The sequence below is a fragment of the Bacteroides sp. LFL-34 genome (assembly GCF_027257075.1).
Classification (GTDB): domain Bacteria; phylum Bacteroidota; class Bacteroidia; order Bacteroidales; family Bacteroidaceae; genus Bacteroides; species Bacteroides ovatus.
Window position 1 is genome coordinate 1 of record NZ_JAPQKZ010000024.1, and the last position, 57,671, is coordinate 57,671.

Genomic DNA, 57,671 nt, shown 5'->3' on the forward strand with positions numbered 1-57,671 from the left:
TCATAGTGAAATTCTTATGCCTAAAGATACAAAATCTTTAGGTAATAACAAAGCCCCAGCTTGTGAAAGTCGGGGCTTTGTGCGTAAAAAACAGAAGGTGTGCATTTTGACACACCTTCTTCTTTGTTAATCCGAGAATTTACTCTATATTTGTTGTTTAGTATCCGTATGAAAGGAGATTCCTATGATTGATTGGAACTATATGCTTAGCCAGATAGCAACAGTGGCTTTTGATATTCTTTATTTTGGAGCCATTATCGGTACGATTGTCATCATCATTCTTGACAACCGGAATCCGGTTAAAACCATGGCATGGATACTCATATTACTTTTCCTTCCTATTGTCGGACTTGTCTTTTATTTTTTCTTTGGGCGGAGTCAACGTCGCGAACGTATCATTGGGCAAAAAAGCTACGACCGCTTATTGAAGAAACCAATGGCCGAATATCTCGCACAGGATTGTTCGGACGTTCCTTATGAATACTCCCGTCTTATTCAGCTTTTCCAGCAAACGAATCAAGCGTTTCCATTTGAGGGGAACCGTGTGGCAGTCTATACCGAAGGATATACCAAACTTCAATCATTGTTGCGTGAACTGCAAAAAGCGAAGCAGCATATCCACATGGAATATTACATCTTTGAAGATGACGCTATCGGGCGTATGGTCAGGGATGTGCTGATAGAAAAAGCTTCTCACGGGGTTGAAGTACGGGTTATCTATGATGATGTAGGTTGCTGGCATGTGCCTAACCGTTTTTTTGAAGAAATGCGCAATGCCGGTATTGAAGTCAGGAGCTTTTTGAAAGTACGTTTTCCCTTATTTACCAGTAGGGTGAATTACCGCAACCATAGAAAGATTGTCGTTATTGACGGACGCGTGGGCTTCGTTGGGGGAATGAACCTGGCAGAACGTTATATGCGTGGCTTTTCTTGGGGGATTTGGCGAGATACGCATATCATGTTGGAAGGCAAGGCAGTGCATGGTTTACAAACGGCTTTTTTGCTTGATTGGTATTTTGTAGACCGTACGTTGATAACCGCTTCCCGTTATTTTCCGAAGATTGACTCTTGCGGAAGTTCTTTAGTGCAAATTGTCACGAGTGAGCCTATCGGGCCATGGAAAGAAATCATGCAGGGATTGACTGTTGCCATTACCGGTGCAAAAAAATATTTCTATATGCAAACACCTTATTTTTTGCCTACAGAACCAATATTAGCAGCTATGCAAACAGCAGCATTGTCTGGGGTGGATATACGCTTGATGTTACCGGAACGTGCAGATAACTGGATAACTCATCTTGGATCGCGTTCTTATTTGGCAGATGTGATGCAGGCAGGTGTTAAGGTCTATTTTTATAAGAAAGGTTTTCTACATTCTAAGCTGATGGTTTCAGATGATATGCTTTCCACTGTAGGCTCTACCAATGTTGACTTCCGTAGCTTTGAGCATAACTTTGAGGTGAATGCTTTTATGTATGACGTAGAAACTGCCCTTGAAATGAAAGAAATATTTCTTCAGGACCAGCGCGAAAGTACACAGATCTTTTTGAAGAATTGGGGCAGACGTTCGTGGAGACAAAAAGCTGCGGAGTCTATCGTGCGTTTATTGGCTCCGCTACTTTAATAAGGATGAAATTGTATTTGGATCTTATCTGAATAGTGAGAAGTTCACACTTCCATACACCCTTCTCTCAAGGAAATGTGGATTTTCTTCGAAATTATTATCTTTTCCATGCTCCAGTACCAATAATCCTCCTTCTTTGAGAAGATTATTCTGAAAGATTAATTCGGGTATTGTTTCCAACTCTTTTAAAGCGTAGGGAGGATCGGCAAAGATGAAGTCGAACTGTTCGCGGCCATTTTTGATAAACTTGAATACATCTCCGCGTATCGGCAGACATTTGTCTGTCTGCACCTCTTTCATAATTTTGCAGATGAATGAGTGATGTGCAGGATCTTTCTCAATGCTGATAACACGGTCGCATCCGCGGGATACCAATTCGATACTGATGCTTCCCGTTCCGGCAAACAAATCAAGAGCTGTTATTCCTTCTTCAAAATCGATATAGTTATTGAGTACATTAAACAGATTTTCTTTGGCGAAATCTGTCGTAGGGCGTGCTTTAAATGTCCGAGGCACGTCAAATCTTCTTCGTTTGTAAATACCGCTGATTACTCGCATGTTAATAAGGCTTGCATGTCAATATTAGTTGCAGGATTCATGATGAATACCTGTAGGATAAACTTTTTCAATTCACTCATTAAAACGTCTTTCTCCGGAAGTATTCCGGTTAGGTGTAACTCATCCCGTTCCTGATTAAACTCCAGTTGTTTCCAGGCGTACAATAAATAGTAAATACGGTCTTCTGTGTGCGTACATTCAAAGGAATTAGCCAGAAGCAGATGTCCTCGTTCAAAACAATAGATGTCAATGCCGTCTTTGCGTATAGAAGCATACATCTTCTTACTGTTTCCCAATCTGCTTTTTACAGAAAAATAATCGATGAATGGAGTAGATTGAGAATAGAAACGAGCTTCGGGATATTGTTCATTCAAAAAGGTCTGTGCGCTTTTGTCTATGCCGAAGATGACAGCTACATTATTCTTTCTTAGAATATTATAGAGCACCGTTTCGTTTTCTTTTTTCTGATGATTATGATAAAACAGAAGTTCCGCCTGTTCCTCTTCAAACAATTCTAATGGCGCAATCGTAAAACGCTTGCCTGCCATCATAATGTTTACTCGTTTGTAAGGATGATTGAGGAAATCCGATTCGTGAAAGAGTGTTTTTAGATTTGCTGTAAGGGATGAAGACGCATTTATCTCTTTCTCTATTATTGAAAGCGAATCGTCATGAATCGGGTTATAGATAGAAAAAGAAAATCCATCCGTACTAAGACGGATGGATAAAGTATATTGTTTTGATTTAGTAAAATCAATCATTATTCCCAGTTACCAGCACCATTGTTTGGAGTATCGATAGAACCTACCATCAAGCCGCTATATTTGCCTAGTTTAGAATCCAGGTCTTTTAGGTTGATGATTTCTTGTTTGTCAAGTCCGCTCAAATAAGTTTCGTATGGAGCTTTCACTTCGAACAAATATACCGGAGCACCAGACTTGGCAGTGTCATTTTTCACGTTCATTTCGAATTGAGCACCATTTCCGTGAGGAATATATTTCATAGAGTCGGCATTGAATCCTTTGGGATAGATAGTATCCAATACAGCTACCCACATAGTGTCACGTTTGAAGTTTTCAAGTCCCCATTTCTTAACTTCATCGTATCTACCGGTTTTCTTTGCTTTTTCGATGATAGCCATGGCTTTCTTTTCAGTCAGTCCATCTTCCAATTGCTTGTCAGTTAACATTCCCATCTTCATAACGAACGGCAATTTTTGATTTTTAACGAAATCAATCAGTGTGTCTAATTTGGGTGCATACATTCCGCGGTGCAGCGAACGGTATTCCTGCTGTGCCTTACGGATGTCGATCAAACGGGCAATGACTGCTTTTTCTCTTTCTTTTTTTGCGTTTTCAAAATTGATAGGACCCATAATGCTGGTGTAACAGATGTAAATCAGTGCAGCAGCACAAAGCACCAATACAATATTAAATACTGTTTTCATGATAAATTATGTTTTTAGTTGTTATATTCGCATCGCAAAAATAGAATAAATAAATTTAAATACGATAGTTCCTCGAACTTTTTTCTCGTACAAAAATGATAAATAACTATTTAGAAAGGCAAATTAAGGAAAATTTTCCTTATCAGCCAACTTTAGAGCAGGAAATTGCTGTAAAATCTCTTTCAGAGTTTCTGCTGTCCACACTGGCAGATGAAGTCTTTATCTTAAGAGGGTATGCTGGTACTGGTAAAACATCGTTGGTAGGGGCATTGGTGAAAACGATGGATCAGCTGCAGCAGAAATCTGTATTGTTGGCTCCTACAGGACGTGCGGCAAAAGTTTTTTCAGTGTATGCAGGACATCCGGCTTTTACTATTCATAAAAAAATATATAGACAACAATCTTTTTCTAATGAACTTAGTAACTTTTCGATCAATGACAATTTAGCTACCAATACATTGTTTATTGTCGACGAGGCTTCCATGATTTCAAACGAAGGACTGTCGGGCAGTATGTTTGGAACAGGACGTTTATTGGATGATTTGGTGCAATTTGTTTATTCAGGACAGGGATGTCGTCTCTTGTTAATGGGTGATACCGCGCAGCTTCCTCCGGTAGGAGAGGAGTTAAGCCCGGCACTTTTTTCCGATGCATTGAAGGGGTATGGACTTGAAGTACGTGAGATTGATCTTACTCAAGTAGTCCGTCAGGTGCAAGAATCCGGAATATTATGGAATGCCACACAGTTGAGGCAATTGATAGCAGAGGATGATTGTTATTCTCTGCCTAAGATAAAAATAGCAGGTTTTCCTGATATTAAACTGGTGCCGGGAACTGAACTGATAGAGGAACTAACTAATTGCTACGATCATGATGGTATGGATGAGACGATTGTTGTCTGTCGTTCCAATAAACGTGCAAACCTATATAACAATGGAATACGTGCTCAAATTCTTTGGCGTGAAGATGAATTGAATACAGGAGATATGTTGATGATAGCCAAAAATAATTACTATTGGACGGAGAAATATAAGGAGATGGATTTTATAGCTAATGGAGAAATTGCAGTTGTCCGGCGTGTTCGTCGAACTCGTGAAATATATGGTTTTCGTTTTGCCGAAGTTACTCTCCGCTTTCCTGATCAGAATGATTTTGAATTGGATGCGAATCTATTATTAGACACTTTACATTCGGACTCACCTGCATTGCCGAAAGAAGACAATGACCGATTGTTCTATACGGTACTTGAGGATTATATAGATATTCCAAACAAAAGAGACCGGATGAAAAAGATGAAAGCCGATCCGCATTACAATGCTTTGCAGGTGAAATATGCATACGCAATAACCTGTCATAAAGCGCAAGGCGGACAGTGGCAGAATGTGTTTTTAGATCAGGGGTATATGACAGATGAGTATTTGACTCCGGATTATTTCCGGTGGTTGTATACAGCTTTTACTCGGGCGACAAAGACACTGTATTTGGTGAATTACCCGAAAGAGCAGGTGGAATAGTTTTGTTTTTTGAATGACTCTTAATCTTTATATGATTTAGAGTTTTAAGGTTACATTGATTATATAATCAGTTGATTTCAATATTGTTGGATTCAAAAAGGTCTTTGAGTACTGGTTGTGGTTTGTTTATAGATGAAAAGAGTATTTTAAGATAAGAGCTAGCATTAGATAAAAATAGATAGCAATAATCCCTTTATTTGACTCTATTCACAGATTTGGAAAGAGTAAATAAAGGGATTCTCTATAAATTATTTCTCTATATATTAATTATTTGTAAACAATAGTAGTTGCATCATTCTTAGTTAACTTTGGTATCACTTGACCAGTCTTTAAATAAAGAGTCTTAATTTTGCTGCTACGATTGGCGTTTAAGTTTGTTAATGCTGGACATTCCGAAGCATCAATTGACGTAACATAATCATAACTTGCATACCAGGAAACAAGACTTAAATCCAAAGACTCAAGTTTACTACTGATGACTTTAAGACTTTCTGCCTCCGAATAAACATAGCTACCTCCTGCATTGAAACTAGTAATTGGATTATCTCCCAAATTATACTCTTCACAAATAGTAGGGCTATTAAATGTGAGTGATGATACCTTATGTAAACCTGAAATATCAAGCTTTTTCATGTTTGAACAATAACCTAAACGTAATGAAGTCAGGTTAGGGAAATACTCTATTCCGGTTAAATCTTTAATCTGGTTAGAGTATGAGGTGTTAGAGAATGAAGTTGCGTTTAATCCTTCTTCAAGAATAATACATTTGGTATCATCAATAGGGAGAGCCCAACCGTTAGATATACAAAGTGCTCGAAGAACGGCATCTGGAATTTCCACAGGGCTGGCGTCCGGATCTTTTTGAACAATAGCAATATCTTTTACTAATGTACCACTGGTTTGGGCAATATGAATTGTACCTCCACGCGAAGCTGGTGATGCGGATAGTTTATAAGTAACAGTAACCGTAGTCAAACCATCATCGCCTTTTTGTGGTTCGGAAATTGATTGATCAGTAATCCAATCTTTCCCTTTTGTTATGGAAATAGCGTAATTGACGTTGTATTTCACTTTAAAAGAGATAGTTCGTGCTGTTAGATCATATGTTAAAGTGTTACTTTCGGTGATAATTGCATCTGTTTGTTTTTGATTAATATCTACATTGACACTTTCAGTAACGAGTGGGCTTGAGATTGTAATTTTTGTACTACGATCTTTATATGTCTTGTTCTCGGCAGCAGTGAATGATAAAGTTACTTTGCCACCGAATTCATTACGTCTATCGAATGTCAGCCACTCTTTACCACCGTCACTATATGTTATCGTTGGGTCGGCCACATTGGTATTAAGTTGAATTCTCACAGTACTTTTTTCTTTAGTAATAGAAAGAGCTTCGTCAGAAAGTAAATCCATTATATATGCAGGTTGAGACTCTACTTGTAGTGGCACAACTGAAGAACCTGTGAAAAACTTGAAGGTTGCAGTACGCTTTTCATCTAATTTGTTAGGATCGATGGTAAAAGTAACTACATCACCATCTTTACCTGAAGTTATTGACGGATGTGCCCAATCACATATTCCTGACAACCGCCAGTTATCGGAGCTTGTTACAGTAACTGTAGCATCCCCTCCATTTTTATCCACTTGGAGTATATTGGTCGATAGTGAGATTGTTGAATTACCATTATTGATTGATTCATCATCATCAGAACAACCCCATAGTAGGAGGGATACCGATAACACTATCATTAAATTCTTAAATAATTTCATATCTATTCTTTTTAAGGTAAAATATACATTAATCAGTTAATAGCTTCACGTTCTGTACTATTCTTTTTATAATAGTAACTTGGATAAACTAATGTTTCATCGTACAAACCTTTACAAACGGATTGGCATCTATATACTTGTGAACCATATAATGATGGGTCAAGTGCGAAGAACATGTAGTATCCATAACCAGCTTCTTTTCTAGAACGCGCTGTAGATTCACTTGAGTTGCCACTGCCTCGTCTTAGTTCTATTGACATACCAGCACACTGTTTCAATGTCATACCGGTACCTGGCCCAGCAGCACCACCATAGTCAGCTACAGCATAATCGCAATACTGACCAGGTTCGATACCATCGATAACTTGGAGACTACTTGAATACATGTTGCCAAGGTTATAGAGCGAGACAATTTTTTCCGGCATGACAGCTTTACATTCATACATTAATCGTGAACCTGCATAAGCTGATGGGCTTGCAAGCCAGGGGTTTGAAAGGTCTGGTGAGTTCGAATATTCGTCATCGAAAGCGACGCCGTCCAGATTATAAGCACGGCAATAAGCTGCCAGTTCCCGGGCGAATTCCCTAGCTCCCATATCCGAAAGTTGAGCGACACCAGCTTCGTCATGATTACCAAGGATGCTGATAATAATTTTCATACCAGCTTTACGCAATGGTTGTAGATACTTATCATTATTGTCGAGCAAGAATTGAACATTTTCATTGTTCGCTAAATATACTCGTTGTTTCTCTGGATCCCAATTGATATTAGCAGCAAAAAGTACGATATGGTCGAAAAAATATTTACCACTTTCAGTCAGAAACTCAAGGGCATTGAGCGGGTTAGTATCATTAACTTCGAAATAAAGAACTGTTTGTACCGCATCTTCTCCTTTGTTAGTATTAGGTTTGTTGCGATAATCTTGAACGAGAAGCACCATATGCTTGGACGTTTCAGTAAATGTTACTCCTTCAGTAGAAGATGTTACTGTCAAAGGTACTATGTAGGTTTTATCCTCTTCCATTCCATCAAACGCAGTCAGTGTAACTTTCACGCTTGGGGTAACTTTATCATCTGGGGCAAATACAAAAGTACCATTATTTGCGATTTTCACATTAGCGGCAGGAAACACTTCGAAATCCGTTTCATGGATAGTGTTGTATATAGCTGCATATGATTCCTCGACAGCTATTTGAACATCTACTCCTTTTTGAGGTAGTTTAGAAAGACGGAATACCACATTAGTGCTATATTCATTATTTCGGAGCTCGATTACCGAACTGTTTTTATTCGTATTTTCGTCCAATAATAATCCGCTCAGTTGAGTCGATGCCAAATAAGAAGATTCATCTATCTTGTTTCCTATTTCAATGTCTTCCTCACAAGATGTGAAGGTTGCCATAGTGAACATTACCACTGGCAGGAAAGCATATTTGATATTGTTTATCATATTCATATTCAATTCTTAGTTAAATGATTTATTATTGAGGCAATGAAACAGATTCCCATTTAGGTTCTTTTTCGATTGTCAAATCATAGCCACTCACGCTGTAATCTTTAGCTACTGTACCCGAACCTTCGTCGAATTTCCAATATGCAATGAGCCCTTCCGATTCAGGTTCTATTGTGTAGAAGTGATTTGTTGCCTGAATTTCTTCTGCTGTTAATGCACGATTCCAGATTCGTACTTCGGAAACGACGCCATCAAAATAGCGGTCATCTTTATAGGAATAACCTACCCAGAAACAACGTGAGCCGTCTTCCTCATTGGTATGTTTAGCACCAAGACTAACAGAACTCTTTCCCGTTGAACCGGAAAGCTTTTCTACGCCATTGATATATACTTTGACATTACCTTTATTGAATGCGACAGCTACATGATACCACTTGCCACTTTCAAGTTGAAGGTCTGCGCTTGTACAATTGTTAACAGAAGTAGCTACTTGAAGTTGGTTATTCGGAATGGTTGCGTCACCGATACGGAGCAAATAATTGCTTTCGATACCCATCAACGTGTTCAGAGTATTAGGGAATGAATTGGCCTTGAACAGTATCTCCATCGTATTCTCCGTTAGATTATTGAATTTGGAGTCATTCTTGAAGTCCGGATAAGCACGATTACGACTGATATTACATACCACATTAATAAGTGATGCTCCGCGGAATACATAATAATATGTCTTAGCACTTTGCAAAACGCCGATTCCTTCCACTGATTTAATAGTGACTGGAAGCACATAAGTGGTTTTGATATCAAGTTCTCCTGTATTAATGAATTCAATAGGCAATTCTGGACTAACTATACTACCTGATTTGATGGTAGTCGAAGTTTCTGGCATTGAATAATGTTCTTCAGAAAGAAGTACTGCAGTTTCATCGTAATATGCCAGTTTATAAGTTGATAAAAGTTCGGGAGCAGGTGACATAGTCACTTTGATATCATGTTCTTCAGGCTTTGCTATGGCTACTGAAAGACCAGTTTCTACATTTGTATCACCAGCTTTGAACAGTATTTCCTTAGTAAAGTTCGATGCCGAAATGAAGAGTTTATTGTCATAATGCTGTTCATTTTCATCGTTGTTCTGGCAACCGGCAAGAATTATTGAGAAACCGGCAAGAGCTGTAAATATTAAATTGTTTAATTTCATAAGGCAGTTTTTTATTTAACGGTTGGACTCAATATACTTATAGCTTCTTTTAAGGTTGGGTATACATTGCTGGCATTAAAATAGTCTTTTTCCGCTGCATCAATTGAAATTCCAGCTTTGGTGTAGTCAGGCGTCTTTGCCACTGCCCATTGAGCAGCTCCAATGATGGCAGATGAGCCATCTCCGAGTTCACCATTGTAACTCCCCGAATTGGTAAGATAAGGCGTTGTTACTCCCATGATGAAGCGGTCGGTTGGTACGTTTTTTGCTGATGCCATGAGTATGAGATAAGACATCTCGTATTGGTTTTTTGCTCCATGCGCATTGACAATGATGTATTTACAATCAGAAAGCAGACTTTTACCAATAACGTTCTGCGGGTAACCTTTGAAAAGCAAGTCCTTATTAGTATTCGCAACTTTCCAGTTAGCTACCGCGTCAAAGAATGCTCCTTGACGTGCTGTTTCAGCGGCAATTTCATTCTCTTCAACAAGCGAATTGAGGTCGAAGCCTGTATAATTCACTACAATTCCATCTACATCTAAAGCGTTACTTGCGGCGATTTGTTTAGTGACCTCACTTTTGCAGTATTCAATAAAACGTGTTGCATCGTCGACAGTCTCTTCTCCTTCTTCTCCATTTTCTGTTTCATCAGATTCGGGATTAGGTACAGCGTTGGCTGCTTCTTCTTCAAGAATCTTTTTCCATGCACTTTCTATAGCATCGAAATCAACTAATCCCAATACTTTTGTACCCAATCGACGTACTTCCTTCATCTCAGATATATTTGCCTGATTTACTTCCATTGTATTGTTTAGACAAATATAGTCGAGACTGTCAGGCATATCAGTAAGATGTTGACTGCGTGAGGTTGTTACAGTACTTACATTATTAACTGAAACAATTACTACCTGATGGTCTGTTGCTTTAAAGTTGTTGAGAGATTCCAGGTATTGAGCATAAAGTTCCGGATTTTGTTCCTCCATAGAAGGAGTATGTATATTGATGCTTTCTGGATCTGTCCAGTCAGAACACGAGAACTGCATCATAGAACATGCCAGCATTACAGGCATGAGATATTTTATTTTTCTTCTCATATATGCTATAATTAAGGTAATTTTATTTGTATAATTTAATATACTAAGTACTTGGTATATATTTTTATTTTTTGTTACTCATTGGTTGATTTATTTACAGTCCCACCATACGTGAGTTGCCATCGTATCTCCTCTTTTAGTCTTGGACTCTTGTGTCAATGTCGCAACTGCTGCTTCTACGCTTTCTCTATTTTCACGATATTCATCAGTTGGATATGGCATGCGTCGTGCACCTTCCGCATCATTAACAATTCCTCCACTTGCATTTGCTACCATTGGCATTAATTTAGGATAGCCTGTACGACGGTACTCAGTCCATGATTCCATACCATTTGGAAAGTTTGCAATCCATTTTTGAGTAATAATCTGTTCTAAGCTTTTTTCAAAATCACCTCCAGACCATGCCACAGTTACATTTGTATTAATAGCTCCAGAGTAATCATAAGTTTGGGCACTTTGTCCTTTCAGTGGATCTTTATATGCTTCTACTTTTCCCGTACTTGCAAGATAATTTTCGACTCCACTGGTAATTCCGTTTTCTTCAAACGACAAACGGATTCCTTCCTCATAGAAGTCTTTAGCTGTTCCTCCCATGTTCCAGTTACGAAGAGCTCCTTCAGCACGCAAGAAAGCGACTTCTGATGCACGGAACACAACTATATTATCACTCGTAGTGACTTTCATACAAGAAGAGCCTTGTGACCAGGAGTTATATTGTCCTTGCAGAATACCCCGACGTAAACCTACATAACTTTCTTCTCCAGTATATGCATTTCCCGACACGGTGCCAAAAGTACTTTTATCATAATATGCTTCGCGACGAGGATCGTTGTATGCATTCATGTAGCAGGTTAAATCCGCTGAAATTCGTGCATCTGACCATAGTACCATAAAACGTTGCCATGGATTATGATCGGCAACTTTACGATAAGCGCCATCAGTTGCAGCAGTCATAACACCTGCTGCTACAGCTTCTTCAGCCAATTGCTGTGATGTTTTTCCATTCACGTTAAATCCTGCTACATAGCAAGTACGCATCGCCATTCTTAGCTTCAAAGAGTTGGCAAACTTATACCATGCTGATGTATTGCCATTATAAATTCTATCAGCACTTGAGCTGAAGCTTTGGTTGCCAAACTTTCCTAATACTGTAATAATATTATCCAAATCTTCTAGCATTTTGGCATAGACAGCTTGCTGAGAATCATAAGGGGATTTGATCGCATTAGCTGCACCTACTTTTGAATAAGGGATGGGACCATATGTATCTGTTACACGTAACATTACGACGATACGATATAACTCGGCCAACGATAAGAAAAGTTCATCATCGCTTTGATTTTTCAAATTGAAGTAATCAGGATAAAACTTTGAATAAAAATCATTGAATGGAATTTTTTTCCAATCGTCTGAAGGATTATAAGTTGCGTAACGACCAGACCAACCTGTACCCAAATTGGAGTCTGCTACATATCCCGAAAATGCTCCTGCCATCAAACAGTCTACATATTGAGAAAAGTTCTCTTGTTCTGGCATCATCAAATCTTGTAAATTAAGAGCTAATGATCTTACCAAATACCAATCTACTCCCATGTCATTTTGGTCTGGTTCATGAGGATTTTTATTGTAATCTTCAAAGTTTCCTGTACATGCAGTTGCACCGAAAAGAAACATACCAGTGACTATAAACTGTATTATTGTATTTTTCTTCATCTTTTCCGTTTTTAGAATTTAAGTTTCAAATTGAATCCTACGCTACGAAGGCTAGGCATCATAAAGTAATCAATTCCCTGGTAATAGTTACCTGTAGTGGCTACAGATTCAGGATCGAAAGGAGCCTTGCAATAAATCATCCACAAGTTACGACCTACCAGCGAAAGAGTGATATCCATAATATTTTTCAATTTCTTTCTTGGGATAGTGTAGCTGACAGAAGCTTCTTGCAGACGTAAATTGGTAGCACTATAAGTGTAATATTGAGGAATACCGCTGTCGGCACCAACCACTGTATACCACTTTTGCGCGTCAATCATATCGTTGCCGTTTATCACGACTCCACCATTATCACGAGCTGCTGCTGTAGCTTCGGATACACCATAGGAGTCAAGAACGGCTTGAGTCGCAGAGTAAACGACTCCTCCCAAACGGGCAGTAAGAAGGAAGCCAAGTCCCCAGTTACCATATTGAAAGTCATTGCGCCATGCCATATTAGCTTTTGGAAAAACAGATCCTAAATAAATATCATCAGCTTTGTCATTCACTGCTACATTTCCATCGGCATTTACATAAATCTTATTATTTGAATCTCGAAGCAAGTCAGACTGTGAGTAGAGATCACCTAAAGATCCACCTACTTTTAGAATGAACCGTGCCTTTGATAAACCACCTACATCCATACGGTCTTTTGTTATTTCTTCACCGGTTACAGGGTTTATGTAACCATCAATCAGGCTTAAAATCTTGTTTTTATTGGCACTGAATGTGTAGTTAGAACTCCATGAAAACTTGTTCCATGTATTCTTGTAACCAAGTGAAAGTTCTACACCACGGTTACGTACGTTACCAGTCTGCGCATAGAATGTACTATAGCCTCCTGTTGGAGAAAGCTTTGCATCCATGGTTTGATTGTAAGTCTTGGTATTATAGAATGAAACATCAAAATTGAAATGTTTAAGGAAACGTGCAGTAAGACCTACTTCCCAAGAATCTGTACGTTCCGGTTTCAAATCATACAATGGATATGCAGACTGAGAAGAGTATGCTCCTGTTGAAGTATTCCATGAAAAAGTTGGATAAGCAAGGAAGCGTCCAAATGGTAGACCTACGGATGCCCAAGAAGCACGTAGTTTTAAGTATGAAATACTTTCAGGTAATTTGAAAAGTTCAGACAAAACAACAGAGCCTCCTACTGACGGGTAGAAAAAAGAAGACTGTTTTGAGTTCGGTCCCGCTAATTGACTTGGCCAATCATTACGTCCGGTAAGAGTCAAGTAGTAAGTACTTCTATAACCAACTTCTGCAGATGCAAATATAGATTGTGTTTGTTCACGATAACCAGTTTCTTCACGTTTCCCAGTTTCTTTATCCAATTGAGCAACTGTGAAAAAGTTAGGAAGTCCATTCGCTGCAATTGGTCCACTAACGGCAAGAGCTTCAGAACGATTGTCTGAATAAGATGCTCCGATATTAGCTGTTAAACTCCAATCCTCGCCAAATGTTTTATTTATATTCAACAATAAGTCTGCATATGTTTGCTTGTCACGAGTGTTTGTTACACCATAAAAACCATTTTCACCTTCAGCAATAGTTGCGATGGTAGAGGCATAGTATTTTTGTGTATATGTGTTGTATGAATTATCTAGACGTACACGTCCAGCTACGTTCAACCAACTTAGAATATCGTAACTTAAAGCTGCACTCAACATATAACGATCTTTGTCATTTTCACGCAAGTTACGATAATTAATCCAGTAAGGATTTTGTAAACGGAACGATCCCCCTCCTTGAGGCCAATATTGCGTATACATATTACGCTCTAAATCATAACGTTCGTACATTTTGTAATCTTCCCAGTCATTTCCACGCGGAAACAGGTAAGCAGAAGACAATGGGTTTGCATAAATACCTTGATTCACCATATTACGGTCTTTCTGCATAATATATTGAGCACCAACATCCAGTTTCATCTTATCTTCTAGAAAAAGAGTGGTGTTCCGGAATGTAAAGTTATAGCGGTCGTATTTGTTATTTGGAATAATGCCACGCGAATTGACGGCTGCGGCAGAAAGATATGTCTGATTGTGTTCAGTACCAGTAGAAAGTGTTACAGATTCTGTTCCAATAAGCCCAGTCTGAAAATAATCACTTGCAGGATCGTATCCGCGGTAATTAGCTTCATTCAATCTTTTACCCCAACTAGCATCTGTTCCAGAAGTTCCATAGCGATTCTGAAACTGTGGCATGACGAATGGAGATAACATTTCTGTATTACTAGATACGGTCAAGGCTACACGACCCACTTTTCCTTTTTTGGTTGTAATCACAATAGCACCATTAGATGCATTGCTACCATACAATGCGGCAGCAGCAGCACCAGACAAAACTGACATTGATTCAATGTCATCTGGGTTTATATCAGCTATAGCTTCTGTAGAGCCTTGCGATTGCATCTCTTCAGAACCACCAGAAGCGCTCAGGTTATACATTGGAATACCGTCGATAACATAAAGAGCATTAGACGATTGTTCGATACCCCTGGAGCCACGCATAACAACTTTACTTGCACCACCAATACCAGAAGAAGAAGAGTTGATATTTAAACCCGCAACCTTTCCGTTCAGTGAATTAATAAAGTTCGCATCTTTTACAGCTAAAGCTGATTCTGCATCGACCTGTGTGACATTATAACTCAAAGCTTTCTCTGAACGCTTAATACCCAAAGCTGTAACAACTACCTCGTCAATCACTTGGGTATCATCCATCATCGTAATATTAATGGCTGTCTGTCCTTTCAAAGGGATTTCTTGTGTCTTATATCCGATATAAGAATAAACAATAACTGGGTTATTGCTTTTTGTCACAATTTTGTAGTTACCATCCAAATCGGTAATAGCTCCGTCTGTTGTTCCTTTCACTAAAATGCTAACACCAATCAATGGTTCTCCTTTAGCATCTACAACTTGTCCGGTTATAGTACGTTCTTTCCCGCTTTGTTGTTGTAGTGAATCGGAATTTTCTTTTTCTGATAAATAAATTATATTCTCTTCTATTTTATAAGAGATATCTTTATTTTTCAAAAGTGTGTTTAAAACTTGCTCTAAAGAAGCATCTTTTACTTTTAAAGGTTCAACTGTGACAGTTGATAGCTTGTCATTGTAGAAAAATTGGTACTTTGATTGTGATTGAATTTGTTTAATTACAGTTCCTAAAGTTGTACGGGGAGTTGATAAGGTCAACTGTGCCGCAGCCCATTGTACAGGAACTGCTATCAACAAAAGAATCAATAAAGCTCGAAATAACTTCGACTTTCGAAGCGAATGTTTGCTTTCCATACATTTAATTTAATGGTTATACATTTTATTAAACTCAAAAAGAAGAGTGTCGACTTTCCCTTCCTTTGTTAATAAAACAATGCTAATATAATAAACACTTAGTCCATTTTCTCTTTTTTTTCGAAAAAAGTAAGAAATATCTGATATCTCCTTGAATAACCTATATTTAGAATTTACCAAGTACTTAGAGAACTTGGATGAAAATAATGTGATTAAAATCTTTAAGTGATAATATATATGAAAAGAATAGTAAAAAACAGTTTGTTTACAACAATATTGATGGTGTGGGGGATGATGTATTCCTCATGCGAAGGCTGGACAGACCCAGAAAGCATTAACATCCATTACCCTACATTTGAAGAGCAAAACCCGCAACTGTATGCTGACTATATCAGAGATCTGAAACGCTACAAGGATGGAGAACATAAGTTAGTCTTTGTCTCTTTTGACAATCCGGAAACTAATCCAATCAATCAAACCGAACGTCTCACCGCTATACTGGACAGTGTGGATTTTATCTGTTTGAATAATCCAGAAAAGCTCTCGTCTGAAACACAAGCCGAAATGGTAAAAATACGCGAGAAGAATATCCGCACGCTTTCCTGCATTAATTATGAGAGTTTAGAACAAGAATGGAACAATAAGGCAAAAGATAATTCCGAATTGACGGAAGAAGATGCACAAAGGTATCTGAATGAACGTACGGATGCTATGCTGGTTCTATGTGACAATTATGGATATGATGGTATCCTAATTGACTATACAGGACTTTCAATGGTGGGTATGCAAGAAGATGTGTTACAACAATACAAGGCACGTCAGCAAAACTTCTTCAGCAGAGTGTTGGATTGGCGGATTAAGCATACCGACAAAACATTGGTTTTTTACGGTTATGTGCAGTATTTGGCTCCAGAAAACATGGATATGCTGGATAAATACAATCATCTGATACTGAAAACCGCTTCTTCCAAAAACATGGAGGATCTGACATTAAATGTTTTTATGGCTATTCAAGCAGGCATAGACGTAGCAGGAACGAATGCGGATCTTGTTCCAAAAGATCGTTTTATTGCCTGTACACAGTTTCCTCAACAGGAAGATAAGGATATGATAATTGGTTATTGGGATACACGGGATGCAAATGGAAATAAAGTATTGGCTGCACAAGGTACAGCTCAATGGATTGTACAGGCATCACCAGATTATACCTGCACTGGTATTTTTATCATCAATATCCAAAAGGATTATTACAATAATACTTATGGAACAGTACGTGAAACTATTCATATAATGAATCCTAATAAATAGAAATACAATATGAAATTGCATATTTATCAATTAGCATTTATAGCATTTACTGCATTTACGGTAAGCAGCTGCAAGGATACGGATATTAATGATGAACATCATTATGACAATAAGCTTTATATAAGTTCGGTACCCGTAACAGAAGATTTACTGATTAAAGAAGATGTATTGTTTGACAGTCGTAAAATTACTTATCGGCTTGCTGCTCCTGTCGACAACGAAATCCAAGTCAGCTTTGATGCCAAACCATCTTTAGCGGCTACCTACAATCTAAGTTATGGAGATAATGCTACAGCACTTCCCGAAGCGTTTTATGATATTCCTGTGAAGAATGTTACGATTCAACCCGGAGGAATTTCTGGAGATGATATCATAGTGAATTTCGTTAATTTGAATCAATTGGACGACTCAAGACGTTATGTGTTGCCTGTTACAATCACAAATGTATCTGGAATTGGACTTCTTGAGAGTGCCCGTACTACTTATTTTATCATCAAAGGCGCTGCTCTTATTAATGTTGTAGCTAATATTAAAGAAAACTATTTTCCGATAAAATGGAATAGTGATGTAAGCAAGATGATTACTATTACAGTGGAAGCATTGGTACGAAGTGATGACTGGGTGACCAAACGTGATAATGCACTAAGTTCTGTTTTTGGAATTGAAGGTAATTTCCTTATACGTATCGGTGATGGCGACCGTCCACGTGATCAACTTCAGGCATTTGTGCCAGGTGGAAGTTTTCCTCCAGCAAATCACGCACCAGGTATTGGACTTCCGGTAGACGAATGGGTACACATAGCTGTTGTGTATAACACTGTCAATAAAAACCGAATCTATTACAAGAATGGTGTGGCGGTGTATAAAGACCAGTCAGCAAATAGTACGGTTGATTTAACTAAGAATTGCTATATAGGCCGTTCTTTTGATGGTACCCGCTGGCTTCCGGGAGAAATTTCAGAGGTTCGTATTTGGAGCGTAGAAAGAACTGCAGAGCAAATTGCAGATAATCCTTATAAAGTAAATCCTGCCAGTGAAGGACTTGTAGCCTACTGGAAATTTAATGAGGGGTCTGGAAAGGTTGTTATAGATCGTACAGGTAATGGAAATGATATCACTGCGAGTAAAGATCCGATATGGGTTCCTGTAGAACTTCCTCAAATATATTAATCCTTTTAATTAAAAAGAATATTATTATGAAACAAAAATATCTGATAACAGGGTTGATGGTTGCCATATTTGCAGGCGGCATAACTTGCCTTACCTCTTGTGATGATGATCTTGTCATAAATAAAGCAATAGATGAGTCAGCATATACTGGCATTTATGAAAACAATGGATACTTGCGTGACGGAAAGTCCAATTTGTCCTCTAACCTAGTGGAGCTATACAAAGATACTTATACTACTTCTGTAAAAATGAGTCTTAGTAAAATGGCGAGTACCAGTACTTTTGCTCAAGTAATTATTGATGCAGACTATTTGGATACTTATAACAAAGAGCATGAAACCGATTTTGAATTGTATCCTGCGCACTTGGTTTCTTTTAAGAATGACGGGAAGCTTATTGTAGATGCACAAACAAAATCTGCTCAGACTGACATCACCATTCAGACGGACGGCACTTTGAAAGAAGATAAAACCTATGCTTTACCTATAGCTCTTACCCACGTAAGTAGCGACATTACCATAAAAGATGAGAAAGCTGGTCATTGTATCTATTTGATAAAAGATATGAGAAAGTTAGGAAACACTTACAAAGGGGAAGATGTAGTAAAGTCATTTGTCTTCTTTGATGGTACAAATCCACTGAATGCTCTTTCTTTTCAACTGGAAAACGGAAAATTGCTGTGGGATGTAGTATCTCCATTTGCTGCCAATATCAACTGGGACGCACAAGCCCAACGCCCTTATTTAAAATGTAATGCTTACATACAATATTTGCTAGATAATAATGAGAAATTTTTGCAACCACTTCGTAAACGTGGAACTAAAATAGTATTAGGAATACTTAGTAACGGGGATATAACAGGAGTGGCGCAACTTTCTAAACAAGGTGCCAAAGACTTTGCACGAGAACTAGCTCAGTATTGCAAAGCATATAATCTGGACGGGGTATGTTTTGATGACGAATATGAAGGTGCTTATGATCCGAATAATCCAGCATTAACAGAGCCTAGTGAGGAGGCTGCGGCACGTTTATGCTACGAAACTAAACAAGCAATGCCTGATAAAATCGTAGCAGTATATGCATTAAGAAGAATGTATAGTTCGAAGGCAACCGTTGTTGATGGAGTAACTATTAAAAACTGGATAGATATTGTAGTTGGTGATTATGGTAGAGATCCTTCTCAAGTTCCGTATGGGGACCTGACATCCAAAGAATGTTCCGGTCAATCCATGGAGTTTGTTAGAGGTACAGGTGGCGATTTACAGGGACAAAGACTGATAAACCAAGGTTCTGGATGGTTTATGGGCTTTTCACCGAAGCCGGAAAATTATGGCAATGTATTCCGGCGTCTGTCTGATGTGAGAACTCTGTATGGTTCTCCGTTACAAGCACCTACCGTGTTCTACAAAGACAATGATGCCACACCTTACCAATATCCCGATGATTTGCAATAAATTAAAAAACAATTGTAGAAATGAGAACACTTTATAGATTTTTCTTATTATTGGCAGTCGGTTTGCTGACAGCCCTTTCTGGATGCGGCGAAGATGAAACTCCAAGTCTGGCTACCTATCCGGATAACAATTTTTCTCTTGTGGCGGAAGACGGAGAAGGCTCGGAAATAACAGTGAATGCCACCTATAATAATGAGGGTATATTAGAATTCGATAAACCCGTAATATTCACCTTTCGTTTTAACGCTTCACCCGAGGACGCAATAGTTACTTTTGAGCCAATCGGAGAAGATGTTGAGTTAAGTGATACCAAATTGATAATTCCGGCAGGCTATACGGATGCCAGTGTTACTTTGGGTATAAAAAATATGGATGTTTTTCAATCTAATTACGATGAAGCTACCTATAATTTAGGAGTGAGAGCTACTGTGCAAGGATATAAAATGCCATCTATTACCTTGGAGGCAAAAGCTTTGATAAAGAAAGAGGCGTATGTAGCTACAGGTTTCTTGGAAGGAAAAGTCGGTAATAAAACTACATTCGAACATACTTATTTCAACGGAGAATTTAAGGACACGGAGCGGAATCTATATACATTCAGTGTACAATTGGATCGTCCTGCTCGGAAAGATGTAAAGGTGAAACTTACAACGGAAGGAGTGGATGACGAATACCTGAAAGACATTAGTATTACTCCTGCAGAAATTATAATTCCTGCTGGTGAAAAGACATCAGGAGATATTACTTGGGAGATTACTAATGACTTTTTGTTGCGTACATCGGACGACTCGTCAAACACATTAAATATCACAGCTGTTTTTGAATGTGAAGATCCGGTCTTCGTGCAGGATGAGAAAAGAAGTTCTTTCACCTTGAATATAAATAAATATATAAGAGGATTTGAACACATATCTTACAAACGGCCTTCCGGTTGGATAGAATGGGCCAAACAGGGTTGGTCTGTAGATGTGGAAGATAGTAGTGATTTTTATCAAAACGATGGTGGCGGTTCGCTTATTGATGGTGAAACCAAAGGTAACTATGAAGGTATATGTTCTGATGGAGATATTTCATTTACACTCGATATGGGAGAGGAAAAAACAATCACTGGAGTAGGTCTTGATTATATATATTATTATGCTCCTCAAAATGTACAATTATCAGTTTCTTCTGATGGAAACACATGGAATTATCTAGGAAAAGTAGCTACTGCTGATGAGAATGCCGATTACTATCAATTCATTGAATCTATAACTGCACGGTATGTGAAATTTGATCTTTTGGCTTCTTGGGGATGTGAGCTTTATGAAATATACGTCTTTAAGTAGTATTGAGTCTAAAAAGAATATAGGTTAAAGTTTGTATTCGAGAGGCTGTCTCAAGATTGTTTTTGAGTCAGCCTCTTTTTAATTGCTTTTTCAAAGAACGGGCAGGCGCTAACTTTTCTAAGTCTAACGTTTGCTCATGTTCCTAAATATTTGAATTAAATGCTACATAGTGAAATAAAATATCTATCATAGTATCATTTATTTCAATAATCTTTTAATTATCAAAGGAATAAGTATGATAGATAGCTTTTAGAAAATGCATCTATCATACTTTTACCAGTAAAAACAGGTTATCTATCATTGTGCAAAATAGCCATATAAGGGTCATAATAGGTGTAAGATAGCTTGTTTTTGTCACAAGGGAGCCATATAAATCTGATTATCGTGGCTTAATAATGTAAATGTAATGGCGATAAGTTTATAGCCCACGTATGTGTGCTGTACAGTCCGCATGTGTGGGCTGCACGGTTTACATACGTGGGCTGTACAGCCTGCACATGTGAACTATAGAAAGACAGCCGCTTCCAATAGATTATTAAGTTGTCAATACAGGTTATCATCCTATAAAGTGTGCATTCTTATGCCTTTAAATGGATACTCTCACCTAATGCTACACTAAATAGATATAGTATGGGTGTGATAGATACCCGTTTTTTGCAATAAAAGTATGATAGATGCATTTTCTAAAAGTTATCTATCATACTTATTCCTTTGATAATTAGAAGATTATTAAAATGAATGATACTATGATAGATGTTTTTCTCACTATGTATTCAAACCTGTATCATTTTACTCATTTCCGTACGGTGCTGAATCAATTGATATTTTAGCAAATAAGTATTGAAACGCAGATTAACGCAGATTTTCGCAGATTATTAGAAGGCTGCGCCATGTTTGAGAACTTTTTTATTCTTTGCGAAAATCTGCGTTAATCTGCGTTTCAATAAATGTTCATTTGGCTCATTTCGGTGCAATACAGAAAGACTCAAACCAAGATTAGGGCTAAATTATCCCGCAAGGATTATTGTTGCTTAGAGAAAGAATAGGGCATATCTTCTTCTTTAGTTCCTCTATTCTGATTAGGTTGATTACTCATTTCAACATTGATCGTACCTCCCTTGAGCAAATTTTCGTGTCGGAGATAATTTTTAGTGTAATCAGCACCATTGACATTCATCGAATTGACATAAAATTTTTTCTTACTATTATTCGGAGCATCAATAACCAAACTATTGCCATTTTCAAAATGGAGTGTAGCTTTCTTGAATAACGGAGCACCTATAATATATTCATCCGTTCCCGGACAAACAGGATAGAAACCTAATGCCGAGAATACATACCAGGCAGAAGTTTGTCCGTTGTCCTCGTCGCCACAATAGCCGTCCGGAGTAGGAGAGTACATACGATCCATTACTTGACGCAACCAGTATTGGGCTTTCCAAGGTTGTCCTGCATAGTCATATAAATAAATCATGTGCTGAATCGGTTGATTGCCATGTGCATAGTTACCCATATTCATCACAGTCATTTCACGGATTTCATGAATCACTTGGCCGTAGTAGCTATCATCAAAAATAGGAGGTACGGCAAAAACAGAATCCATCATGGTGATAAACATCTCTTTTCCACCCATCAAGTCAATCAATCCTTGAGGATCGTGGAATACCGACCAAGTATAGTGCCAGCTATTTCCTTCCGTAAAAGCATCTCCCCATTTCAGCGGAGAGAAAGGAGATTGGAATGTACCATCTTCGTTGCGTCCACGCATTAACTTAGATTCCTTATCGAAAAGATTCTTGTAGTTCATGGCACGTTTTGCGAAAAGATTAATCTCTTTTTTCGGACGTTTAAGTTCCTTTGCCAGTTGGTAGATACACCAGTCATTGTATGCATATTCCAACGTGCGTGCGGCGTTCTCATTGATTTTTACATCATAAGGCACGTAGCCCAGTTTATTGTAATATTTATATCCCAGACGTCCTGTTGATGATACTTGTGGATGTACATTCTCCGTTCCGTGAATCAGCCCTTCATACAATGTTTTTATATCGTCCACTTTCACTCCTTTCATGTAAGCATCCACTAAGACAGAAGCAGAGTTGTTACCAACCATACAGCCTCTGTGCCCCGGACTTGCCCATTCCGGGAAGAAACCGCTCTCTTTATATGTATTGATCAGACCTTCCTGCATTTCCTTGTTGACTGACGGGTACATTAGGTTCAATAACGGGAATAGGCAACGGAAAGTATCCCAAAAGCCTGTGTCGGTATACATATACCCCGGTAATACTTGCCCATTATAAGGACTGTAATGAACAGGTTGTCCGGCAGCATCCAGTTCGTAGAATTTGCGTGGGAAGAGCAATGAACGATATAAACAAGAATAGAATGTGCGATATTGGTCGAGATTGCCTCCTTCTACTTCTATTTTGCCTAATACTTGGTTCCACGCTTCTTTTCCTTTTTGGGCTAGCTGTTCGATATTATCTTTGCCCAACTCTTTCATATTCAAAGCTGCCTGTTCAAAACTGATGAAAGAAGAAGCAATTCTTGCATGTACTTGTTCGCCCTTATGTGTTTGGAAACCAATAATGGCTTCGGCATGATCTGTTGTCTGTTCGGTAACATTTTCCTGCAGATTGCCATTGACTACCGTAGCTTTATATGTGAAAGGCTTGTCGAATTCAATAATAAAGTAATTTTTAAAGTTTTCGGGAACTCCACCGCTGTTGCGAGTCGTGTAACCGATAATCTTGTTTTCTTCCGGAATAACCTTAATATACGATCCCTTATCAAAGGCGTCCACTACAACATACGAATGATCGTTTTCCGGAAAAGTGAAACGGAAAAGAACTGCACGCTCGGTTGGAGCCATTTCTGTCACTACATCATGCTCTGCAAGATATACTTTATAATAATAAGGAGTGGCAGTTTCTCCTTTGTGGGCAAACCAACTGGCACGCTTCTCTTCATTGAATTCCGGTTTGCCTACTACAGGCATAATAGAGAATTGTCCGTAATCATTAATCCACGGACTGGGTTGATGTGTTTGTTTAAATCCACGAATCTTATTAGCCGTATAAGTGTATTGCCATCCGTCTCCCATCTTTCCTGTTTGTGGAGTCCAGAAATTCATCCCCCACGGACGGGCAATGGCCGGATAAGTATTACCTGTTGATAACTCGAAACTAGATTGAGAACCCATAAGCGGATTGACATACTGCGTCCAGTCTTTGGCTTTTGCAAAGACGATACAACTTAATGCGCATACTAATAGGAGATACTTTTTCATGGTCTTATTTATTATTTATGGCTCAATCGAATCAGAAATCGATTGAGCCAATTTATTTTTCAAGGTTTTGTTTTTTTTATTCAATTTGAACAGCTAGTACCAACTCATTCCTCTTCTTTGGAGGAGAGAGCTGGAGAGAGGACTCCCCATTTCGTAGGATGATCGGTCATCTTGATTTCCATCGTTCCTCCATTCGCAATATCCTGATGGTTAAAGAATGGAATGTTTAGAGCTTTACCGTTCAGCAATACACTTTCAATGTATTTATTCTTTTTCCCATTATTCTTTACTACAATACTGAAAGTCTTTCCTTCAGGCAGATTGATAACTGCTTTGTCGAAGGCAGGACGTCCGATGGAATATACCGGCTTGCCGGGACATACCTGATAGAATCCCATAGAGTTGAGTATATACCAGGCAGACATCTGACCGCAGTCCTCATTACCCGAAAGACCGTCTATACTGTTGGTATACTGACTTCGGTAAACGCTATCCACCAACTCTTGAGTTCTCCAAGGATGGTTAACGTAGTTATATAGATGGATCACATGGTGACTTGGTTCGTTTCCATGTGCATATTGCCCGATAAGTCCGCTGATATCTGATGAGGTTGTCTCACCTTCAAGTGATGAATCGGCCGAGAATAAGGAATCGAGTTTCTGGACAAAAGCATCTTCTCCACCCATCAGATTGACTAATCCTTCTACATCATGCGGCACAAACCAAGTCCATTGCCAAGCTGTTCCTTCACAATAATCATCGCTGCGGTGAGTAGATGCACGCGGATTGAATGGAGTACGCCATTCACCTTTTGAGTCCAGTCCACGCATGAAGCGGATTGATTTGTCGAAATAAAATTCGTACGCCTTGGCAAAGCGTTCATACTTTGCTTTGGATTCAAAATCACTCATTGCTTCTGCAAAGATAGAGATACACCAGTCATCATACGCATATTCCAGAGCTTTGGCCACTGATTCGTTTTCGCGGTCACAAGGGATATATCCGATGGCATTCTTATAATATTTTGCTTTAGGCATGAGATGAGGCAATACCAAATCCGGACATTTGATGCCGGTAGTGTCATATTCGGCGGCACGCAGGCAGGCTTTATAAGCCTCTTTGGCATCAAAATTGCGATACCCTTTCATGTAGGCATCCACGATGACCGGAACAGCATGATAACCAATCATAGTGCCGGTGTAATTGGAAGCCAAGTCCCACATGGGGTATATCCCACCTTCCTGATGCTTCTTAATTAACGAATTGATAAAGTGATTATTCAGATCAGGATCAATGATAGTCATTAGCGGATGTAGCGCACGGAAAGTATCCCATAAAGAAAATACAGTGTATATCGGATTAAGGGTGTCTCCTTGATGCACTTCAAGATCCATTCCTAAATAACGTCCGTCTGCATCAGTGAACAGATTTGGACTGATTCCCGTATGATAGAGGGCCGTGTAGAAGATGGCTTTATCTTCTTTATCGGAAGTTGTAATATCAATTTTGGAAAGATATTCATTCCATGCCGTACGTGCGTCTTTACGTACTTTCTCGAAATCCCATCCGGGAATTTCTGATTCAACGTTCTTCCGTGCACCGGCAATATCGACAGCGGACACACCTACTTTAACAAGAACCTGCTCGTCTTTACTGGTGTTGAAATGCAATAATGCTTTGCAGACAGGAAGCCGTTTGCCATTGTCCATGGTGATAGAATCCGTAACGAGCGTATAAGAGAATGGCTTGGAAAATTTAGCGTAGAAGTTGATATATTGGTCGAAAGCCCAATAAGTTGTTTTCTTGTGTCCACAGATTTCCGTATCGCTTATTACTTCTATTTCCATCTCGGAGTTAGTCTGTCGTTGCAGGCTGTAATCCAGGTCGATGATAAATCCGGATTCGGCGTTTTCGGGAAAAGTATAGCGATGGATTGCTCCTCGTTTGGTGGATGAAATTTCAGCTTTCACCTGGTAAGTATCAAGAAAGACAGAATAATATCCTGGTTCTGCGATTTCATTCTTATGTGAGAAAGAGGAAGCGTATGCTAGGCGTTGGCTTTGGGGATCGGTTGTACGATATTGTTGCTTACCCACAGTTGGCATGAGCAAGACATCTCCATAGTCGCAACAACCTGTACCGCTGACGTGTGTGTGTGAGAAGCCATTGATGGTAGAGTCGGCATAATAATAACCGGAACAGGCATCCCAACCATCGATCCGGGTGTCCGGACTGGGCTGAATCATCCCGTGGGGAACTACCGCTCCGGGGAAGGTATGACCATGTCCACCGGTACCGATGAAAGGGTTGACGTAAGCACTATAGTCTTTTACATTAGTGGGGGCTGTACAGGAGCTAAGTGTGAATAAACCTCCTAAACATCCTACTATTAGGAATGTTTTTAATTTCATGGTATTAATAGCTTTTAAGTTTTATCCGGTTCATCTTTTACTTCTTATTTGGGAGAAATGAAGATATTGTTTCCGACAATTTTATAATCAATAGGTATAGAGTTTTGCAATGATTTCAACACTGACTCGATATTCGATTTCCTTTTCAGTACACCGGAGTAAGTTTTACCCGTCTGAATGTCAGGAGATAGAATGATTTTCACATCATAGAAACGCTCCAGCGCTTTGGTGATGGTGAAGATATCTGCTTTTTGGAATGGAATCAGATTATCGTGCCAAACAGCATCCAACTTGGCATCCACTTGTTTCACGGTCAATCGTCCATTATTTTTGTTCAGTTCCGCACGTTGCCCCGGAGTGAGGATAATCTGCCCCTCTTCCTTATTGCCTTTTACTTCAATCTCACCTTCAATAAGTGTCGCCTCCGCTATCCGGCAACGCTTATCGGATTTTAAATTGAACGTAGTTCCCAGTACGCGTACGCGTATTGCATCACTTTGAACGGTGAATGGCTTATGGCGGTTTTTGGTGACCTCAAAATAAGCTTCTCCTTCCAGGTAGACATTGCGCTCTTTTTCGGAGAACTCACGTGGATATTTCAAGGTTGCTGCATTGTTCAGCCAAACCTTGCTACCATCCGGCAAGACTACCTCCTTAACAATGCCTTCGCTGGCTACTGCAACCATCATTTGTTGATTGTTTCCGTTTTGATAGAACCAATATCCGACTCCACCACCCATGACCAACATCACAGCAATCACTGCGGCATATTTCATCCAGCGATGCATGCTTAGTATTTTGCTCTGTTTACCTTTCTCTTCGTCCAGCTTTTTATAGAGTTGTTTTTCCGCACGAAGTATCCGTTGTTCATCAGTGTATTGGTCGAATTTACCCAAATGATAAATTTCTTCCATACGAAAGAGCTGGCGGGCATTTTCTTCCGATTCCTTCATCCAGGCATTGACCTCGATAAGCTCTCCTTCAGAACACTGTCCTGTCAGATATCTGTTTATTATTTCTTCACTCAGATTTCTCATTTTCTTTTCCTTCATATTAGTAATACAATTCAAAACGCAAAAACACTTATTATAATCGCCATAAAAATAAGAAAAGAATCGCCCAAAGAGGATCGAGTCGGCCACGCAAGTATTTTAAAGCCTTATACATATGGGCTTCCACCGTGCGGAGTGAAACTCCGAGAATATCGGCTATTTCCTTGTTTTTCATATCATGCAGATAGCTAAGTTTGAAAACCTCTTTGCATTTGTCAGGGAGCTCATTAATTGCATCATGAATTTCCTTGCGGAGTTCCTTGTCTTCGATCCTCCGAATCACTTCGTTGTTGTCCGGTTGATAGAATTCTGCGCGTCTTTGGTTGATTTCTTCCATGGCAACACAATAACCGTCTTCCACACTGCGGTGTTTCAAGACGTTAAGGGCACGGGTGTAAACGGCACGATAGAGAAAGGCCTGGATTTGGTCGCCTATCTCTATGTGGTCTTTCCGCTTCCATAATTCTACAAATACGTCCTGCACTACATCCTCTGCTTCTTCTTCTCCCACCAGACGGGTAGCATAGAAAATTAGGCTGGGATAGTACCGGCGAAATAGTGCTTTATAGGTTATATCGAAGTTTTCGTTCATTCTCTCAATTGGTTGTTCAGGTTTGGCTTATGGGTTATTTTCTTCGAATATGACTCCAATTGCTTTAGGGGTGTTACTCATTTCGAATTCGACAGTTGCTCCACTCATGATTTGCTCGTGAGTAAGATACGTTTTGTCATACGGTCTTCCATCTATTTTGATGGATTGGATATAGATATTTTCTTTGTTCACTTTGGGGGCCAGTACGGTGAAAGTTTTTCCATTCGCCAGATGTAATTGCATTTCCGGGAATAGGGGAGTACCTATCTCGTATTTTCCACTGACGGGATTGACGGGGTAGAATCCCATCGCACTGAATACATACCATGCTGACATCTGCCCGCAATCTTCGTTGCCACAAAGACCGGCTGGTTCGTTCTTGTAGAGCTCGTTCATCACTTTGGCTACATATTCTTGTGTGCGATTTTCGTGTCCTATAGCATTGAACAGATAAATAACGTGATGGCTCGGTTCATTGCCATGCGCATATTGTCCTATCATGCCCGTGCTGAAGATAGGTAGTTCGTCATCTGCTGCCGGATGATAGGTGAACATACTGTCCAGTTTTTCGGCAAATCGGTTTTTACCTCCTACAAGGTCGATCAGTCCATTAATGTCATGCTGTACAGACCAAAAGTATTGCCATCCGTTGCTTTCGCAGATGTGTGGTGTATAGTCATCGGCTTTGAAGTCCTTGATAAAGATGCCTTTGTCGTCACGTGGCTGCATGAAAGAAGTGGCGGGGTTATATACATTCTTGTAGTTTTGAGAACGTTTGTAAAATTCGTCCGCAATGTCTTGTTTGCCCATCTTCTCCGCCATTTCGGCAATGCAATAGTCATCGAAAGCGTATTCCAGTGTTTTGGATAACGACCAGTTTTCTGCGTTGTAGTGGTCTGTTACGTTGTAAGGTATGTATCCTAATTCTTTGTAGAGTCCGATGCCGCGGTAATTATCCAGATTAGCCGTTGCTATGCAAGCATCCAAGGCTTTCTTTGCGTCGAAGTCGCCGATTCCTTTCAGATAGGCGTCTACAATAACAGGAACAGCATGATAACCGATCATCATGTCTGTTTCACTTCCGTAGAAGTTCCACACTGGCAGACGGCCATTCTGTTCGTAGAAGGCGATGAAGGATTTCACCATGTCGTTGACACGCTCGGGTTCGGTATAAGTAAAGAGCGGGTGGGCGGCACGGTATGTATCCCATAGGGAGAAGGTGCTATAATTAACCCAGCCGTCGGCTTGGTGTACTTTCTTATCGGGACCGTAGTAAGCTCCGTCTACATCACTGTAAATAGTTGGAGCAATCATTGAGTGATAGAGAGCGGTGTAGAAGTTCACTTTATCGTTCTCATTATCACCTTTTATTTCAATCTTTCCGAGCTGGCGGTTCCAGTTTGCTTTTGTTTCCGCCAAGTATTTGTCGAAGTCATTTTCGGGGACTTCAGTTTGCAGGTTTTTGGCTGCTCCTTCCATGCTGACACCGGAAATGGCGGTGTTTACTAATATCTGTTCATCCTTTTGGGTATTGAAATCAAAGCGGGCGATAACAGCTGTGCCGATACGTTTATTGTCTTTGATGATGGCAGTTGTGTCCAGTTCCATTTTCTCAAAAGGCTTGGAGAATCGGGTGCGGAAATAGATGTGTTGATCGCGTGCCCAGCCGTCGGAGAAACGGTAACCTTGAATGGTGACGGAGTCTACGACTTCGATATGAGAATCGTTGGTAAAATCCCAGTTCATGGCTTTCTTCAGATTTAAGAAGATAGCAGATTGGGCTTCCGGAAACGTATAACGTTGGATACCACAACGCTCGGTGGCAGTCAGTTCGACGTTGATGTTATAATCAGTCAGGCGTACTTGATAATAACCGGCATGAGCACTTTCATCCTTGTGGGAGAATTTAGAGTGGATGCCAAGCGGTGCTTCCGCTTCTTTGTAGGGAAGAGTGACAGGCATGAAAGAGATGTCATACAAATCTCCCGCTCCAGTGCCGGAAAGATGTGTGTGGCTGAAACCGGCAATTGTACTGTCCGGATAGAAATAACCGGAGATACGGTCCCATCCGGGGAGTCCGTTATTCGGGCTAAGTTGCACCATGCCGAAAGGAGCTTGGGCACCAGGATAAGTGTTTCCAGTGAAGTCTGTTCCGATAAATGGATTTACATAAGATGTGTAATCTATTTCGTGTTTTTCTTGCGTAGGGGTACAAGAAATGAGCATGCAGGTTAACAGCAGGCATAGATAAGCAGGTGTTCTCATCATTCTTTAGGTATTAGTGATTACTTATTTTATTTATTTGAAGGATAAGAAAAATAATTAATCTGGTCACAAAGGTAGAAAAAAACTATGACAAGCCTAAATTATAGGCTTAATATTTTTTAAGAGAGACAAATAGACTTCTACATCCGGTCGATATTCCTCGGTGCCGGACAGTGCTTATCGGTGCCTCGATTAGTGTAATATTTAGGCGCGGATTTCGTAGATTACACGGTTTTAAGAATAAAAAATCCGTGTAATTCGCGTAATCTGCGCCTAATTTTAAATCTTTATGTAAAACGAGCCTATTATCTTTTTATTAGACTCCTTTTCATTTACTTTTAGATTCCTGCTAGCTCCAGTACTTTTTCAACAGCTGCCGGTAGTCCGTCAGTGTTTTTACCTCCTGCGGTTGCAAAGTGAGGCTGACCACCGCCACCGCCTTGAATTAGTTTGGCAGCTTCTTTCACTAAATTGCCAGCTTTCAGACCACTCGCAACCAGATTGTCGCTAAGCATGACTGTCAGCATCGGTTTTCCGTTATCTATATTTCCGGCAACGAAGAACAAGTTTTCTGTAATCTCACCACGAAGTTGGAAAGCGATATTCTTCACTACTTCTGCCGGTAGCGGAGCACAGAACTTAACCACTTTGATGCCGTGAATTTCTTGTATATTCTTCAACAGTCTTTCCTTCAGCGCTGCTTCTTTTTCTTTCATGAAGTCTTCCACCTGCTTCTTCAATCCTGCATTTTCATCCAGATATTTGCGGATTGCAATACCCAAGTCAGGAGCATTGTTGAAGAGAGCCTTCAAGTCGCTAAGTGTATCTTGTATTGTATCCAGCATTTCTTCCACGCGTGCTCCGGTATAAGCTTCAATACGGCGAACGCCGGCAGCAACAGAACTTTCGGAGATGATTTTTACCATACCGATATTTCCGGTTGCAGCTACGTGTGTACCACCGCAGAACTCGATAGAAGTGCCGAACTGGATCACACGAACTCTGTCGCCATACTTTTCACCAAAGAGAGCGATAGCTCCCAACTCTTTAGCTTCCTCGATAGGAATATTGCGATATTCTTTCAATGGGATATTAGCGCGGATTCTTGCATTGACGATATGTTCAACTTTACGGATTTCTTCATCGGTCACTTTCTGGAAGTGAGAGAAGTCGAAACGTAATGAATCCGGTGTAACCAATGAACCTTTCTGTTCGATGTGTTCACCCAATACTTCACGTAAAGCAGCATCCAGCAAGTGGGTCGCCGAGTGATTGGCTGCACAGGCAGCACGTTTGTCGGTATCTACACAAGCCATCATCGGAGCTTCCGGATGTTCGGGTAGCTTTTTGGTAATATGTATCGGAAGATTATTCTCTTTCTTTGTGTCGACCACTTCAATCGTCTCGAACTCGCTCACCAATACACCTGTATCACCTACCTGACCACCACTTTCTGCATAGAACGGAGTATAGTCGAGTACAATCTGATACAATGTCTGGTTCTTTTGTTTGATCTGACGGTAACGAAGGATAGAAGCCTCGTATTCAGTGTAATCGTAACCAACGAATTCAGTAGTTCCTTCTTTCAGTACAATCCAGTCACCAGTTTCGATGGCGGCAGCATTACGTGCACGCTGTTTCTGTTGCTGCATTTCTTCATTGAACTCTTCAATGTTGACAGTCATTCCGTTTTCACGGAGAATCAGCTCTGTCAAGTCGAGCGGGAAACCGAATGTATCATATAAAGTAAAGGCATCTTTACCGCTGATTTCAGTTTTTCCATTGGCTTTGGTATCTTCCATTGTCTTATCCAATAAACGGATACCAGTTTCCAAAGTGCGGAGGAATGATTCTTCTTCTTCCTTGATTACTTTTTCAATCAGTGTCTTTTGTGCAACCAGTTCAGGATAAGCCTCTCCCATGTTATCAATCAATACAGGAAGCAACTTATACATAAATGCCTGTTTCTGTCCGAGGAAAGTATATCCGTAACGAACAGCACGGCGAAGGATACGGCGGATCACGTAACCTGCCTTTGCATTAGACGGCAACTGGCCATCTGTGATTGAGAATGCAATGGTACGGATATGGTCGGCAATCACACGCATAGCAATATCTTGCTGTTTGTCTTTTCTATATTCTGTGCCCGACATCGCTGCAATAGCTTTCAGCATTGGCTGGAATACGTCTGTGTCGTAGTTGGATATTTTGCCTTGCAGAGCCATACAAAGACGTTCGAATCCCATACCGGTATCAATAACCTTGGCAGGAAGCGGCTCAAGACTGCCGTCTGCTTTGCGGTTGTATTGCATGAACACGAGGTTCCAGATTTCAATTACCTGCGGGTGATCGTGGTTCACGAGGTCGCGACCGGAGATCTTGGCACGTTCTTCAGCAGGACGGAGGTCGATATGGATTTCGGAACAAGGTCCGCAAGGTCCTGTATCACCCATTTCCCAGAAGTTGTCGCGTTTGTTACCGTTGATGATGTGATCTTTCGGCAAGAACTGTTCCCAATAGGAAGCAGCTTCGTCGTCACGGCTCAATCCTTCTTCAGGACTTCCTTCAAATACGGTTGCATAGAGATGTTCCGGATTCAGTTTCAAAACTTCTACCAGATATTCCCACGCCCAGCTGATCGCTTCTTTCTTGAAGTAATCGCCGAACGACCAGTTACCAAGCATTTCAAACATGGTGTGGTGGTACGTATCGTGTCCTACTTCTTCCAGGTCATTATGCTTTCCGCTTACACGCAAACATTTTTGCGAGTCCGCGACTCTTTGGTATTTCGCCGGATGGTTACCCAAAATAATATCTTTAAACTGGTTCATACCCGCGTTCGTAAACATCAGGGTAGGGTCATCTTTAATCACCATCGGAGCCGAGGGAACGATGTGGTGTCCTTTCGACTCAAAGAAATTCTTGAATGAATCTCTGATCTCTTTTGCAGTCAACATATAATGAAGAATTATGATTTATGAATTATGAATTATGGGCTGTGGGATATGAGAGAGGGGAGGAATCCCCAATAAATCATAAATCACAACTCATAAATTCGTAAAAACTGTGCAAAGATAGCTTGTTTTTATTACTTTTGCCGTATTAACAAGCGAAATATTTCCAAAAAGATGCGCAAAGTATACTACATCTATAATCCACAGACCCAGACTTATGATCGAATTTACCCTACCGTACGGCAGCGTGCGCTTAGTATCCTGCGTCGGCTTTTCTATGGAATGGGGTTGGGAGCAGGTTGCTTTATTGTATTGCTTTTGATTTTTGGTTCTCCGTCGGAGAAGGAATTAAGAATTGAAAACAGCCGTCTTTTGGCGCAGTACAATGTGCTTTCCCGGCGTTTGGATGACGCTATGGGGGTGCTTCAGGATATTCAGCAACGTGACGATAATCTGTATCGGGTGATTTTACAGGCAGATCCTGTTTCTCCGGCTATTCGTCAGGCTGGTTATGGCGGGACGAACCGTTACGAAGAACTGATGGATTTGGCGAATGCCAAGCTGGTGGTGAACACGACTCAAAAGTTGGATGTGCTTTCCAAAAGGCTTTATATCCAGTCGAAATCTTTCGATGATGTGATTGATATGTGTAAGAACCATGATGAGATGCTGAAATGTATTCCGGCCATACAGCCTATTTCGAATAAGGATCTTCGTCAGACAGCATCCGGTTATGGTACACGTATCGATCCTATTTATGGTACGACAAAGTTCCATGCAGGCATGGACTTCTCTGCTCATCCGGGAACGGATGTATATGCTACCGGAAACGGAACAGTGGTGAAAGTGGGATGGGAAACCGGATATGGTAATACCATTGAGATAGATCATGGCTTCGGGTATCTCACTCGGTATGCTCACTTGCAGGGATTTAATACGAAAGTCGGAAAGAAAGTGGTACGTGGTGAGATTATCGGAAAAGTGGGTAGTACAGGAAAAAGTACCGGTCCGCATCTGCATTATGAAGTGCACGTGAAAGGGCAGGTAGTGAATCCGGTCAATTATTATTTCATGGATTTGAGTGCCGAAGATTATGAAAAGATGATTCAGTTGGCAGCCAATCATGGTAAAGTATTCGATTAAAATCTTAAAACAGGAGTGTTATGCTTAATACAGACAAAGAATTGAAGCTATATTATTCAATAGGGGAGGTTGCCGACATGTTCGGAGTCAATCCGTCATTGCTCCGTTTTTGGGAAAAGGAATTTCCGCAAATCTCTCCTAAGACAGCGGGAAGAGGAATACGTCAGTACCGCAAAGAAGACGTAGAAACGATCGGTCTTATCTATCATTTGGTAAAAGAAAAGGGCATGACACTTCCCGGTGCCCGGCAACGTTTGAAGGATAATAAAGAAGCTACGGTTCGTAATTATGAGATTGTAAATAAGCTGAAAGCGATAAAAGAAGAGCTTTTGGCTATTAAACGCGAATTGGATGGACGGGAATAAATAAATGCTAATCGATCATGGATTCGATAGGCAAGAAACCTCATAACAAAATGAACGGTGAACAATTTGCATGATACTGCAACTTATTCACCGTTCATCGTTTTCTTATTTACCGTTTGAAAGCTATTCTTCTACACGGCTCACCTGTTTGATATTCTGTATTTTCTTCAGATTGTTGCAGATGGTTTTTACATCATCCACATCATGTACCCATAACTGAATTTTTCCTTCAAAGATACCATCTTCGGTTTCGATGGTTAGCTTACGGATATTTACATTGAGCTGCCTGGAGATAACCTGGGTGACTTCATTCAAAAGTCCCATATTGTCTATACCTTTTATATATATATATACCAGGAAAGATAATTCTTTGTGTGTATCCCATTCTGTTGCTAATATACGGTTGCCATAACTGCTCTTCAGTTTGGCGGCAACAGGGCATTGGCGTTTGTGGATAATGATCCGGTCGTTTTCATCCACATATCCCAATACATCATCACCGGGAATAGGATGGCAACATTCGGCCATGATATATTTCTTCTGCAAACTTTCTTCCGTCAGTTTGAGCACCTCTTTCGGGTTGATTTTTTCTTTTTCCTGCGATTCTTTCTCTTCCTGCTTCTCTTTGCTATTGCCGAAAGAGAAAGTCAGATATTTCTTCCAGTTACTGGTTTGCTTTTCTTTCAGTTCATTCTTGTCCGCTTCTCCCAAAACGATTGCTTTACTGCCAATGGCAGCCAGCAGTTCTTCCTCATTCTTGGCATTATGCAGTTTGCGTAGCTTTTCGATAACAGCTTCTTCCGGACGGACTTCCTCCTTTTTCAGAAACTCACTAAGGATTTCTTCTCCTATCTTCTGGTTTGCTTTACGCTCTTTGCGGAGAATGGCTGCTATCTTGGCGCGGGCACGGGCAGTGGTTGCAAAAACTTCCCATTGCGGTTGTACGCGTTGCGATTTTGAAGTAAGGATTTCAACTTGGTCACCACTTTGCAATTTGTGGCTCAACGGCACTAATTTATGATTGACTTTGGCGCCAATACAATGGCTACCAATATCCGTGTGCAGGGAAAATGCAAAGTCGAGAGCCGTAGAGTTCTGCGGCATAGTCTTCAGTTCGCCTTTAGGAGTGAACACGAATATTTCAGAAGCAAATAAATTTAGCTTAATGGTATCCAGAAAGTCAATGGCATCCGGTTGCGGATCATCTAATATCTCCTTAATCGTTCTTAACCATTTTTCCAATTCACCTTCATCCTCGCTGCCTCCTCCTTCTTTGTATTTCCAGTGGGCTGCGAAACCTTGTTCGGCAACGTCATTCATCCGTTCACTACGAATCTGGACTTCAATCCATTGTCCGTTGTTACCCATCAGAGTGACGTGCAATGCCTGATAACCATTAGCTTTAGGATGGCTGACCCAATCGCGCAAACGGTCCGGGTGGGGTTTGTATATCTTGGAGATAGAAACGTAGATATCGAAACAGTCATTGAGCTCTTCTTCTTCATTACGTGGTTCGAAGATGATTCGAACAGCCAGTAAATCGTATATTTCTTCGAAAGGAACATGTTTGGTCTGCATCTTGTTCCAGATGGAATAGATTGATTTTACACGGGCAAGTATCCGGTATTTCAATCCCATCTTATCCAGTTGGGTACGAATCGGGGCCGTGAAGTCGTTGAAAACCTTGTCACGTTCAGCGGCAGTAGCATTCAACTTCTCTTCTATTTCCGCATATTCTTCGGGATGTTCATATTTGAAGCTTAGATTCTCAAGCTCCGTTTTTATCTTATAAAGCCCCAAGCGGTTGGCAAGTGGAGCATAGATGTAAAGCGTTTCGCCTGCAATCTTATATTGCTTGTTGGGTAACATGGAACCAAGGGTACGCATGTTGTGCAAGCGGTCTGCTATCTTGATAAGAATGACCCGGATGTCGTTCGACATGGTGAGCAGCAACTTCTTGAAGTTCTCTGCCTGTGCCGAAGCGCGGTCACCGAAGATTCCACCGGATATTTTAGTCAGTCCGTCCACAATCTGGGCGATCTTCGGACCAAAGATATTCTCGATGTCTTCCACTGTGTAATCAGTGTCCTCTACCACATCATGCAGCAAGGCTGCACATATAGAAGTGGAACCGAGACCTATTTCATTGCATACAATGCTGGCAACGGCAATCGGGTGCATAATATAAGGTTCGCCCGAACGGCGTTTGATACCTTTATGCGCCTGATTGGCAAAGTTGAAAGCCTTCGTAATGATTTCAACTTTTTTGCGATGCTTAGTATTGAGATAATCATTCAGTAGTTCGTGGAACGCCTGATTAATCATCTCTTCGTCAGCTATTTCTTTGGGGGCCAGATTATCCATAATTGTTATCCTTTCACTTGCTTAGTTCTGCAAAAATAAGCAAATTTCCGAACGATGCAAGCAGGAAGTTATTTATTTGTATATTTTCAATCGTTTTCCTGCTGCAATTTTAGTGCTAGACATTCCATTCCACCTTTGTATATCCTTAATTGTGACACCATACTTTCTGGCAATAGTGGATAAAGTGTCTCCACTTTTTATTGTATAATAGGTCAGATTTCCCTTACCGGCAACTGCTGATGTCGTTTTGCGGGTTGCAGGTGTAATATCCTTTACAGCAACGGTTTTCCGGTTGCGGAACAACTCATCGGCACGATGCGTATAAATCGTATCTTGCTTATCGATAAAAGTACTGATCGCGTCAATAGGCAGTCTTAACGTATAAGGTTTGCTGTCACCCGGAATCATTTGCTTCTTATATTGCGGATTCAGACTCTTGATCTGATCCAGAGGTACATTACAAAGGTCAGCGATTTGTTCGAAGTGCAGATTTTTGTTTACTTGCACTGTGTCAGTACTTGCCGGAATATTAGTTTCCATCGGGCAGATATTGTGATCGCAGTAGTAAGTCATCACATAGTTGGCAGCGATAAAGGCAGGCACATAGCCACGTGTTTCTTTAGGCAGATAATTGTAGATTTTCCAATAATCAGTTTCGCCATTGGCACGGCGGATTGCCTTATTGATTGTACCGGGGCCACAGTTATAAGCAGCAATTACCAGGTTCCAGTCTCCATAGATATCATACATTTCTTTGAGGTAACGTGCGGCAGCCCAAGTCGCTTTAATCGGGTCACGGCGTTCATCTACCAGGCTGTTTGATTCCAAACCATAGATCTTACCTGTACCAATCATAAATTGCCACAGACCGGAAGCACCTGCACGTGATACGGCTGATGGGTTCAACGCAGATTCGATAATCGGCAGATATCTTAGTTCCAGTGGAAGTCCGTATGCATCCAGTGCTTCTTCAAAGATCGGCATATAGAAGTTGCAGGCACTTAGCATGAAAGAAACCTGATTGCGCAAGCGTCCTGCATACATATCGATGAATTTGCGGATAATATCATTATAAGGCATTTCCATGATGGCCGGGATGCGTGACAAGCGGTCGATATAGACAGAGTCACTGAATAAAGGATTGATTTCAGCCGTACTGCAATCCTTGCCTAAATCAATATAATTTTTAGCTTTCCAGTCATTCAATAGACTGTCAAGTGGATAAGTCATACTTTTAGGCAGGTCGATGCTTTCTTTGCGTTCAGTTCCATTTTCACGAATCACTACATCTACACTTTGCGCTTTTACCTGCGACGTGGCCACTAGTAAAAGAAAAATAATCGAACAATAGTTAACTAATTTCTTCATGCTTCAATAATAAGATCAATCTAAATTGTGTTTTTTAAAATCGTAATACGCATTGCAGACCAACCGACTTGTTTTTAAAACTGTTGGAGCGGAACTGGTTGTTATTGTCGATTACAGCCGGTTCTACTTTCATACTCAAGTCGGGGGTTATATCGAAGTTAGACAACTCTGCATCTACATAAGCGTCGATGATAGAGATCAGGTAAACTCCGATAAAAGCAAATATACTAAGGTCCCGATAACGACGGAACATATCTTTTCTTCTTTTTAGTGTGTTTTTTAGCTGCTCCTCATTATAAGTGGAGTTCGGGGGCAACAAATCTTCGTAACTTTTCGTATTCGGATTGCTGTCCATAATGTCCAGATAGGCTTGCGAATAGTCTTTGTACATCTTACCGTTCCAACTTAAGGCGTAAGCACAACCCGCAAATCCTCCATATATAATAGGTAATTTCCAGTATTTACGGTTGTAAATCTGTCCTCCACCGGGGAATACGACTGCCAGCCACGTTGCTTTGGTCGGATTCGGGATAAATATTTTCTTGTTGATATCTTGAGCAGGTGGCGGCACAGTGTCGGTCTTTACAACAATGGAGGCAGGTTGCTCTATCTTTTTCAGCTCTTTCTTGTTGGCTGCATCCAAGCTGTCCGCTATCTGTATTTTAGCAGCTGACAAACTGTCGATGGCCGGAAGTTCTTTGGATGGTATGATTTGGATAGAATCCTTCTTCACCGAGTCTTGTATAATCGGATCACGATGCCTTCGTGCACGGGCTTTCGGCGCTTCTCGCTGTATGATTGTTGTATCTTTCCGTGCCGGAGTAACTGTGGATTGTGCATACACATCAATCCCTGCCACCTGTAAAAAACAGAGAAGCAGGGCGCTGACTAGTAACTGATATTTCTTACTTTTTCTTGTCATTTACTTCTTTAGCGTATCGAAGATTTCCATGATACGTTCCAGTTCCTCCTCGTTCCCGAAAGGAATACTGATCTTGCCTTTTCCCTTTTCAGAGCAGGTGAGTTGTACCTTGGTGTTGAAAAAGCCGGAGAGTTGTTGCTTCAATAAGTTGAATTCTTCAGGAAGTTTACCACGTTTGGGTGTTATTTTCCGTGTGCCGCTTTTCACAGCTTCTCCTTCGCTTAATGATTTAACAATTTCTTCTACTTTGCGGACTGAATATCCGTGTTCTTGTATTTCTTCGAATATTTTAACTTGTAGTTTAGGGTCGCCTAATGAAATCAGTGCACGGGCATGTCCCATGTCCAACTGCTTGTTTTGCAGGGCCATCTGTATCGGAGCCGGCAATTTCAGTAAGCGCAGGTAGTTGGCGATCGTCGTTCGTTTCTTTCCGATACGTTCGCTAAGACGTTCCTGTGTCAGTTCGTACTGATCGAGCAGATGCTGGTAGGCAAGTGCGATTTCTACGGCATTCAGGTCTTCACGCTGGATATTTTCAATCAGCGCCATTTCCATCATGTTTTCGTCGTCGGCAGTGCGTATATAAGCAGGGATCGTTTTCAGTCCTGCTCTTTGTGATGCACGATAACGACGTTCTCCCGCGATGATCTGATACTCATCGTCCGAGAGTTTGCGTAAGGTAATAGGTTGGATGATACCGATTTCCGCAATGGAATCAGCCAGTTCCTGCAATGCTGTTTCGTCAAACTCACGGCGGGGCTGGTTGGGATTGACAGTAATCTTTGCCAGCTCTATTTCATTAATGGAAGAAGACCCTTCGGTTTTCACATCATCCATTGAGAGCAAGGCGTCGAGACCACGTCCTAATGCATTTCTTTTTTGTGTTGCCATATCTTCTTCTTTCTTTTATTTATTTCGGTTGATAATCTCTTTAGCAAGGGCCAGGTGATTTTTGGCGCCGGTAGATTCCGCATCGTAAAGGATGGTCGGGACACCGTAGCTGGGAGCCTCGCTCAATTTCACATTTCGTTGAATAACGGTGTTGAACACCAGTTCCTGGAAATGACGTTTCACTTCGTCGTAAATCTGATTAGCCTGACGCAGACGGGAGTCATACATTGTCAGTAAGAAACCTTCGATTTCTAAAGCCGGATTCAGTTTCGACTTGATGATTTTGATGGTATTCAACAATTTGCTGATACCTTCAAGAGCAAAATATTCAGCTTGAACGGGGATAATCACGGAGTCGGCTGCCGTCAGGGCATTGATCGTGATCAGTCCTAATGAAGGCGAACAGTCTATCAGGATATAGTCATATTCTTTCTTCAAAGGCGTGAGTACTTCTTTTAGTATCTTTTCTCGGTTTGGGAGGTTCAGCATTTCAATCTCTGCTCCTACGAGATTGATGTGCGAAGAGATTACTTTCAAAGAATCAATCTCCGTATCAAGGATAGCGTCCTGTACGTTGGCTCTGTCAATAATACATTCATAGATAGTGCATTCCGACTGCTTGATGTCTACTCCCAGACCGGAAGAGGCATTAGCTTGCGGGTCGGCATCTATCACGAGTACCTTTTTTTCCAGTGTAGCAAGTGAAGCTGCGAGATTAATCGTAGTCGTTGTCTTTCCTACACCGCCTTTTTGATTGGCCAAAGCAATAATTTTTCCCATATTCTCTAAATTTATTGGCAGCGAAATAAGTGATAAATCCTTAGAGCGCCTACGAAAAAAGAGAAACTTTGCAATTTCTGTTGATAAGTCGCCTGTTTTGTTAATAACTGTCGGACGAAACGGTTACCAAACTTCGACAGGTTCATCATTTACCTTTCTCTTTATGAGCTTGCAAATATACATATTTATATTGGATATTTATTTCTTTTTTTGCTCGCTTGCAGAAGATTAAGATTTGTAAACGGGTAGGAGTGGGGGTGAAAGAGACTTTTCGATCTGATGCGGGGAGGTGTTTGGTGGTACGGCTTCTTTTTGTTACTTTTGTGCGAATATAAAAAAGGAAAGGATTGAATATATGGAAAAAGAGAAGCCGTTGATACTTGTTTCGAATGACGATGGCGTGATGGCTAAAGGTATTAATGAACTGGTGAAGTTTCTTCGCCCTTTGGGTGAGATTATAGTGATGGCACCTGATGCTCCGCGTTCCGGTAGTGGGTGTGCGCTGACGGTGACGCAGCCGGTTCATTACCAGTTAGTAAAGAAAGAAGTGGGCTTGACTGTTTATAAATGTTCGGGAACACCGACCGATTGCATCAAATTGGCACGAAACACAGTGCTCGATCGGACTCCGGATCTGATAGTCGGCGGTATCAATCATGGAGATAATTCTGCCACCAACGTGCATTATTCCGGTACGATGGGAGTGGTTTTTGAGGGCTGTTTGAATGGAATTCCTTCTATTGGCTTCTCCTTGTGCAATCATGCACCCGATGCTGATTTTGAAGCTGCCGGACTTTATATCCGCAATATCGCTGCTATGATCTTGGAAAAAGGACTTCCTCCTTTAACTTGTCTGAATGTGAACTTCCCCGATACAGCCGATATAAAAGGAGTGAAAATCTGTGAACAGGCGAAAGGACGTTGGACGAATGAATGGGCTGCCTGCCCTCGTCTGAATGATTCTAACTATTTTTGGCTGACCGGTGAATTTACCGATCATGAACCTGAAAACGAGAAGAACGATCATTGGGCTTTGGCAAATGGTTATGTTGCTATCACCCCGACTACGGTTGACGTGACGGCTTATCACTTTATGGACGAACTTAATAAATGGTTTAATTAGTTGAAATTTGAAAAAGAAAGCATGACGCCCTGTTAGTCATCTATCCCTACCAACTCTCAACTCTCAACTCTCAACTCAATGAAGTATTATCTGATTGTCGGTGAAGCTTCCGGCGACTTGCACGCCTCTCATCTGATGGCTGCCTTAAAGGCAGAAGACCCGCAGGCTGATTTCCGTTTTTTCGGAGGTGACTTGATGGCGGCTGTCGGAGGAACGATGGTGAAGCATTATAAGGAGTTGGCATACATGGGATTTATCCCTGTATTACTCCATCTGCGCACTATCTTTGCAAATATGAAGCGTTGCAAAGAAGACATTGTTTCCTGGGAACCGGACGTTGTTATTCTGGTAGATTATCCGGGATTCAATCTTGATATTGCCAAGTTTGTCCATGCAAAGACACAGATACCGGTTTACTATTATATTTCTCCGAAGATATGGGCGTGGAAAGAATACCGTATCAAGAATATAAAACGAGATGTAGATGAGCTTTTCTCCATTCTTCCTTTTGAAGTGGAATTCTTCGAAGGAAAGCATCAATACCCCATTCACTATGTAGGAAACCCTACGGTGGATGAGGTGGCAGCCTATCAGGCAGCTCATCCGAAAAATAAGGAGCACTTTATTGCGGAGAACCAATTGGAGGATAAGCCGATTATCGCTCTTCTTGCCGGTAGCCGGAAACAGGAAATCAAAGATAATCTGCCGGATATGTTGAAGGCTGCTTCCGCTTTTCCTGATTATCAGCTTGTCTTGGCCGGTGCACCTGCCATTGCTCCCGAGTATTATAAACAATATGTAGGAGAAGCGAAAGTGAAAATCATTTTCGATCAGACTTATAGCCTGTTGCAGCATGCAGATGTAGCTTTAGTTACTTCGGGTACAGCTACGCTTGAGACGGCATTGTTTCGTGTTCCTCAAGTGGTTTGTTATTACACTCCGATCGGGAAAGTGGTTTCTTTTTTGCGGCGTCATATCCTGACAGTGAAATTTATTTCGTTGGTAAATTTGATTGCCGACCGTGAAGTAGTCAAAGAACTGGTGGCAGATACGATGACCGTGAAGAATATGCAGAGCGAATTGAGAAATATCATTGAAAATGAAGCATATAGAAATGAGATGCTTTCGGGGTATGAATATGTAGCCGAACGGTTAGGACCTGCCGGTGCTCCCCGTCATGCAGCTCGTGAAATGCTGCGTTTGTTGAAAAAATAACTTTCTTTTTCTGAATAAACGTAAAGCCGATGCAGTAAATGCACGGCTTTTTTATTTATAAAGCAGAAGACTAAAATAATGAAAGGAAAAAGATATGAAAAAATTTAAGTGGCTTTTAGGAATCTTATTATTGGCATTAGTGCCAATGTTGCAATCATGTGATGATGATGGTTATTCTATTGGAGATTTCAGCTGGGACTGGGCGACTGTTCGTGCAACCGGTGGAGGAGGATATTATTTGGAAGGTGATAATTGGGGGGTGATTGATCCGGTTGCTACTTCTATTCCTTGGTTTAAACCAGTGGACGGTGAACGTGTTGTGGCTTTTTTCAATCCTTTGTATGACATGGAAGGAGGAAAAGGAGTTCAGGTGAAGATGGAAGGCATACAGGAACTGTTGACAAAAGAAGTGGAAGATATGTCGACAGAGGAAGAAGCGGAAGAATTCGGAAATGATCCTATTCTGATTTATCAGGGTGATATGTGGTTGGGAGGAAAGTTCCTGAACGTAATTTTCCGTCAGGAGTTGCCTCGTTCGGAGAAACATCGTATCAGCCTTGTGCAAAATAAGATGGAACCGGGAGAGCCGGGCGAACCGTCAGAACCGGGAACATTGAATGTGGATGAAGATGGTTACATACATTTGGAACTGCGTTATAATACATATGAGGATGTGACTGACTATTGGGGATGGGGACGAGTTTCTTATAATCTGGAAAAATTCTTCCCTACGCCGAAAGATTCCTGGGTAGCACCCAAAGGGTTTAAGGTGACAATAAACTCAAGAGAACATGGAGAAGGAAGAGTGATTGTGCTTGATCTGGATCATCCGGTCGGTGTACCGGAAGCAGCGAAGGATGTTCATTCCACTTCTTCGATCCGATAACCTAACTATGATTTACTGTGTGTGAAAAAGGTCGGGATACTTCCGTAGAAGTTCCCGACCTTTTGTATTTTGTTTCAGCTCTAATCGATTGAGAAAGAATCCCCCGTTAGAACCATGTTAATGCATATAGATAAACGACTGCTGCCGGTATAGCCATCAGGGAACTGTCAAAGCGGTCGAGCATCCCACCGTGTCCCGGAAGAATGGTTCCCGAATCCTTAACGTGCAACTGGCGTTTCAATAACGACTCCGTCAGGTCGCCCCATGTGCCGAATATAACAACCACCAAGGCCAGTCCTGCCCATTCAATCATTGACATAAATGGGAAGTAGTGAGCGAGTATAAAAGATACTCCGATTGCTACCACTCCGCCGCCGATAGAACCTTCCCATGATTTCTTGGGAGAGATACGTTCAAATAACCGGTGTTTGCCGATCAATGAACCGATGCAATAGGCTCCCGTGTCATTCAGCCAAAGGAAAATAAAGATAGATAGCGGTAGGATAGGATTGTAACTTACGCTACTGTATTCTGATCCCGGATCGTTATGGAATGCTAATACATTCAGCAAAGCAAAAGGTAGTCCGATATAAAGTTGGCTAAGCATAGAATAAGCCCAGTTAAGTACCGGGTTTTCCTTTTTCAGATACAACTCGCTAATCATCATGTAAAGCAATAAAAGCACATACGGGATGAATATCTTCGAATCGGCCGCATCAATGCAGAATCCCATGATTGCAAGGAATAGGTAAGCCCCGCCGAGCATATTAATAGTCTTGTTTATCTTCACTCCTTCTGCGCGCATATTTACCAGCTGTCCGAACTCATAAATGGTCAGTGCGCTGATAGCGGTAAACAGAATACCAAAGCTGAATGCGTCATAAAGGATGCCCCCCACCAAGATGGCAACGAAGAGTACACCCGTAATAGCTCGTTTTATGAAATTATTAATCAAAATCTATTCGTTTTAATTAGTTGGACCCGTTAGCTTCTTCTTCATTGGATTTACCCTCTACGGTAACTTTGCCCTCCACAGTAACCTTTTTACCTTCTGCGGCAACTTTGGTGTCTATGGGTGCTTGTTTTTCCTTTGCGGTATTTTCAGCTTCCTCTTCTTTGATTTCTTTTTCTTCTTCTTTCAGCTTTTGGGCAAGTTCTCTTTCAGCTCTTGCGGCATCCTGACTTTCTTTAGCAGCCATGATTTCTTCCGAACGGGAAGCCCAAGGGCGTTTACCGAAGATGCGTTCAACGTCTTCCGCGAAGATTACTTCTTTGTCAATCAGTAATTGCGTCAGTTCGTTGTGTCCTTCTTTATTCTCCGACAGAATTCTCTTGGCACGGTCATACTGCTCGTTTACCATTCTCTTGACTTCTTCGTCAATCAATTCGGCTGTCTTTTCGCTGTATGGACGGTTGAAAGAATATTCATCGTTGTTGTAATAACATAAGTTCGGCAGCTTGTCGCTCATACCTAAATAAGCAATCATGCCGTATGCCTGCTTAGTCACCCTTTCCAGGTCGTTCATGGCACCTGTTGAGATGCGGCCGAGGAATAAATCTTCAGCGGCGCGTCCTCCCAAAGTAGCACACATTTCGTCCAGCATCTGCTCCTTGGTAGTGATCTGACGTTCTTCCGGCAGATACCAGGCAGCTCCTAATGCACGTCCGCGAGGAACGATTGTAACTTTAATCAATGGGTTGGCATATTCCAACAACCAGGAGATAGAGGCGTGTCCTGCTTCATGCAAAGCGATAGAGCGTCTTTCTGCTTCCGTTGTAATCTTGGTTTTCTTTTCCAGACCACCGATGATGCGGTCTACCGCATCCAGGAAGTCCTGCTTGCTTACGAATTTCTTTCCGTGGCGGGCAGCGATCAGTGCAGCCTCATTGCAGACATTGGCAATATCCGCACCCGAGAATCCCGGTGTCTGACGTGCCAGCAAGTCCACATCTACACTATCGTCTATTTTAATCGGGCGCAAATGCACGCCAAATACTTCTTTACGTTCGTTCAAGTCGGGCAGGTCCACGTGTATCTGACGGTCAAAACGTCCTGCGCGGAGCAGTGCCTTGTCGAGTACGTCTACACGGTTGGTAGCAGCAAGGATAATCACACCGCTATTGGAACCGAAGCCGTCCATTTCTGTCAGCAACTGATTCAATGTGTTTTCGCGTTCGTCATTTCCTCCCATTGCAGGGTTCTTGCCACGGGCACGTCCTACGGCATCAATCTCATCAATAAAGACGATACAGGGAGCTTTTTCTTTAGCCTGTTTAAACAAGTCGCGAACACGGGATGCACCTACACCCACAAACATTTCCACGAAGTCGGAACCAGCCAATGAGAAGAAAGGTACATTCGCTTCGCCGGCCACAGCTTTGGCAAGCAATGTTTTACCGGTTCCCGGAGGGCCTACCAGCAATGCTCCCTTGGGTATCTTACCTCCCAAATCCGTATATTTCTGCGGTTCCTTTAAGAACTCTACGATTTCCTCCACTTCTTGTTTTGCTTCGGCCAGCCCCGCTACATCTTTAAATGTAATCTTGATGGCTCCGCCTTTTTCAAAAAGCTGGGCTTTTGATTTTCCTACATTAAATACGCCGCCGGGGCCACCACTGCCGCCTCCGCTCATACGGCGCATGAAGAATATCCATAACGCAACCAGCAAGACAAGCGGGAGTACCTGAATCAGAATTGCGGGGAAAATATCCGATTTGGGCGGATAGTCGGATGAACCGTCAAAATGACCGGCTTCCTTTTCTGCCTGCAAAAACTCTTCCAGTTTATCGGTAGACGGGGTTCTACTTGTAATGACAGGGTTGCGTCCCACCTTGGTAGAGTCGGCTCCAAAAACAGCCCCTACGGCAGTCGGTTTGAGGAAAGCTTCGATTGATTTATCTTCATAACCCAATACTTTGCTGACATAACCCTTTTTTACATAGTCCTGAAACTCGCTGTAAGTTACAGCTTTGCTTCCTGCTCCTTTTGAATCACTGCCCCACCAGAGGCCGAGAAGCATAAGGGCAATAATCATATACATCCAGTTCAGGTTGAACTTGGGCATATTAACCTTATTGTTAGGTTTATTGCTATTGTTATTATTGCTATTATTATTGTCCATAATCATTAATTAGTCTAGATCGGGGATTTGAGTAAGTTTGGCATCTGCCCAGAGGTGCTCAAGATTATAAAAAGCTCTTGTCTCCGGCAAAAAAACGTGTACCAATACATCGGCATAGTCCATAGCTACCCATTCTGCATTTCGGAGTCCGTCGATTGCATAAGGCTTGCTGTCCGCACCTTTGCGTGTAAATTCCTTGATTGAATCTACTATTGCACTCACTTGACTGGGAGAATTTCCCTGACAGATAACGAAATATTTACAGATGGTATCTTCTATGCTGGTTAAATCGGCAACGACTATCTTTTTACCTTTTTTCTCTTGAATTCCTTCTTTTATTTTTTCAATTAATACTTTAGTATCGTTCATTCCTGTAATTGGGATTAATAATTCATGTTCTCTATTTGTTTATAACAAAAAAAGGTGACCCTTTGTTTCTGATAATAAACGTGATATTTTTGACAAATATACGCTGATTTATTGGATACAAGAAAGTTATCCCTCAATTTTTGTGTTTTTTAGTGGAGATACTTTTGTTTGGAAAGCTTATTTGGACATTTTTGCAAAAAAAATATCGGATTTGTTTTGAATTCCCAAAATATTTGTATCTTTGCACCCGCAAACGAAAATCATTGGGCTATGGTGTAATGGTAACACTACAGATTCTGGTCCTGTCATTCCTGGTTCGAATCCAGGTAGCCCAACAAAATCAACGTCAATTTAGATAGAACCCTGCTAAGAATTAGTTTTTGCAGGGTTTTATTGTTTCCGGACATTCATAGTCAAGAGAAACGCAAATTTGCTGTGAAAAGAAGCTGTGAAGTTGATGTTTAAGAAATAAATCTTTAAACAAGCTGTATAAGCTTGTTTAGCAGAAAAGAGAAACAGGTTTTATTGCTCAAGCGAGCATAAAACCTGTTTCTTTTATTTCTCTAAATCGGGCAGAGGATTATTCTTCTGCTTTAATTGATTCGTCGATTACTTTAATTTTTTGTAATACCAGTTCCAAGTCTGCTTTCAACTTGTCTACCTTGCGGTTCAGTTCGGTCAACAGGCTGCTGCCTTTCTTGGAAGTAGAAGTTAGGAAGCCCAGATTGTTCTCATAAGTCTGAAGTTCATTCTTCATATTCTCATAAGTACGTACCAGTTTCTCGCGTTCTCTATATAAAGATTGAGTGCCGCCCCCCTGGATATTGCTAATGTTCGAACGGAAGTTGCTTAACTTCTTGTTGGAAGCATTGATGTTGAAACGGTCGAATAACTGATCGATCAATCCGTGATATTGCTTGTATAGCTTATCTTTTTCTTTGAACGGCACATGACCGATAGAGTTCCATTCCTTCATCAAATCCCGAACCAGATTGCTTGCTTCTTCGGTATCCATGTTCTCATCGATAGCGGATAACTTTTCGATCAATGCTTTCTTCTTTTCCATATTCTCTGTTTCGACAGAGCGTTGTGAAGAAGTGGCCTTGTTCTTTTGCTCAAAGAAGTAGTCGCAAGCTGTGATAAACCGTTTCCAGATTGCATCCGAGTGTTTTTTGGCAACCGGTCCGATGGTCTTCCATTCTTTTTGAAGTTTGGTCAGTGCATCGGCAGTTACTTTCCAGTCTGTACTGTCTTTCAAGGCTTCCGCTTTTTCGCAGAGCGCTTTTTTCTTTTCCAGATTCTCGTTCATTCCTTCTTTCAGACTTTTGAAGAATTCTCCTTTCTTCTTGAAGAAATCATCGCAGGCATGGCGGAAACGCTCGAAGATCTTCACATTCATCTTTTGCGGCGCAAAACCGATAGTTTTCCATTTGTTTTGCAGGGCAATCACTTCCTGGGTCTTGTTTTCCCAGGCAGAGAATGTTTTTAGTTCATCATACTCAATCGCTTCAACGATTTCGCAGATGACGGTCTTTTGATCCAAATTATGCTGTTCGGCTTCTTTCAACGATTCGAAGTGCTGCTGATGGCGGCGGTTGACAGCGGTAGAAGCTGCTTTAAACCGATTCCAGATTTCATCACGCAGTTCTTTGGCTACCGGACCTGTATCGCGGAACTCCTGATGCAACTTCTGAAGTTGGTGGAAAGCGGAAACAACATCTTCCTCGTCAGCCAACTTTTCGGCAGCTTCGCAGAGATGCGTTTTGATTTCTAGATTCTTTTTGAAGTCATATTCGCGGAATTCATTGTTCAGTTTCAATAAATCGTAGAACTTCTCTACATATAATTGATAGTTTTTCCAAAGTTCATTCACTTTACCTTGCGGCACCAGTTTTGTGTCATTCCATTGCTGTTGCAGCTTCTTGAACTCCGTATAAGATTTGTTGGCGTCATCTCCGGATTCCACCAATTCTTTCAGTTCTTCAATAATGGAAAGTTTCACTTGCAGGTTTTCTTCCTTTTGGCGTTCCAGTTCGGCAACCTGTTTACTGCGTTTTTCCTTGATAACCCCCATCAGGCGTTTGAATTCTTCTTCCGTCGGGTCCTCTTCGGCAACAAAATCTTCAATGTTTCCACCGTTGTCTGTAAACTGTACCTTAGCAGCTTCCAACTCGGCATTATGTAACTTGTAGAATGATTGTTTCAGATTGTCAATATCCTGCTTGTTCGCATTTTCAGCATCTTGCGCAAGCTCTTTTAGCTGGTTTAGTACATCTTCCTTAGTGGCAGGTTTAGGAGCTGCTTCAGGTTGAACTTCGGCAGTAACATCTTCAGCCGGAGTCTCTGTAATAGCTTCAGAAACCTCGACTGTTTTCTTTTCTTCTTCTAATTCCCCTTGGTTCAAGGGTTGATTAGTGTCATGAGCGTCCATCATTGTATATTAGTTTTGGGTCACAAATTAATGAAATAAAACGATTACTTCATACTATTTTGCTTATTTTTTTTTGTTTATCGTGTTTTTATGACAATAAAACGGTTATTCCCATGTACAACATCATTCCGATGATGTCATTTGTAATGGCTATAAACGGACCTGTTGCAATGGCTGGATCGATTTTGAACTTCTCCAGCGTCATCGGTACCAGTGTCCCGAAAATAGAAGCGAACATTACCACGGCAAACAGGCTGATGGATACGGAATAGGTGACCGTAGCCGTTGCGCCGAACCTGATAAAGTTGTAGGTGTATACTAATAAGGAGATAATAGTGGCATTAATTAAAGCTACTACCGATTCCTTGGTAATCTGCTTGAAGGTATTTTTAGCGTCCAGCGAGCTGTTTGCCAAACCCTGTACGATGATTGCCGAAGATTGTGTTCCGACATTTCCTCCTGTACCACCGATTAGCGGGATGTACAGTGCCATTTCGGGATGGGCAGCAAAGGTGGAGTCGAAATTACCCAATATCATAGAGTTGCCGATTCCGCCGATCATACCGATTAATAACCAGGGGAGGCGGGCGGTGGTCTGTCTCAATACATTATCGTCTGTTTCTACGTCCTGCGAAAGACCGGATGCCAACTGATAGTCACGTTCCGACTGCTCACGGACTTCATCCATGACGTCGTCGACGGTGATTTGTCCCACAAGCCGACCGATACTGTCGACAACGGGGATAGCCACCAAGTCATACTTCTCAATCGCCTGTACTACCTCGTCAATGGGAGTATCTACGTGTACCGAAATCGGATCTTTCTGCATCACGTGTTTCACTTTCGATACAGAAGGGGAAGTAATCATCTTTTTGAGCGGGAAGATACCTCGCAGACGTTCGTCATCGTCAATGACATATACATAATAGATTTCGTCCAGTTCTTCCGCCTGTTGCCGCATCTCTTTCAGACATTCGGGCATACTCCAGTTTTCGTTGACAAGTACCATTTCCGTACCCATCAAACCACCGGCGGTATTTTCGTCGTATTTCAACAAGTCGACGATGTCTCCTGCCTGTTCGATGTCCTCGATGTGCGAAAGAACCTCTTCCTGCTTGTCTTCATCGAGTTCACGCATCAGGTCTACGGCATCATCCGTGTCCATGTAGTCAACGAAGCGTTTAGCGATTGTCTCCGAAGGAAGCATTTCGAGCAGCTCTTTACGAGCATCTTCGTCCATTTCGACAAGCACGTCGGCGGCAATTTCGTTATCGAGCAGGCGATAGACGAACTTAGCCTCTTCCGCATTCAGGTCATTGCACAATTCGGCGATGTCGGCCGGATGGAGGTCGATGAGAAGACCTTTTACCTTGTCGGCGTCTTTTTGCTCAATAAGGTGTTTAACGTTGTCAATGTATTCCTCGTTCATCGTTGTCAATTACAAATTACGAATTACAAAATCCAGTTCTCTGCTCACTGTTGCCCGCCAATTATTGGGCGTTGCCGGCTGTCTTTAATGCTTCTTCCACTTTATTGGTCAGATCGATAAATTCGGCTACCGATAGTTGTTCCGGGCGTTTATTAAATAAGATGTCCTCCGTGAGCGGACAATCTTTGCCTAAAATAGGTTTGATGGAGTTGCGCAATGTTTTCCGTCGCTGGTTGAAGGTCGTTTTCACTACTTGCTTGAACAGTTTTTCGTCGCATCCCAACTCTTTAGTCTCGTTGCGTGTCATACGGATAACAGCACTTTTCACTTTGGGAGGCGGATTGAACACGTGTTCGCTGACAGTGAACAAATATTCCACTTTATACCATGCCTGTATCAATACGCTAAGGATACCGTATGTCTTGCTGCCCGGTCCGGCTGCAATACGTTCGGCTACCTCTTTTTGAATCATTCCCGTGCAACAGGGGACGATATCTTTGTTGTCCAGCATCTTGAAAAAGATTTGGCTGGAAATATTATACGGGTAATTACCAGTCAGTACGAAAGGCTTCCCGTCGAACAACCGGTGAAGATTCATTTTCAAGAAGTCATCCTCGATGATGTGGTCTTCCAGTGACGGATAGGCTTCGCGAAGATAAGCAACCGACTCATAGTCAACTTCTACGACCTTTACCAATCGGTCTTTCTTTACTAGAAACTGGGTCAATACTCCCATACCCGGCCCCACCTCTAAAATAGGCAGTTCGGGGAAGGTGTCGACTGTATCGGCAATATCTTGCGCAACTTTCAGATCTTTCAGAAAGTGTTGTCCGAGAAACTTTTTAGGCTTTACTAATTTCATTTACCAACTAAATAATTACTTTTGCAGCTGACAAAGGTAATTCTTTTAAATGAAGAACGTACCACTATTTATTAAAAAATAAATGATGTGTCAGCGAAGCTAATGAAGAATTAAGGATGAAGAAACTATTAAAAAAGACGCTGAAACTGATATTACCGGTTGTTTTAGGCGGCTTTATCTTATTCTGGGTATATCGCGACTTTGATTTTACAAAAGCGGGCGATGTGTTGTTACACGGTACAAATTGGTGGTGGATGCTCTTCTCGTTATTGTTCGGAGTGTTTGCACAAGTCTTTCGTGGTTGGCGGTGGAGACAAACATTGGAACCGTTGGACGCTTTCCCGAAAAAGAGCGATTGCGTGAATGCTATCTTCATTTCATACGCTGCCAGTCTGGTGGTTCCCCGGATCGGGGAGGTGAGCCGTTGCGGAGTGTTGGCGAAATATGATAATGTCTCGTTTGCCAAGTCGTTGGGAACAGTCGTTACGGAGCGGTTGGTCGATACGTTGACTATTCTCCTCATCACAGGCATCACTGTATTGCTCCAATTACCGATATTCGTCACTTTCCTTCAGCAGACCGGAACGAAAATCCCTTCATTAATCCACCTTTTGACTTCGGTATGGTTTTATATCATTCTGTTTTGTTTTATTGGTGTGGTGATACTTCTTTATTATTTAAGAAAAACGCTGTTCTTCTATGAACGGGTGAAAGGATTTGTATTGAATATATGGGAAGGAATTATGTCTTTAAAAGGCGTGCGCAACATTCCCCTCTTTATTTTTTATACACTGGCTATTTGGGCTTGTTACTTTCTCCATTTCTATTTTACATTCTATTGCTTTGCCTTTACGGCACATTTGGGTATCCTTGCGGCATTGGTCATGTTTGTCGGCGGCACGTTTGCCGTAATTGTGCCTACCCCTAACGGAGCGGGACCCTGGCATTTTGCCATCATTTCTATGATGATGCTTTATGGAGTAAACGTGACGGATGCCGGAATATTTGCCCTGATTGTACACGGTATTCAAACCTTTTTGGTTGTTTTATTGGGTGTGTACGGCTTGGCTGCTCTGCCGTTCACCAATAGACATCGGGCGTAAATTTTTAGCTAAAAGTGTATATTCTTACATGTTTTTGCCAACCTCCTTTGTCATCTGAAAACTTTTCCATAACTTGGCACTGTTTAATTATCAGATTTAAAATAGTTTTAAAATATTTATTATGAGTACCATTCTTTCTTTAGCTCCACAGAACGTGTGGAAGCATTTTTATTCGTTGACACAGATTCCCCGTCCGTCAGGACACATGGAAAAGATTACAGCATTTCTTTTAGGTTTCGGAAAAGAGCTGGGGCTGGAGTCTTTTGTAGACGAAGCAGGTAATGTGATTATCCGTAAACCTGCCACTCCGGGTATGGAAAACCGGAAAGGTGTGATTCTTCAGGCGCACATGGATATGGTTCCGCAGAAGAACAACGATACTGTACACGATTTTGAAAAAGATCCGATTGAAACTTATATAGACGGTGACTGGGTAAAAGCAAAAGGCACTACTCTGGGTGCAGACAACGGACTGGGTGTAGCTGCTATTATGGCCGTGTTGGAAGCAAAAGACCTGAAACACGGTCCTTTGGAAGCTCTTATCACGAAAGACGAAGAAACCGGCATGTACGGTGCGTTCGGCTTGAAACCGGGTACACTGAACGGAGAGATTCTTTTGAATCTGGATTCGGAAGATGAAGGCGAGTTGTATATTGGTTGTGCTGGAGGTATGGATGTAACTGCTACCCTGGAATATAAGGAAGTAGCTCCCGAAGAAGGAGATATCGCAGTGAAAGTTACATTGAAAGGATTACGTGGCGGACATTCGGGATTGGAAATCAATGAAGGACGTGCCAATGCTAATAAGTTGCTGGTTCGTTTCGTTCGTGAGGCGGTTGCCAGCTATGAAGCCCGTTTGGCTAGCTGGGAAGGTGGTAATATGCGTAATGCTATCCCACGTGAAGCACATGCGGTTATTACCATTCCGGCTGAAAATGAAGAAGAACTATTGGGCTTGGTGAAATACTGCGAAGACCTGTTCAATGAAGAATATTCGGCAATTGAAACACCGATCAGCTTTACGGCTGAACGTGTGGAACTTCCTGCGGGGCAAGTGCCTGAAGAGATTCAGGACAATCTGATTGATGCAATCTTTGCTTGTCAGAACGGTGTGACACGTATGATCCCTACTGTTCCAGATACGGTAGAAACTTCTTCCAACCTTGCTATTATAACGATTGGTGAAGGAAAGGCAGCCATTAAGATTCTGGCTCGCAGTTCAAGCGATAGCATGAAAGAATATCTGACTACCAGCCTGGAGTCTTGTTTCTCTATGGCAGGGATGAAGGTAGAGATGACAGGCGGATATTCCGGTTGGCAACCTGATGTAAATTCTCCGATTTTGCATGCGATGAAGTCATCCTATAAACAACAGTTTGGTGTAGAACCTGCAGTGAAAGTGATTCACGCTGGCTTGGAATGTGGTATTATCGGTGCTATTATTCCGGGATTGGACATGATTTCTTTTGGTCCGACTTTGCGTTCACCGCATTCACCGGACGAAAGAGCGTTGATTCCTACCGTACAGAAGTTCTATGACTTCCTGGTGGCAACTTTGGAGCAAACTCCAATGAAATAACGTATTTCTCTTTATATAAATATTCTCCTATTATATAATAGGTGACCATAGTGAAGGCACGGATGATATTTCATCTGTGCCTTTTTTCATATTTATTGCAGCGTATATTACAATTCTGCTTTATAACAAATAAATTAATTGATGCAAATCAAGAAATATGCTATAAAACATAAATTTCTCTCTTTTTTAGATCAATGTATAAACAAAGGCTGTATTTTTGTGTTGTAAAACATGTAATTAGGAGGATAACAAAATGAAAAGTTTAAAAAGATTGTTTAGAAAGATCGGCGAAGCCGATGTACATGTTTGGGGATATTCAACAATTAATACCAAACCAAACAAGTAAGTTTTATTTTTTAGTTTTCAGGAATTAGTAATTTAAAAGGTTTAAAGATTATGGCAAAGAAAATGGGTTCTTTAGTTAGAAAAATCCTTAGTGAAGTAGGTCGTAATGAAATGCTTTCATGGGGGTACAGAATTGAGAAATGAGAACAAGTACATTAACTAAGTTTAGAGTGGGGATACGTTATTAAATACGATATCCCCATTTTTTATATCTAAAATTTTATATAGAGTTGTTTTAGCTAACAACTGTGGCGGGGGATCTGTTTCAGTGTCAGTTCCTCCTTTAATTTCTGTGTTTGGGTACACTGTCTTTTGCCACTTGGGCTGGAATGTATCACATGCGAGTTTGGCTGATTTTACTATCACACCCTCACCGAATCACTTGAAAGCCTTTGTTCATCGATGTTACAAAGGGTGAGGGTAACTGTGATTGTAGGGTGAGGGTAATTTTTACTCTCACCCTACAATTATACCTGTAATAAGTGCTTAATAGTTGATTTATAGTAAGTTGTATGCTGATTTGTCTGGTACTAATACATGAAAGATGATGTATTTGTGTCTGATAACTGGCGTAATATTATCTGGAATAACAGGCTGAACGAGATAATAGATACGGATGAATTAATTGTATTCCGTAAGGTTTCGATTGGCTTCTCCATAGGGGAAAATCAGTTTCAAGCTTGTGAACAGTTTGTTTCATACGCTTGAAACACTTAGTTTCAAGGTATTAAACACTTAGTTTTCCGGTGTGAAACTGGTAGTTTCATTACTTGAAACTGTTGGTCTCAAGGCATAAAACAGCTTGTTCACCGGCATGAACAAGCCATTTTATGTAGAGGTGCTGCAAATTATTGAGTGTCTTCTATGAATATGCCCGGATTCTTATAAACGAGACAGTGTGTAAGATACCTCTATCTTGCACGCATCTGCAACGGTATCTTGCACTGCTTCAAATACTTGTATATCAGTTGACTATCGCTGGTTTAGTGTAAGGTGCAAGATACTTTTGCATTTATGAACTTGTAAGAGATAGGTGAATCTTATTGCAGAAGATAAACTTTTCAATTAAATAATAAACCGAGTGGCAGTTTTTGGACTTTTTATTTTATTCCAGAGCGAGTTGATTAATAGGCTAATGTTTATACAATATGGTATGGGGCTGATAGCTTGATAAAAGCTTTTTTTAAGCTAAAAAGTACAAATCTTTAAACTTTATTTCCTTACTTTGTTATTTATAAGAGTGAGACTTATAGCAAACTTAAACTAGAAAGATTATGAAAGTAAAGCAAATTTGTATGATGGTGCTGCTATGGTTGGGAGTGATTCCGGCGGTACAGGCACAAACTTTCGACAAATTATGGAAAGAAGTGGAGCAAGCGGAGAAAAAGAGCTTGCCTAAGACTGTGATAAAACTGACTGATGAGATTTATCAGAAAGGGGAAAAAGAGAAAAACTCTCCACAAATGCTCAAAGCATATACGTGGCGGATGAAATATCGGGAAATGTTGAATCCCGACAGTCTTTACGCTGATTTGAAAGGACTGGAACAATGGGTGAAACAGACTGACCAACCAATGGATCGCGCCATCCTACACTCTTTGATAGCGGGAATCTATGCAGATTATGCAGCCAGCAATCAGTGGCAACTCCGCCAACGGACAGAAATCGTAGACCAGACACCTGCTACCGATATGCGTGAATGGACAGCCAATATGTTCATCGAAAAAGTGCGGACAAATATAAAGGAGGCATTGGCCGATTCTGTATTGCTGCTCAAAACGTCCTCACGCGGCTATATTCCTTTTGTAGAACTGGGGGAAACGAGCGAATACTATCAC

General features: G+C 41.0%; 41 protein-coding genes and 1 tRNA gene (1 of these 42 running past the window's edge). 16 read left to right on the forward strand and 26 right to left on the reverse strand.

Features of this window, described 5'->3' with window-relative positions; all coding sequences use genetic code 11:
* The first annotated feature begins 184 nt into the window (after positions 1-184).
* On the forward strand, positions 185-1,624 hold the full coding sequence (gene cls / locus N5O98_RS15120; protein WP_004314596.1) for a cardiolipin synthase: 1,440 nt from the start codon (positions 185-187) through the stop codon (positions 1,622-1,624).
* A gap of 24 nt (positions 1,625-1,648) precedes the next feature.
* Here the strand turns inward: cls and N5O98_RS15125 are convergent, their stop codons facing one another.
* The 3 genes from N5O98_RS15125 to N5O98_RS15135 are packed head-to-tail and all read right to left on the reverse strand — an operon-like array spanning position 1,649 to position 3,629.
* On the reverse strand, positions 1,649-2,182 hold the full coding sequence (locus N5O98_RS15125) for an RsmD family RNA methyltransferase (protein WP_004314595.1): 534 nt from the start codon (positions 2,180-2,182) through the stop codon (positions 1,649-1,651).
* Positions 2,173-2,943, reverse strand: coding sequence for a DUF3822 family protein (locus tag N5O98_RS15130; protein WP_004311006.1), 771 nt, complete (start codon positions 2,941-2,943; stop codon positions 2,173-2,175). The genes N5O98_RS15125 and N5O98_RS15130 overlap by 10 nt, the downstream gene beginning before the upstream one ends.
* The gene (locus tag N5O98_RS15135; RefSeq protein WP_004301363.1) at positions 2,943-3,629 is read right to left on the reverse strand and encodes a hypothetical protein; all 687 of its coding nucleotides are present in this window, start codon (positions 3,627-3,629) and stop codon (positions 2,943-2,945) included. The genes N5O98_RS15130 and N5O98_RS15135 overlap by 1 nt, the downstream gene beginning before the upstream one ends.
* 95 nt (positions 3,630-3,724) lie before the next feature.
* On the opposite strand from N5O98_RS15135, the gene N5O98_RS15140 reads away from it, so the two are divergent.
* The gene (locus tag N5O98_RS15140; RefSeq protein WP_004311005.1) at positions 3,725-5,143 is read left to right on the forward strand and encodes an ATP-dependent DNA helicase; all 1,419 of its coding nucleotides are present in this window, start codon (positions 3,725-3,727) and stop codon (positions 5,141-5,143) included.
* Between the two features lie 267 nt (positions 5,144-5,410).
* On the opposite strand, the gene N5O98_RS15145 is transcribed toward N5O98_RS15140, so the two are convergent.
* The 6 genes from N5O98_RS15145 to N5O98_RS15170 form a co-directional block, all read right to left on the reverse strand.
* Positions 5,411-6,913 (reverse strand): BACON domain-containing protein, encoded by a 1,503-nt coding sequence (locus tag N5O98_RS15145; protein WP_004311004.1) that lies wholly within the window; start codon positions 6,911-6,913, stop codon positions 5,411-5,413.
* A 32-nt stretch (positions 6,914-6,945) separates the two neighbouring features.
* Positions 6,946-8,370 (reverse strand): BT_3987 domain-containing protein, encoded by a 1,425-nt coding sequence (locus tag N5O98_RS15150; RefSeq protein ID WP_269495804.1) that lies wholly within the window; start codon positions 8,368-8,370, stop codon positions 6,946-6,948.
* A 25-nt stretch (positions 8,371-8,395) separates the two neighbouring features.
* Positions 8,396-9,562, reverse strand: coding sequence for a DUF1735 and LamG domain-containing protein (locus N5O98_RS15155; RefSeq protein ID WP_004301367.1), 1,167 nt, complete (start codon positions 9,560-9,562; stop codon positions 8,396-8,398).
* An 11-nt stretch (positions 9,563-9,573) separates the two neighbouring features.
* Positions 9,574-10,659 carry a glycoside hydrolase family 18 gene (locus N5O98_RS15160; protein WP_004323633.1) on the reverse strand — a complete coding sequence of 362 codons (1,086 nt, stop codon included), beginning with the start codon at positions 10,657-10,659 and terminating at the stop codon, positions 9,574-9,576.
* Positions 10,660-10,749: 90 nt separating this feature from the next.
* On the reverse strand, positions 10,750-12,372 hold the full coding sequence (locus N5O98_RS15165; RefSeq protein WP_118161046.1) for a SusD/RagB family nutrient-binding outer membrane lipoprotein: 1,623 nt from the start codon (positions 12,370-12,372) through the stop codon (positions 10,750-10,752).
* An 11-nt stretch (positions 12,373-12,383) separates the two neighbouring features.
* Positions 12,384-15,710, reverse strand: a complete 3,327-nt coding sequence (locus N5O98_RS15170; protein ID WP_004301370.1) for a TonB-dependent receptor — start codon at positions 15,708-15,710, stop codon at positions 12,384-12,386.
* 237 nt (positions 15,711-15,947) lie between these two features.
* Between N5O98_RS15170 and N5O98_RS15175 the strand changes: the two genes are divergently transcribed.
* From N5O98_RS15175 to N5O98_RS15190, 4 genes are read left to right on the forward strand one after another with little or no spacing between them, the layout of a single operon-like run.
* Positions 15,948-17,018 carry a glycoside hydrolase family 18 gene (locus N5O98_RS15175; protein WP_032856118.1) on the forward strand — a complete coding sequence of 357 codons (1,071 nt, stop codon included), beginning with the start codon at positions 15,948-15,950 and terminating at the stop codon, positions 17,016-17,018.
* Between the two features lie 9 nt (positions 17,019-17,027).
* Positions 17,028-18,188, forward strand: a complete 1,161-nt coding sequence (locus N5O98_RS15180; protein WP_022199432.1) for a DUF1735 and LamG domain-containing protein — start codon at positions 17,028-17,030, stop codon at positions 18,186-18,188.
* A gap of 26 nt (positions 18,189-18,214) precedes the next feature.
* Positions 18,215-19,642, forward strand: coding sequence for a BT_3987 domain-containing protein (locus N5O98_RS15185; protein ID WP_118161047.1), 1,428 nt, complete (start codon positions 18,215-18,217; stop codon positions 19,640-19,642).
* A 20-nt stretch (positions 19,643-19,662) separates the two neighbouring features.
* The gene (locus tag N5O98_RS15190) at positions 19,663-20,970 is read left to right on the forward strand and encodes a DUF4989 domain-containing protein (protein WP_004301374.1); all 1,308 of its coding nucleotides are present in this window, start codon (positions 19,663-19,665) and stop codon (positions 20,968-20,970) included.
* 1,021 nt (positions 20,971-21,991) lie between these two features.
* Here the strand turns inward: N5O98_RS15190 and N5O98_RS15195 are convergent.
* The 6 genes from N5O98_RS15195 to alaS form a co-directional block, all read right to left on the reverse strand.
* Entirely contained in the window at positions 21,992-24,262 is a 2,271-nt protein-coding gene (locus tag N5O98_RS15195) for a GH92 family glycosyl hydrolase (RefSeq protein ID WP_004310996.1), read from the reverse strand.
* Between the two features lie 104 nt (positions 24,263-24,366).
* The gene (locus N5O98_RS15200) at positions 24,367-26,673 is read right to left on the reverse strand and encodes a GH92 family glycosyl hydrolase (protein ID WP_004315134.1); all 2,307 of its coding nucleotides are present in this window, start codon (positions 26,671-26,673) and stop codon (positions 24,367-24,369) included.
* Positions 26,674-26,717: 44 nt separating this feature from the next.
* A complete protein-coding gene (locus N5O98_RS15205; protein WP_182423447.1) occupies positions 26,718-27,725 on the reverse strand; it encodes a FecR family protein in 1,008 nt (335 codons plus the stop codon).
* A gap of 34 nt (positions 27,726-27,759) precedes the next feature.
* The gene (locus N5O98_RS15210) at positions 27,760-28,317 is read right to left on the reverse strand and encodes an RNA polymerase sigma-70 factor (protein WP_074638090.1); all 558 of its coding nucleotides are present in this window, start codon (positions 28,315-28,317) and stop codon (positions 27,760-27,762) included.
* A gap of 27 nt (positions 28,318-28,344) precedes the next feature.
* Positions 28,345-30,582: a GH92 family glycosyl hydrolase gene (locus N5O98_RS15215; protein WP_118161060.1), complete on the reverse strand. Its 2,238-nt coding sequence runs from the start codon at positions 30,580-30,582 to the stop codon at positions 28,345-28,347.
* A gap of 338 nt (positions 30,583-30,920) precedes the next feature.
* The gene (gene alaS, locus N5O98_RS15220; protein WP_269495807.1) at positions 30,921-33,539 is read right to left on the reverse strand and encodes an alanine--tRNA ligase; all 2,619 of its coding nucleotides are present in this window, start codon (positions 33,537-33,539) and stop codon (positions 30,921-30,923) included.
* Between the two features lie 171 nt (positions 33,540-33,710).
* Here alaS and N5O98_RS15225 point away from each other — a divergent pair, with 171 nt between their 5' ends.
* Both N5O98_RS15225 and N5O98_RS15230 read left to right on the forward strand, forming a co-directional pair.
* A complete protein-coding gene (locus N5O98_RS15225; RefSeq protein WP_004305395.1) occupies positions 33,711-34,679 on the forward strand; it encodes a M23 family metallopeptidase in 969 nt (322 codons plus the stop codon).
* 20 nt (positions 34,680-34,699) lie between these two features.
* Positions 34,700-35,044 carry a MerR family transcriptional regulator gene (locus N5O98_RS15230; RefSeq protein WP_004301384.1) on the forward strand — a complete coding sequence of 115 codons (345 nt, stop codon included), beginning with the start codon at positions 34,700-34,702 and terminating at the stop codon, positions 35,042-35,044.
* Positions 35,045-35,167: 123 nt separating this feature from the next.
* Here the strand turns inward: N5O98_RS15230 and N5O98_RS15235 are convergent, their stop codons facing one another.
* The 5 genes from N5O98_RS15235 to N5O98_RS15255 form a co-directional block, all read right to left on the reverse strand.
* Positions 35,168-37,408: a RelA/SpoT family protein gene (locus tag N5O98_RS15235; RefSeq protein WP_004310992.1), complete on the reverse strand. Its 2,241-nt coding sequence runs from the start codon at positions 37,406-37,408 to the stop codon at positions 35,168-35,170.
* A gap of 72 nt (positions 37,409-37,480) precedes the next feature.
* A complete protein-coding gene (locus tag N5O98_RS15240; protein ID WP_004301388.1) occupies positions 37,481-38,776 on the reverse strand; it encodes a lytic transglycosylase domain-containing protein in 1,296 nt (431 codons plus the stop codon).
* A gap of 34 nt (positions 38,777-38,810) precedes the next feature.
* Positions 38,811-39,698, reverse strand: coding sequence for a DUF5683 domain-containing protein (locus N5O98_RS15245; protein ID WP_004301390.1), 888 nt, complete (start codon positions 39,696-39,698; stop codon positions 38,811-38,813).
* The gene (locus N5O98_RS15250) at positions 39,699-40,589 is read right to left on the reverse strand and encodes a ParB/RepB/Spo0J family partition protein (RefSeq protein ID WP_004301392.1); all 891 of its coding nucleotides are present in this window, start codon (positions 40,587-40,589) and stop codon (positions 39,699-39,701) included.
* Between the two features lie 15 nt (positions 40,590-40,604).
* Positions 40,605-41,369, reverse strand: coding sequence for a ParA family protein (locus N5O98_RS15255; RefSeq protein WP_004310990.1), 765 nt, complete (start codon positions 41,367-41,369; stop codon positions 40,605-40,607).
* Positions 41,370-41,724: 355 nt separating this feature from the next.
* Between N5O98_RS15255 and surE the strand changes: the two genes are divergently transcribed.
* The 3 genes from surE to N5O98_RS15270 all read left to right on the forward strand — a co-directional run bounded on the left by surE (position 41,725) and on the right by N5O98_RS15270 (position 44,593).
* Positions 41,725-42,492, forward strand: coding sequence for a 5'/3'-nucleotidase SurE (gene surE / locus N5O98_RS15260; RefSeq protein ID WP_004310989.1), 768 nt, complete (start codon positions 41,725-41,727; stop codon positions 42,490-42,492).
* 78 nt (positions 42,493-42,570) lie between these two features.
* Positions 42,571-43,707, forward strand: coding sequence for a lipid-A-disaccharide synthase (gene lpxB / locus N5O98_RS15265; protein ID WP_004310988.1), 1,137 nt, complete (start codon positions 42,571-42,573; stop codon positions 43,705-43,707).
* A 94-nt stretch (positions 43,708-43,801) separates the two neighbouring features.
* Positions 43,802-44,593 (forward strand): NigD1/NigD2 family lipoprotein, encoded by a 792-nt coding sequence (locus N5O98_RS15270; RefSeq protein WP_004310987.1) that lies wholly within the window; start codon positions 43,802-43,804, stop codon positions 44,591-44,593.
* Between the two features lie 106 nt (positions 44,594-44,699).
* Here the strand turns inward: N5O98_RS15270 and N5O98_RS15275 are convergent, their stop codons facing one another.
* From N5O98_RS15275 to rsfS, 3 genes are read right to left on the reverse strand one after another with little or no spacing between them, the layout of a single operon-like run.
* Positions 44,700-45,548: a phosphatidate cytidylyltransferase gene (locus N5O98_RS15275; protein ID WP_004310986.1), complete on the reverse strand. Its 849-nt coding sequence runs from the start codon at positions 45,546-45,548 to the stop codon at positions 44,700-44,702.
* A 16-nt stretch (positions 45,549-45,564) separates the two neighbouring features.
* Positions 45,565-47,715, reverse strand: a complete 2,151-nt coding sequence (gene ftsH, locus N5O98_RS15280) for an ATP-dependent zinc metalloprotease FtsH (protein WP_022199101.1) — start codon at positions 47,713-47,715, stop codon at positions 45,565-45,567.
* 9 nt (positions 47,716-47,724) lie between these two features.
* Positions 47,725-48,084 carry a ribosome silencing factor gene (rsfS, locus tag N5O98_RS15285; RefSeq protein ID WP_004310984.1) on the reverse strand — a complete coding sequence of 120 codons (360 nt, stop codon included), beginning with the start codon at positions 48,082-48,084 and terminating at the stop codon, positions 47,725-47,727.
* Between the two features lie 264 nt (positions 48,085-48,348).
* On the opposite strand from rsfS, the gene N5O98_RS15290 reads away from it, so the two are divergent.
* Positions 48,349-48,419, forward strand: a tRNA-Gln gene (locus N5O98_RS15290).
* Positions 48,420-48,664: 245 nt separating this feature from the next.
* Here N5O98_RS15290 and N5O98_RS15295 read toward each other — a convergent pair.
* The 3 genes from N5O98_RS15295 to rsmA form a co-directional block, all read right to left on the reverse strand.
* Positions 48,665-50,518 (reverse strand): DUF349 domain-containing protein, encoded by a 1,854-nt coding sequence (locus N5O98_RS15295; RefSeq protein ID WP_008776525.1) that lies wholly within the window; start codon positions 50,516-50,518, stop codon positions 48,665-48,667.
* 85 nt (positions 50,519-50,603) lie between these two features.
* Positions 50,604-51,944: a magnesium transporter gene (mgtE, locus tag N5O98_RS15300; RefSeq protein ID WP_004312092.1), complete on the reverse strand. Its 1,341-nt coding sequence runs from the start codon at positions 51,942-51,944 to the stop codon at positions 50,604-50,606.
* 61 nt (positions 51,945-52,005) lie between these two features.
* Entirely contained in the window at positions 52,006-52,806 is an 801-nt protein-coding gene (gene rsmA / locus N5O98_RS15305; RefSeq protein ID WP_004312093.1) for a 16S rRNA (adenine(1518)-N(6)/adenine(1519)-N(6))-dimethyltransferase RsmA, read from the reverse strand.
* 116 nt (positions 52,807-52,922) lie between these two features.
* Between rsmA and N5O98_RS15310 the strand changes: the two genes are divergently transcribed.
* From N5O98_RS15310 to N5O98_RS15325, 4 genes are all read left to right on the forward strand, one after another.
* On the forward strand, positions 52,923-53,909 hold the full coding sequence (locus N5O98_RS15310) for a lysylphosphatidylglycerol synthase transmembrane domain-containing protein (RefSeq protein ID WP_004312094.1): 987 nt from the start codon (positions 52,923-52,925) through the stop codon (positions 53,907-53,909).
* A 121-nt stretch (positions 53,910-54,030) separates the two neighbouring features.
* Positions 54,031-55,488, forward strand: a complete 1,458-nt coding sequence (locus N5O98_RS15315) for an aminoacyl-histidine dipeptidase (protein ID WP_004312095.1) — start codon at positions 54,031-54,033, stop codon at positions 55,486-55,488.
* 882 nt (positions 55,489-56,370) lie between these two features.
* Positions 56,371-56,541 carry a hypothetical protein gene (locus N5O98_RS15320; RefSeq protein ID WP_004301421.1) on the forward strand — a complete coding sequence of 57 codons (171 nt, stop codon included), beginning with the start codon at positions 56,371-56,373 and terminating at the stop codon, positions 56,539-56,541.
* Positions 56,542-57,107: 566 nt separating this feature from the next.
* Positions 57,108-57,671, forward strand: the beginning of a protein-coding gene (locus tag N5O98_RS15325) for an alpha-2-macroglobulin family protein (RefSeq protein WP_004312096.1). Its footprint extends 5,172 nt past the window's final position; only the first 564 of its 5,736 coding nucleotides appear in the window; its start codon is at positions 57,108-57,110; its stop codon lies off the right edge, out of view.

What these genes read in the sequence shown, in the direction of transcription:
- cls (WP_004314596.1), top strand. Translation starts at nt 185, where the DNA reads ATGATTGATTGGAACTATATGCTTAGCCAGATAGCAACAGTGGCTTTT.
- N5O98_RS15125 (WP_004314595.1), bottom strand. Translation starts at nt 2,182, where the DNA reads ATGCGAGTAATCAGCGGTATTTACAAACGAAGAAGATTTGACGTGCCT.
- N5O98_RS15130 (WP_004311006.1), bottom strand. Translation starts at nt 2,943, where the DNA reads ATGATTGATTTTACTAAATCAAAACAATATACTTTATCCATCCGTCTT.
- N5O98_RS15135 (WP_004301363.1), bottom strand. Translation starts at nt 3,629, where the DNA reads ATGAAAACAGTATTTAATATTGTATTGGTGCTTTGTGCTGCTGCACTG.
- N5O98_RS15140 (WP_004311005.1), top strand. Translation starts at nt 3,725, where the DNA reads ATGATAAATAACTATTTAGAAAGGCAAATTAAGGAAAATTTTCCTTAT.
- N5O98_RS15145 (WP_004311004.1), bottom strand. Translation starts at nt 6,913, where the DNA reads ATGAAATTATTTAAGAATTTAATGATAGTGTTATCGGTATCCCTCCTA.
- N5O98_RS15150 (WP_269495804.1), bottom strand. Translation starts at nt 8,370, where the DNA reads ATGAATATGATAAACAATATCAAATATGCTTTCCTGCCAGTGGTAATG.
- N5O98_RS15155 (WP_004301367.1), bottom strand. Translation starts at nt 9,562, where the DNA reads ATGAAATTAAACAATTTAATATTTACAGCTCTTGCCGGTTTCTCAATA.
- N5O98_RS15160 (WP_004323633.1), bottom strand. Translation starts at nt 10,659, where the DNA reads ATGAGAAGAAAAATAAAATATCTCATGCCTGTAATGCTGGCATGTTCT.
- N5O98_RS15165 (WP_118161046.1), bottom strand. Translation starts at nt 12,372, where the DNA reads ATGAAGAAAAATACAATAATACAGTTTATAGTCACTGGTATGTTTCTT.
- N5O98_RS15170 (WP_004301370.1), bottom strand. Translation starts at nt 15,710, where the DNA reads ATGGAAAGCAAACATTCGCTTCGAAAGTCGAAGTTATTTCGAGCTTTA.
- N5O98_RS15175 (WP_032856118.1), top strand. Translation starts at nt 15,948, where the DNA reads ATGAAAAGAATAGTAAAAAACAGTTTGTTTACAACAATATTGATGGTG.
- N5O98_RS15180 (WP_022199432.1), top strand. Translation starts at nt 17,028, where the DNA reads ATGAAATTGCATATTTATCAATTAGCATTTATAGCATTTACTGCATTT.
- N5O98_RS15185 (WP_118161047.1), top strand. Translation starts at nt 18,215, where the DNA reads ATGAAACAAAAATATCTGATAACAGGGTTGATGGTTGCCATATTTGCA.
- N5O98_RS15190 (WP_004301374.1), top strand. Translation starts at nt 19,663, where the DNA reads ATGAGAACACTTTATAGATTTTTCTTATTATTGGCAGTCGGTTTGCTG.
- N5O98_RS15195 (WP_004310996.1), bottom strand. Translation starts at nt 24,262, where the DNA reads ATGAAAAAGTATCTCCTATTAGTATGCGCATTAAGTTGTATCGTCTTT.
- N5O98_RS15200 (WP_004315134.1), bottom strand. Translation starts at nt 26,673, where the DNA reads ATGAAATTAAAAACATTCCTAATAGTAGGATGTTTAGGAGGTTTATTC.
- N5O98_RS15205 (WP_182423447.1), bottom strand. Translation starts at nt 27,725, where the DNA reads ATGAAGGAAAAGAAAATGAGAAATCTGAGTGAAGAAATAATAAACAGA.
- N5O98_RS15210 (WP_074638090.1), bottom strand. Translation starts at nt 28,317, where the DNA reads ATGAACGAAAACTTCGATATAACCTATAAAGCACTATTTCGCCGGTAC.
- N5O98_RS15215 (WP_118161060.1), bottom strand. Translation starts at nt 30,582, where the DNA reads ATGAGAACACCTGCTTATCTATGCCTGCTGTTAACCTGCATGCTCATT.
- alaS (WP_269495807.1), bottom strand. Translation starts at nt 33,539, where the DNA reads ATGTTGACTGCAAAAGAGATCAGAGATTCATTCAAGAATTTCTTTGAG.
- N5O98_RS15225 (WP_004305395.1), top strand. Translation starts at nt 33,711, where the DNA reads ATGCGCAAAGTATACTACATCTATAATCCACAGACCCAGACTTATGAT.
- N5O98_RS15230 (WP_004301384.1), top strand. Translation starts at nt 34,700, where the DNA reads ATGCTTAATACAGACAAAGAATTGAAGCTATATTATTCAATAGGGGAG.
- N5O98_RS15235 (WP_004310992.1), bottom strand. Translation starts at nt 37,408, where the DNA reads ATGGATAATCTGGCCCCCAAAGAAATAGCTGACGAAGAGATGATTAAT.
- N5O98_RS15240 (WP_004301388.1), bottom strand. Translation starts at nt 38,776, where the DNA reads ATGAAGAAATTAGTTAACTATTGTTCGATTATTTTTCTTTTACTAGTG.
- N5O98_RS15245 (WP_004301390.1), bottom strand. Translation starts at nt 39,698, where the DNA reads ATGACAAGAAAAAGTAAGAAATATCAGTTACTAGTCAGCGCCCTGCTT.
- N5O98_RS15250 (WP_004301392.1), bottom strand. Translation starts at nt 40,589, where the DNA reads ATGGCAACACAAAAAAGAAATGCATTAGGACGTGGTCTCGACGCCTTG.
- N5O98_RS15255 (WP_004310990.1), bottom strand. Translation starts at nt 41,369, where the DNA reads ATGGGAAAAATTATTGCTTTGGCCAATCAAAAAGGCGGTGTAGGAAAG.
- surE (WP_004310989.1), top strand. Translation starts at nt 41,725, where the DNA reads ATGGAAAAAGAGAAGCCGTTGATACTTGTTTCGAATGACGATGGCGTG.
- lpxB (WP_004310988.1), top strand. Translation starts at nt 42,571, where the DNA reads ATGAAGTATTATCTGATTGTCGGTGAAGCTTCCGGCGACTTGCACGCC.
- N5O98_RS15270 (WP_004310987.1), top strand. Translation starts at nt 43,802, where the DNA reads ATGAAAAAATTTAAGTGGCTTTTAGGAATCTTATTATTGGCATTAGTG.
- ftsH (WP_022199101.1), bottom strand. Translation starts at nt 47,715, where the DNA reads ATGGACAATAATAATAGCAATAATAACAATAGCAATAAACCTAACAAT.
- rsfS (WP_004310984.1), bottom strand. Translation starts at nt 48,084, where the DNA reads ATGAACGATACTAAAGTATTAATTGAAAAAATAAAAGAAGGAATTCAA.
- N5O98_RS15295 (WP_008776525.1), bottom strand. Translation starts at nt 50,518, where the DNA reads ATGATGGACGCTCATGACACTAATCAACCCTTGAACCAAGGGGAATTA.
- mgtE (WP_004312092.1), bottom strand. Translation starts at nt 51,944, where the DNA reads ATGAACGAGGAATACATTGACAACGTTAAACACCTTATTGAGCAAAAA.
- rsmA (WP_004312093.1), bottom strand. Translation starts at nt 52,806, where the DNA reads ATGAAATTAGTAAAGCCTAAAAAGTTTCTCGGACAACACTTTCTGAAA.
- N5O98_RS15310 (WP_004312094.1), top strand. Translation starts at nt 52,923, where the DNA reads ATGAAGAAACTATTAAAAAAGACGCTGAAACTGATATTACCGGTTGTT.
- N5O98_RS15315 (WP_004312095.1), top strand. Translation starts at nt 54,031, where the DNA reads ATGAGTACCATTCTTTCTTTAGCTCCACAGAACGTGTGGAAGCATTTT.
- N5O98_RS15320 (WP_004301421.1), top strand. Translation starts at nt 56,371, where the DNA reads ATGAAAGATGATGTATTTGTGTCTGATAACTGGCGTAATATTATCTGG.